The following is a 57671-nucleotide window of genomic DNA, read 5'->3' as shown; positions in this document are numbered from 1 at the left end:
CAGTGTACGGTAAAATGTTTCCAGTTCACGGATTGGCCAGTTCATTTTCCAGATCTTTAAGGCATGCTCACGGTGAAACCATTCATGCAGCATTTCCAGATCGCGGTCCAGGTCTAAAGGACGAATCGTAATTTCAACATCTTCTTTTGCAAAGTAACGGCTGAACACTACATCTTTATTTTTAGGGTTGATCAATTCTTTAGAGAAGACCTTTTTATTTAACGGATTAGGGAACTCTTTATAAACTGCAGGATGTGTTCTAGGCGCACTGGCCTCGTCCATATTGTTCAGGTTGGTTAGTAAATTGCCTTTAATAGTCAGGATCGTACTGTTCAGCAAGTGGGCAACCAGTCCTGTAGTATCGGCTTCTTCCTCTGCCCAATAGGCGTCATATAATAAACTGATCAGCACTTGTTCATCTGCGAGTCCGCTTCTGCCTAAAGCATTCACGATACCTAACAAATGATTGACCAGCAGGTAGTAACTATGAAAATTGATCAATCTTGGTTCTCCGATAAATGATCTGCTGTCAATTCCAAAATCAGGAATAACGGTATAAAGTTCTTCTACTTTGCCCTGACGGAAAAAGTATCCCTGGTTATCTCTGAAGTGTAACCTGGCTGGGAAAAGGTGAGCGTCAAACTCAACCAGCATGTTCTGCTGATGGTATTCCCCACCCAATCCATATTTATTAAAGATACCGACTAACGGTTTAATAGTAATTTTCAAATACTGCGTAAACCAGGCTAAGGCAACTTCCTGAACAGGTTTTCCTTGTCGGCTGGCGGCTTCTGTAATCAGGTTCAACATCCTTGGCGCTTGCCCTAATATGCCATCCTGAGTTAATGAGGCAACCATACCTACATTCTTTTTTGCAGCTGTTCCACAAAAAGGATTTTGACGGATGCTTGTACTAAAGCCATCGATCACCTGCCCCAGGTAACTCACCATAATAAAAGCAGGATCTGTCATCAGGTTTATCTCCGGGAAATCCTTTCCGATTCCCTGACCCCAGGTTGTTTTCAACAAAACACTGGCATCATATCCACGGTGCAGCTCATGCGGATAGTTGACCCGGAAAGAGTTTGTGATCTTCACATGCAAAGAGAATTTATACATCCATTCACTATCTGCATTATATACCGTACGAACCGATGAGGTTGCTGTAAACAAAGGTCCGAATTCGCCCAGACTATGTAGAAGTCCATTCGCTTGCATTTCTTTTACCTCTGGTAAACCCAGTAAATATTTAGCCTCCCAGGGGTGAACCGGAACAACTTTCCAATCCGGATATTGGGTTAATATATTTTTTAAAGTCTCTTCGCCGTTTACCAGCAGCCCATTCCTGAGTTTTACTGTAGTCAGTACTTCTTCAGAACTCTTTTCGATAACATTGTCCGGATGAACCAGGAAATAACTTAACTGAAACTGTCCGCCTGTTTCCGGAGAATACTTAGCCAGCTCAATTTCTGTAAAGCCTTCTCTGCTTTTTGGCAGCGGATGTACACTGTGGCCCAGTATCAGCGATTGTTCTGCCTCTATAAAACACATTTCAGGCTGGTTAGCTTGCCGGTTATTTGCCTGAAAACCGAATAGATAACCTCTTAAATTGTGGATACTATTTTCAAGCCGTCCCAAGGTGATCGCCGCATCAATATCCGGATAAGCATCCTTAGCAAATGCTGCAATCAATTTCACAAAACGCTTCGGGTCTATGACATGAATTACATCTGTTTCGCAATTGCGTTCTACAACCGGATAAAAGAACGAGTGAACACCACTCTCAGAAAAATAAGCGAGAGGCACAAAAACCTCTATGCCCATACTGGTAAAATCAAATCTTAGAAATGAAGTATACCCGCTCAACTGCATATAATCAGCCAAAGCCACATCATATTTTGGAATACCTTCATACCGGCTCCAATTATCAAACTCCCGGCAGCAGCAATTGATCAGTGATTTAAAATTAACTTGCTCTGCCTGCGTTCGCAGCCCGGCTAAGTCTAGTGTAGTACGCGTTGTTTTCATGTAGTAGCAGATGTAGGGTTCATAATCGATCAATTCAAAACTATTCTTATTTAGAATAATTAAAATTAACAGAGGTAAACGTATTTATAATAATTATAAATAGCAAATAAAACTTCATGTAACGAAAGAAATAGTGAAATCGTATTTCTTATAAAGATTTTAGAGAAACTTGCAGGAAACAGCTTTAAACCCCGACAGGCGCGAAGTTCTGAATAAAAGCAGACCAAGGATACAAATTAACACCAGTAATAGCGCTCACATTTTTTGAAACTAAGGCTTGGAAAGGTAGAGGTTAAGCCTTGGAATGATACTCATATTCCAATGAAAACAATATCTTTTTTTTCTATATCAGTATCAAAACTAATGATTTGTTTGAGCTGCCGGCCGCGGATACCTTTGGCCTGTAAAAAAAATATATGCGAATAAATTACTCTTCATTCTTATTGCTTTCCTTATGGGCAGCAACTTCATTTGCACAAGTAAAACCCTTAACGACAAACACGGGAGCTCCTGTAGGAGATAATCAAAACTCTAAAACCTTAGGCAATAACGGCCCGGTTTTATTAGAGGATATTCATTTAATAGAAAAGCTCGCAGCTTTTGACAGGGAAAGAATTCCCGAGCGTGTAGTGCACCCAAGAGGTGCTGGTGCTTTTGGAGAATTTGTAAGTGCCGGAGATTTCTCTGCTTACACCCAAGCTTCACTTTTTGCTGAAAAAGGTAAAAAAACCCCAGTATTTACCAGGTTTTCTACAGTAATCAATAGTAAAGGTTCTCCTGAAACACTAAGAGATCCCCGCGGTTTTGCTGTTAAGTTTTATACCGATCAGGGAAATTATGATATCGTAGGTAACGACCTTCCTATCTTTTTTATCCGTGATGCGATGAAGTTCCCGGATATGGTTCATTCATTAAAGCCATCACCGATTACGAACAGACAAGATCCAACCCGTTATTTTGACTTTTTCTCCCAGGTTCCTGAATCTACCCATATGCTTACCCGCCTGTACACTGAACTGGGTATCCCTGCTAATTACCGGCAGATGGATGGTTCAAGTGTCCATGCTTTTAAATGGGTAAATGCAAAAGGAGAAATTACTTATGTAAAGTATACCTGGAAAACCATGCAAGGGGTCAAAGGCTTAACTGCTGAAGAAGCCGCTGCCATACAAGCGACCGATTTCCAGAGTGCTACACATGATTTGTATGCTCAGCTAACCAGGGGAAATTTTCCTTCCTGGGAATTATATGTACAAATGCTGAAACCACAAGATTTCGATAAACTGGATTATAATCCTTTAGATCCAACCAAAGTATGGTCAGAAAAAGACGCGAAACTAATACTGGTTGGCAAGATGACTTTGAATAAATGGCCTGATAACTTTTTTGAAGAAGTGGAAGAATCCGCATTTTCCCCAGCTACACTTGTGCCTGGAATTGAGCCGTCGGAAGATAAACTCTTACAGGGCCGTCTTTTCTCTTATTTCGATACACAACGGCACCGTATAGGCGCTAACTTTCAAGCACTCCCGGTCAATGCGCCTAAAGTAAAAGTAAATTCTCATAACCAGGATGGTACACTCAGCAACAGACAAAAAGCGTCGGATGTAAACTACCAGCCAAGTACAATTGAAAACGGTTACAAAGACGACAATACTTATAAATACGCTACTAACAGCTACAAAGAGGCGACAACTGTACAACACAAAATTGATAAGCCTGATGATTTTAAGCAAGCTGGTGAATTTTACCGCAGCTTGTCTGAAGCACAGAAAGTAAATCTGGTCAAAAATCTTTATGATGATTTAGTACAAGTCACCAAACGTGATATCGTGGTAAAAATGGTCAGTAATTTTTACAGGGCAGATGCAGACTTTGGTAAAAGATTGGCTGCGCTGTTAAAAGTAACCCGGGCGGAAGGTGAAGCTAGTTTCAGTTCAAAATAAATAGCACGTAACAGAGATAGCGTATACGCTATCTCTGTTGTTTTTAATTCTTCAAAATGAAAAAGAAAATCTTGTTCGTATTGGTTTTGTTAACTGTTAGCTGTACAGTTTTTGCACAGGATATTTTTGAGGCCGCCCGTACGAATGACACGGTAAAGCTGGCTAAATTTCTAAAAGCAGGTAGTCAAATCGATACTACAGATCAACGGGGCTCTACTCCATTAATCATTGCCGTTTATAACGAAAATGAAGAAGCCGCAAAATTTCTGCTCCAGAACGGGGCTTATCCAGATGCAAAAGACAAGTCTGGCAATACGGCTTTGATGGGTGCCTGTTTTAAAGGCTATTTTAAGCTGGTTGAGCTGCTGTATCAATACCATGCTGAAGTCAATACCTTAAATTTAAATCAGGCCACAGCGCTCGTGTTTGCAGCTACTTTCGGGCAGTTGAAAATTGCCGCTTATCTTTTGGAGAAAGGAGCTGACTGTAATCTCAAGGATAACCGGGGGAAATCTGCGCTCGATTATGCGATCAATCAGGAATATCAGCCGATGATAGACTTGCTGAAAAAATAAACAGGCAAGATTGGTGTAAAACTTGCCTGTATATTTTAAATATTATTTAAACCAGGTATTGTTGGTGACATCTACATCCGGTAAAACTTTCTCCGGGTCTAATTCTGCAGATAGTAACTCGACAGTAGTCGGATAATTAATTGTCCAGCTCTTATTCCGCATCCAAACATCCACAGGTACTTTAATATTCCCTACTTTACCATTTTTATCTTTCACTTGCAGGATAATAGGCATTGGCATTTGTTCCAGGTTCGTGATCACGATATTATAGCTTTCCAGCTGGCCTCCATTTTTCACTGGCGTTACACTGGTAATTGCCTGATCCATGATCCAGTTATCCAGGAACCATCCTTTCCAGAACCAGGAAAGATCCTCTCCTGCACCATTTTCCATAGATCTGAAAAAGTCGGTCGGTGCAGGATGCTTAAAAGCCCAGGCTTTGATATAATTTCTGAATGCGTAATCAAATCGATCAGCGCCTAATACTTCATTTCTTAAGAGTTGAAGGCCCATGGCTGGTTTAAAATATAAGTTCTGACCAATGTTGGTCTCTCCCATTGCATCCGGAGTCAATAAGATAAACTCTTTATCTGGTTTTGACATCGCTTTAGCTGCAGCCTGTATGTTCTGCTTCGAATTTTTATATTCTCCTTTATTAAATGCTTCGGAAGATAATCCATTGATGAAAGTATTGAAACCTTCATCCATCCAGCCATATTTACGTTCATTGCTTCCCACAATCATCGGGAACCAGCTATGTCCAAATTCATGGTCTATAACTCCCCAGGTTTCATCAGTCTTCGCTTTCCAGCCACAGAAAACAATCCCCGGATATTCCATACCGCTAATATTGGAAGCGATATTTACCGCCATTGGATAAGGATATTCAAACCATTTATCTGAATAATGCTCAATACTTGCTTTCACATACTCTACTCCTCTTCCATAACCATCTTTTCCATTGCTTTCTACAGGTTGCGCAGAAACTGCCAGAGATTTTTTACCGCTTGGTAAATTAATCTTGGCTGCATCCAGTACAAAAGCTTTTGAAGAAGCAAAAGCCACATCTCTTGTATTCGACATTCTGTATTTCCAGGTCAGCTGTTTTTTTGCAGGACGCGATTTAGGATCAGTCACTTCATCAGCTGTGCGGATAGCTACAGTCTGATCACTTAATTTTGCAGCATTCCATCTTTTCAATTGAACTGCCGTAAATACTTCTTCAGGATTTAACAATTCACCTGAACCCATCAGGATATGACTGGCAGGTGTAGTAACGCTATAGTTTACATCTCCGTACTCACAGTAAAACTCTCCTGCTCCCCAATAAGGTAGTGTATTCCAACCTAACACATCGTCATAGACGCATAATCTTGGGAACCATTGTGCAATAGAATAAATCTCTCCATTTTGCGTAGTGAGGTGCCCCATACGGTCTGATCCATTTATTGGAATTACAAAAGAGTAATTCATTTTAATCGTTATCGTTTCTCCGTTTCCTGCCAGAGGTTTATCCAAACGGATCTGCATCCTGGTATCCTCTACGATAGAAGTGAATTTTACGCCTTGTGTTTTCTGAGAAACTGCAAGGTCAGTAATCTGGTATCCGCCGTTTACCTTTTCACCTCTTGCACCATAACGGCTGCCGGCTTTGATCACACCATTACCTCTGGAATGTTCTTCAAAAAGATTCTGATCTAATTGCAGCCAGATATATGGCAACTGATCCGGACTGTTATTCTTATAAGTAATCGTTACTGTACCCGTTACCGTATTTTTCTGATCATCCAATGTAGCAGAAATGTTATAATCTGCACGATTTTGCCAGTATTTAGCGCCTGGATATCCACTTGCTGAGCGGAATTCGTTCCCATTCTGCGTATAAAACGAGGGGCCAAAAGCCAAATGTGGATCATAATTGCTATCGGCAGCTGTTTTTTGTGCCTGCGAATTGATACTAAAAGCAAAAAACACTACAAAAAGGAGTGTTCTCTGGATAAATTGATAATTCATTATATCGGGTTTTATGATTGTAAAAAGGGGTTACTGCCCTGTTAACTTCTTCATATTTGGCAATTTCCTCTGTTCCGGAGGTAATTTTAACCACGTCTGATAAGCAACAGCAATATAGTAATCATAATTGAAAGGATCATCTGCTTTAACTCTTTCCACCGTTGGTCTGTATAGCTCAATAAACTCCTTAAGCTCTTGTCCCTGCAGCTTAATTAAGCTGTTGACATGTTCTTCATTAAAGTACTGACTGATTTCAGCTTCATAGGCACCCCGTTCTTCCAGTGCTCTTTCTTTCGCTTTTTCTCTCCTTACTTTTCCAGAACCAAAGGCCAGGCCTATCCCTCCTGCACGCTGAACATTTTGCGTTGGAGAAATTCCATGAACACGTTCAAATCCTTTTGCATTCGGATTTTTCAGGTTCAGGTCTTTGGAAAGCTTCGCACTCTGAATATCTACTTGTTTCAGCGTAGTGGATGAAGCAGGAAGATAAATGGTTTTGGATAACATATTGGTCAGATACAAAGTATCGGTATGAAAACCCGGTAGTGAGAATTCCAGTAAGTCACCTTTTTTCGCTTTAATCATGAATTGTCCGGCTGCACCTGTTGAGGTGGTCTCGTGCGTATTCAGATTCTTTACCGTTACTTTTTGCAGCGGGAAGCTCTTGTTATCATAGTCAAATACACCTCCGGTAATTCCGGTCTGTGCAAATGTATATAGGGGTATTGTCAGGAACAATACGAGGATCAGTTGTTTAAAAGTTTTCATGGTATTTCTTTTTCGTCAGCGCTGTCGCTCCCCTTTCGGGAAACTCAGAAAAAAACGTGGTTTACAGGCGATAACTCCAAATATAATTTAGTTTAACGTTTCACCTTATTTTTTAACAAAAATTAACAGGTAATGGTTTCCCTATTTCAATAATTTGCTATATAATTCTTCATCGAAGCTGATGAGGATTGCTTTTCCATCCTGTTCTACTACAGGCCGTTTAATTGCACTGGTATTGTTCAATAAAACTGCAATTGCCGATTTTTCATCTTTAACAGCCAGCTGTTGTTCCGGGCTCAGTTTTTTCCAGGTAGTGCCTTTTTTGTTTAAAACGACTTCCCAGCCAAAGGCTGCACACCACTGCTGAAGTTTTTCAGCAGTAATCCCCTGCTTTTTAAAATCATGAAATTCATAATCAATGCCATTGTCTGTCAACCACGTTCTTGCTTTTTTAACTGTATTACAATTCGGAATTCCGTAAACTATCATCTGTATAAAATAAACGTAAATATACCTATATTTCCCTATTCGTCACATTTTTTGAGGCGTTCATCACATTTTGACGTCATAAAGAAAAACCCTTTGTAGTATTGTAGAGGAATCAGCATAAAACGGGCTGATGCCAACGCTTTACAAGAAATCAGCAATATGAAGATTAATATCAAAGACCTCAGCAAAATAGAATTCTGGACCGTAAGTATTATGTATGGCTTTGCCGTCATGATGCTCATTTCAAACGGTTCAACTAATAATATTTCCACTCCCTATAATTTTCAGGAAGCTAAAGTTAGTTTCAGCTATCTTTCCAATTATTTTTTGCCAGGATTATTTAAATATTCTATTCTTTATTTCAGTTTTCTGCTGCTGAATTTCTGCTGCCTCCCTCCTTTATATCAAAAGAAAAATACGGGGATCAATCTTTCCATTTTATTTGGTGTTTACTTATTCTCCGGATTGGTTTTGAGTATAGCACAAACTTATAGCCATGCTTATATGCTGGTTAAATATGACGAGCTGGATGAGGCATATAATCACATTTTCTTTCAGGGCTTTACCTATGCAGGCTGGGTTATTGTACTCACAGCTATTTATGTAGCAATAAAAAAACTAATTATCTATCTGATCGAGAGCAAAGAAGAAGAGAGTAATAAAAAAATGAAACTGGAAATTGCATTTGCCTCGGCCTTCTGGTTTTTGGGTATATTAGTCTGGCTGGCTATAGGTGTAGACTTCAAAGTAATTCTTGCCTGGACTTTAGTCGTTGGCTCTTGTTCTTTCCTCACGATCTATGGGATTTATTATCTGATTCCAAATACAATAGCGCAGGGAAAGAAGTTCCGCAACTATCTAGGTAAGAATATGTTGTTAGCGCTGATTTTTTGTATCCCTCTGGGCTTAATAGCGGTCGCAATTACCGGAAATGGTGAAATGTTCCCGATTGTAAATATGTTTCATTTAATAGCCCAATTGACTATCAGTACTCCATTGGCCTGGTATATCTATAAAACAAGAAACGCGACAGAAGAACAAATATTTGCACTTAAAAAAGAACTGGGGAAATCTGATGCAAATCTTGGATTCCTGAAGTCTCAGATCAACCCCCACTTTCTCTTCAATGCATTGAATACGCTTTATGGCACTGCCTTACAGGAGAAAGCCGATCGCACCGGAGAAGGGATACAAAAACTAGGCGATATGATGCGTTTTATGCTACATGAAAACATGCAGGACAAAATCTCGCTGGTCAGAGATATCGATTACCTGAATAACTATATAGAATTACAGAAGTTGAGGACTTCTACCTCTGTAGCGATTAATATCAAAGTAGAAATTGAAGAACAGTTGATGGATTTGAAAATTTCCCCGATGCTTTTAATCCCATTTGTTGAGAACGCTTTTAAACATGGAATCAGTTTACAGTCTCCTTCTCATATCAAAGTGACGCTGCAGACTAAAGGCAATATGCTTTATTTTGATGTCAACAATAGTATCCATCTCAAGGCCGATGGTGATCCGGAAAAAATCAACAGCGGTATAGGGTTGCAGAATGTAAAACAACGTTTAAGTTTGTTGTATCCGAAAAAACATGAACTGATCATCAGAGAAAGTGCAAAAGAGTTTTTCGTACATTTAACGCTGAATCTAGATTAAAAAATGATTGCCATAGCGATAGATGACGAGCCCATAGCATTGGACATAGTAAAGTCCCATGCTTCCAAAGTTTCTTTTATTACCCTTGAGGCGGTATTTACCAATGCTTTTGATGCCATTACCTTTTTACAGCAAAATGAAGTAGACCTGATTTTTCTGGATATTAAAATGCCGGATATCAATGGGATCGATTTTCTAAACAGCCTGAGTAATCCTCCACTTGTTATTTTCACAACTGCTTATGCAGAACATGCAGTGAAAGGGTTTGAATTGAATGCGCTGGATTATTTGCTTAAACCTTTCTCCTTAGCACGTTTTTTAAAAGCTTGCAATAAGGCAGAAGAACTTTATAGTCTGCGCAAAAAGGCTGTTGCTGCCAGCCAGCATACCTATATATTTATTAAGGATGGTTATGAGCAGATTAAAGTGGCAATTGACGATATTCTGTATATTGAGGCTGCTGGTAATTACACACAGATTAACCTGGTCAACGATCAACCTTTGCTGAGTACCAGAATGCCAATCAGTGAAATGCAGGCACTGCTGCCTGCACAAAAATTTATCCGGACACACCGGGCATTTATCGTTGCTAAAAGTGCAGTGACCAAGTTTGACAGGAACCAGCTCTGGATTGGAGAGAAAATCATTCCTGTTGGCCCTACTTATGCGCAATGCCTGCTCGAACTCTAATAATTTGTGTAAATTTTTAACGCCAGCTTAAAATTACAACTCAATTTTCTTCCTTACTCCCAAGGGATGCGTATTTATCAGTATAATTGTCTTGCATTTTAATAGTGTCAGCTCTGGTTTATCTTTTCAGGTTAAATACAAAGCTCCGGCACTAAAGATTTTAATTATCTGATTTTTAACTACATATGTTCAAATTAACGTTTAAACAACAGGTATTAACAGGATTTGTTATTTCCCTGCTATTTGTTCTGCTTTCTGCGGTTACTTCTTATTACAGCATCGAGCTGATGAATGAAGATGCGAAATGGGAAAACCATACTTACGATGTAATAGATGTTGCCCAGGATGTTGAGCTTAAATTACTCAATTCTGAAACTTCTTTAAGAGGTTATATCATTACCCAACGCAGGGAGTATCTGGAGACTTACACTAAAAATATCCATCAGATCATTCCTAAAGTTAAGGAAATGCAGAAGCTGACAGTAGACAACCCGAGTCAGCAGCGAAGACTGGACTCTCTTGAATTCTACTCCGCACAAAAAGTGAAGGACATGGAAGATATCCTGATGACGAATGATACCAAAGGTAAAGATGATGCGGTAAAGATGGTCCTTACCGATAAAGGCCGGGCATTTAAAACTGATATGCTCAGAGTTAATAATGCAGCTATCCATGCAGAACAAGCACTTCTTGGAGTAAGGACACAAAAGAGGATAAAGAGTGCATTGCAGTCTACGATTATTGTAGTTGCCAGTTCGGTCATTATTTTCGGATTAATCCTATATCTGTTCAGCTTTATCAAAAGAACATTTGATGAACAGAAGTTAACAGAGATTACCATTCTGGAAAACAATGCTCAGCTGGAAACACTATCCGAAGAGAATCAACAGAAAAACTGGTTATTATCCGGTGCGTCCGCAATTAATGAATCTATGCGGGGAGAACAGGAAACAGATGAATTGTCCACACATATCATTACTGAACTATGCACTTATTTAGCCGCTTCGGTAGGTGCACTGTACCTGTTCAATCCTAACAAACAAACTTTACAGCTAAGTGGAGCGTATGCTTACCAGGAGAAAAAAGGAAAGATTAAGGAAATTGCGCTTGGCGAAGGTTTAGTTGGCCAGGTTGCGTTGGAAAAACGGATTAAACAGCTCAACGATATTCCCGCAGATTACCTGAAAATATCTTCAGGTCTGGGTGACACTGCACCAAAAACCATTATCATCATACCTGTTCTTTTTGAAGAAGAAACTATCGCTGTCATAGAATTGGGACTTTCTGCTGAACCAGATGAAATTGTAAATCGTTTCTTAAGTACAATTACAGAAAGTATAGGTGTTGGGATCAATAGCGCCGTAGCAAGGGCACAATTACGCGATCTGTTTCTACAGACACAGCAACAGGCAGAGGAATTGGAAAGCCAGCAAGAAGAGTTGCGCACAACCAATGAAGAGTTGATTCATAAATCTGAAGAACTGCAAGCTTCTGAAGAAGAACTTAGGGTACAACAGGAAGAGCTGCGTCAAACCAATGCTGAACTGGAAGAAAAAGCCAGTTTGCTGGAAGAACGCAATATCTCTGTAAATGAGGCCCGGGAAGCCATGAGTTTAAAAGCTGAAGAGCTCGAAGTATCCAGCAAATATAAATCAGAGTTCCTGGCCAATATGAGTCATGAATTAAGAACCCCGCTAAACAGTATCCTGATCCTGGCCAGGATCTTAAAGGAAAACAGGCCTGAGAACTTAAATGAAGAACAGCTTAAATATGCAGGGGTCATTCACAATGCAGGAAGTGATCTGCTAACCTTGATCAATGATATTCTTGACCTGTCTAAAATCGAATCCGGAAAAGTTGATCTGGACATTGAACCGGTAAGGCCGCAGGAGGTCAAACAAAATATGGAATCTCTCTTTACAGAGATTGCCAGAAGCAAAAAGATAGCTTACCAGATTACACTTGGTCAGGGACTGCCTGAGCGTTTCATGACTGATTTATCAAGAGCAGAGCAAATCATCAAGAACCTCTTATCAAATGCATTTAAGTTTACTCCTGAAAACGGAGAAATTAAACTGGAAATCGATCTGGCAGATGACCAGCTCAAATATTACTCAGAACATCTTAAGAACAGCAATCAGCAGATTATCTCCTTTAGTGTTAAAGACTCTGGAATAGGTATCCCCGAAGACAAACAGAAACTAATATTTGAAGCCTTTAAACAGGCAGATGGTACCACCAGCAGAAAATACGGAGGAACTGGCCTTGGACTTTCTATCAGTAAGGAACTTGCTAATATTCTAGGTGGGGAGATTCAGGTTAACAGTGGGCCGGGTATTGGAAGTTGTTTCACACTTTATCTGCCAGTAACCCATCAAAATCAATTTACTGAGCCTGAACCTGCACCAAATCCAGAACCAGTTGTCATGCCGTTTATTTCGGAAGAGCCAGTGCTGGCTCCTGTGAATAAAAACAGGAAACAGACCTTGTTAATTGTTGAAGATGACCTTGTCTTTGCAGATGTTCTGAAAGACTATGCTATTGAAAAAGGTTTTGAGCCTTTACTGGCACACAGTGGCAATGTAGGTCTGGAAATGGCTATAAAAGAGCTTCCGGACGCGATTATCCTGGACGTCATGTTACCAGTAATGGACGGATGGAGCATTCTGAAAAGATTAAAAGACAATCCGCAAACCAAACACATCCCCATCCATATGATGTCGGCTGGTGAAGTTAAAGGAGAAAGAGCTTTAAAAGAAGGTGCAATTGGCTTCCTGAAAAAACCGATTGAAAAGGATCAGTTAGATCATGCTTTCTCCGTATTGAACTCGGGCCATATTTTATACAACTTCCAGACAGTGCTGATTATTGAAGATCATGAACTGCAGAGCCTTGCTGTTAAAGAGCAGCTGGTAGAAAAAGGAATTGAGGTTGCACAAGCCTTTACAGGTCAGGAAGCATTGGATATGCTTGAGCATCAAACATTCGACTGTATTATCCTGGACTTAAATCTTCCTGACACCTCCGGTTTCGATTTACTTGATAAGATCAAAACACAAGACCGGTTTACTCATATCCCGGTTATTATCAATACAGCGATGGAGCTTGATCAGGATAAGATTGCACATATCATGAAATATTCTGAGGCAATGGTATTGAAGTCGAACAAGTCTAATGACAGGCTGATTGACGAAGTAAGCCTGTTTATGAATAAATTAAAGAAACAAGACAACTTCCAAACTACTGCCAAAGGTTCTTCAAAAAATAAAACTGTTTCCACAATAGAGAAAGTATTGAAAGACAAAACGATTTTGATTACGGATGATGATATGCGGAATATTTTCGCTTTATCAAGCGCTTTGCAGGTTTATGACATCAATATTGTGATTGCTAACAATGGCAGGGAAGCCATAGAAAAGCTAGAAGAAACAGCAAATATTGACCTGGTGCTGATGGATATTATGATGCCCGAAATGGATGGTTATGAAGCTATGCGGACCATCAGAGAAAAGCGGGAATATAAGAAACTGCCAATTATTGCGTTAACCGCTAAGGCGATGAAGAACGACCGGGAAAAATGTATTGAAGCCGGGGCAAATGATTATATAGCTAAACCTGTTGATATTGATCAACTATTGTCAATGTTAAGAGTGTGGTTGAGTTAAGATGAGTATGTCTGCAGAAAACCCAGAGGATGTAATTAGTTACGAAGAGCTGGAAAGCCTTACGCGTTTCATCTATAACATACATGGTTTCGACTTTAGTGACTATTCTGCTGCTTCACTCAAAAGAAGAGTGACAAGAATTATGCAATTACAACAACTAAGCTTGTTTGAATTACGTACCTTATTGACTAATGACCATGATTACTTTGAATATTTTCTGATTGAAGTTACAGTGAACGTAACCGAAATGTTCAGAGACCCGGTTTTTTATAAATCAGTTGCCGAACACGTTATTCCTTATTTAAGATCTTACCAAAGGATAAAGGTCTGGAATGCAGGGTGTTCAACTGGAGAGGAACTTTATTCGTTTGCGATTCTGTTTGCGGAACAGCATCTATATGAACGGAGTTTCTTTTATGGAACTGATATCAATGCTGATGTTTTAGAGTTTGCTAAAAATGGGATATACGATTTGCAGAAGATGAAACATTATTCAGAAAACTATCAGAAAACGGGGGCACTGCACACCCTCGCAGACTATTATACGGCACGTTATGGAGCTGCATCAATTAATCATTCTTTGAAAAAGAACATGTTATTCTCCGCACACAATCTGGCTTCTGACGGAGTCTTTAATGAGTTTCAATTGATTTCGTGCCGGAATGTGCTGATTTATTTTAATACTACCCTTCAAAAAAAGGTGATTGACCTTTTTTACAATAGTTTAGCTAACTTTGGCTTTCTTTGTTTAGGCTCCAAAGAGACCTTAAGAAGTTCAGAAATCGGCCGCTTTAAGATCGTGGATAAAAAAAATAATATTTACCAAAAAATAGCATAAGTCTTTTCAGAAAGATCCCCCCCTTAAAATTATGGAAAAGATTAATATTCTTATTGTTGATGACAGACCCGAGAACATAATTGCATTGGAAGCTTTGCTGGAAAGAGACGATGTAAATCTGGTGTCTACCACGCTGCCTAACGAAGCATTAAGATTAGCCTGGGAAATGGACATTGCCATTGCACTAGTGGATGTTCAGATGCCGGAAATGGATGGTTTTGAACTGGTAGAAATACTAAAAAGCAATCCCAGAACAAAAGATATCCTTGTCATTTTTGTAACTGCTATTTCAACAGACGCCAAATATGCAGTAAAAGGATTGAATACCGGAGCAGTTGATTACCTGTACAAGCCTTTAAACCCATATGTAACTTCTGCGAAAGTAGATTCTTTCTTACAATTTGTAAGAACGCAAAGGGATATTGTTAAAAAGAATAAAGAACTTGAAGCTTACCAAAAGGAACTGATTAAAGCGAAAGAACTCGCTGAGCAGGGAAAAAAAATAAAAGAGAATTTCCTGGCCAACATGAGTCATGAAATCCGCACGCCGATCAATGGTATTATTGGACTGGCTAATTTACTGGAGAAAACGACGCTTACTGCTGAACAGAACGAGATGATTTCTCTGCTGCAAATCTCCTCCAACTCTTTATTGGGTGTGATCAATGATATTTTGGATTTATCGAAGATTGATGCGGGTATGTTCAAAATTAACCGGACTGCAACCGACCTGGTGGAAGTATGCCACGCGGTAATCAATCTTTTAAGTATAAGGGCTAAAGAAAAAGATCTGGAATTAATCACATCTTTCGATCCGGATCTGCCTAAAAATGTATCCGCTGACTCCTTAAGGCTGAATCAAATTCTGATGAACCTGATTGGCAATGCGATTAAATTCACCAATAAAGGCAGTGTAACGCTGAAAGTCGAGATCATGGACCGCAAAGGAAATAACCTGCAAATCAGATTTTCCATTACCGATACAGGCATCGGCATCCCTACCGATAAAATTGAGAAAATCTTTGAAACCTTTGAACAGGCAGATGAGAGTACTACAATGAACTTTGGAGGTACCGGCCTGGGCCTTTCTATTGTTAAAAACCTGGCCCGTCTGAAAGGGGGTGTATTAACTGTGGACAGTTGTGAAGGACAAGGAAGCACCTTCTGCTTTGTTAACTGGTATGAAGTTTTACAGGATCTTCCTGAGCAAAAGGAGAAGCACTCCGATAAACTACTCCCCTTTAATAATGTAAAAATCCTGGTTGCTGAAGATAATCCTATCAATAAATTCCTGATCGTTAAGATTATGAAAGATTGGGAAGTGATTGCCGATTTCGCGGAGAACGGACAAGAAGCACTGGATAAACTCAGAGATAACAATTATGATCTGATCCTGATGGATACTTTTATGCCGGTAATGAATGGACTGGAGGCTACAAGATTGATCAGAACTGATTATATACCGGGCAAAAAAGATATCCCTATTATTACTTTCTCTGCAGCAGTGATGGAAAATGATAAAAAAGCAGCTATAGATGCCGGTGCAAATGATGTATTAAGCAAACCATTTGAACTCCGCTTATTGCATGAAAAAATAACGCACTTTACTGATAAGCAAGCAATGCTTTAAGCAAGCTGATAAATTATCCTGCTATTTATTAAAAGCAGTCATGGTATGCGCTGGTCCGACGGTTACAAAACTTTGGATCAGTGCTACACTTTTTTCGATCAGTGCAGGCAATTCAGGCAGTTCATCTTTATCAAATCCTTCCAGCACATAATCAGCCTGTCTGCCCCTGGCAAAGTTGTCACTCACCCCGAAACGTAATCTTGGATAATCCTGGCTCCCGCAACTGGCTTCTATACTTTTGAGTCCATTATGTCCAGCACTGCTTCCTTTCAATTTAAGTCTTAGTTTTCCCAGTGGAAGTGCAATATCATCTACGATAACCAATACATTCTCCAATGGGATATTTAATTCCTGCATCCAGTAATTTACTGCCCTCCCACTCAAATTCATATAAGTAGTTGGTTTGATGACATGAAGCTTTCTCCCTTTCCAGGATACTTCAGAATAATAAGCTAACCTTATATTGGAAAAGGAACCTCCCAGCTGTTTAACCAGTTCATCTGCTATTTCAAATCCTATATTATGCCTGGTACCCATGTACTCTGATCCTATATTTCCCAGACCAACTATCAAATATTTCATGTATCACTGTTTCTTTGCCGCAAAGATAACAGTTTCTATGAAACGTAAACGCAGATAGTCACAAACTTGCTAATGGCGGAAAATTAAGACATAAAAAAAGCAGTACTGAAAATTCAGTACTGCTTTCTATCAAGCTATAGATCAGCTTATTTTTTACCTGCTTGTTGTTCAGCTTGTTTAAGAGCTCTTGACATACCAACAGAAACGATTGTATCTTCTGGAGTGTTGGTAATAGTGTATGCTGCTTTTGCAAGGTCACGTACACGGAATAAATTACCTACTTCTAATTTAGCAATGCTAACGTCAACAACCTGTGGCATATCTTTCGGGAAAGATTTAACACGAAGTTTACGTAATTTCTGAACTAATTTACCACCCATTTTAACACCTGGAGAAGTTCCTTCTAATCTTACAGGAATTTCCATAACGATTTCTTTGTCATCAAATAACTGAAGAAAATCTACGTGTAATAATACGTCTGTTAATGGGTGAAATTGTAATTCTTTTATGATTGCTTTGGTTTTTGTACCATTGATATCAATTTCTAAAAAGTTTGCTTCAGGAGTGTAAATAGCATCTTTTAATTCTGTAATTACTACAGCAAAATGTGCTTGTTCTTTACCACCATACAATACTGCAGGAACTTTACCTTCATAGCGAAGCTCTTTAGCATCGCGTTTCCCTACGTTCTCTCTTGGAGAACCGCTAATTGCGATTATTTTCATCTTTATATATATTTATTTATTATTAATATTAAACTCTAAACAGATCACTGATTGACCCATGCTCATTTACATTGGCAATTGCCTTTGCAAATAAACTTGCTGTACTCAGTACTCTGATTTTTGGACTTTCCTGTTTTAAAGGGATAGTATCTGTCACAATCAATTCGGTAAGCATAGAATTTTCAACAGTTTCGTAAGCTTTACCAGATAATACAGGGTGTGTACAAACCGCTCTTACACTTTTCGCACCTTTCTCCATGATTAAAGCCGCAGCTTTAGCCAATGTACCTGCAGTATCGCAAATATCGTCAATTAAAACAATATCCATTCCCGTTACATCCCCAATGATTGACATTGATTCAATCTCATTGGCCCGTTTACGTCGTTTATCACAAATTACAACCTCTGCATTAAAGAACTTTGCAAAAGTACGTGCCCTGTATGATCCTCCCATATCCGGAGAAGCAATAGTCAGATTTTCCAGCCCCAGGCTTTTGATATAAGGAACGAAAATTACTGAACCATCTAAGTGATCTACAGGAATATCGAAGAAACCTTGTATCTGAGCTGCGTGCAAGTCCATCGTCATAATACGGTGGATACCAGCAGATTTCAACAAATTAGCAACTAACTTTGCTCCTATAGCAACTCTCGGTTTATCTTTTCTGTCTTGTCTGGCCAAACCATAATAAGGAACAACAGCAGTGATATAATGCGCAGAAGCTCTCTTTGCAGCATCAATCATCAATAGAAGTTCCATTAAATTATCAGAAGGCTGGTAGGTAGACTGGATAAGGAATACATCGCATCCTCTTACTGTTTCATCATAAGAAGGCTGAAACTCACCATCGCTAAACCTGCTTAAGGTTACATTACCGAGTGGTTTGCCGTAACTTTCGGCAATTTTGTGTGCTAATGCTTTTGTACCGGTTCCGGCGAAAAGTTTAACTGGATTAAATTGCAAGGGCATGATTAGACGGGTATCAATGCTGGGTTACGAAAAAATCGGATTGTGATTACTCACAATCCGATATATTGTTTAGTTGCCCGACCAGGATTCGAACCTAGACAAACGGTACCAAAAACCGTTGTACTACCTTTATACTATCGGGCAATCTTCCGTAGAAATAACCATGAGTTGTTTCGTTTGGGAATGCAAATATACGCACCTTTTTGATAAATGCAAATCTTCCGTAAAAAAAAATAAAATTTTTTCGAAAACAGCCTTTAAACACCCTTAACACATTAAAATTTGTTAATGTAGTTGTATATATGTACTATTATCAATCTATTTGATTATTTTCGGCTGCATTTTTAAAAGCCACATTTTATATTTAAGAAAGAAATGAATTATACAAAAATTAATAACCTTACAGGATGGATGTGCTTTATCCTGGCGGCCCTCACCTATATACTCACCTTAGAACCTTCCGTAAGTTTCTGGGACTGTGGCGAGTTTATAGCCTCTGCACTTAAAATGCAGGTTGTTCACCAACCAGGTGCGCCTTTGTTCTTAATGATTCAACGCTTCTTCTCGATCTTTGCATTTGGCGATATTCATAAAATAGCTTATTTCATGAATGTAGGTTCTGCCCTTGCAAGTGCGGCTACGATCTTATTTTTATTCTGGACAATTACTGCCCTGGCTAAAAAGATGGTTATTAAAACTGAAGCAGACCTGACTATCGGAAACCTGATCACTGTAATGGGCGCTGGTGTTGTAGGCGCAATGGCCTATACCTTCTCAGATAGTTTCTGGTTCTCTGCAGTAGAATCAGAAGTTTATGCGCTTTCTTCTCTGTTTACAGCAATTGTATTCTGGGGAATCCTGAAATGGGAAGCACATGCTGATGAGCCACGTGCAGACAGATGGTTATTGTTTATTGCTTATATCATGGGCTTATCCATCGGTATCCACTTATTGAACTTATTAACTATCCCGGCGATAGCTTTTGTATATTACTTTAAGAAAACACCAAAACCAACAAATTTCGGTATCATCAAAACCTTTTTCGTAGGTGTATTGATCCTTGCATTTGTTCAATATGGTATCATACAATACGTAGTTTCTTTCGGTGCTTACTTCGATTTATTCTTCGTCAACACTTTAGGGATGGGCTTTGGAACAGGTGTGGTATTTTTCGCTGCCATTTTAATCGGCGCACTGACCTGGGGAATTATGTATTCCATCAAACACCGTAACAAGTTCTTAAACCTGGCTTTACTTTCCACAGCACTGATTATTTTCGGTTACTGTTCTTTTGCAATGATCATTATCAGAGCTAAAGCCAGTCCCAACCTGAACAATAGTAATCCTGACAATGCCTTCTCATTTTTAAGTTACTTAAACAGAGAGCAATATGGAGACAGGCCTTTATTATTTGGTCCTAACTATAACTCTGAAAAAGTTAGCTTGAAAGAAGGTAAAAACATTTACAGAAAAGGAGACACTAAATACGAAGTTGCCGGTAAAAAAACGGACTATGAATATGACAGAACAACTCCTTTCCCAAGGATGTACAGTGATGATCCAAGACACGTACAGGAATATAAAAGCTTAATGGGCTTTGATGATTCACACTTCGCTGGTATTTTTGACAACGTTTCTTACTTGTTTAAATACCAGATCGGCAACATGTACATGCGTTATTTCATGTGGAACTTTGTTGGCCGTCAGAACGACGATCAGGGTGCTGGTATTTACCAAGGCCAGTTTTTAAGTGGTATTAAACCTATTGATGCGATGATGCTGGGCGACCAGAGCCACCTCCCTCCTTCTATCGTAGAAAGCAGTGCTTATACCCGCTTTTTCTTCCTTCCGTTAATCTTAGGCTTATTAGGAGCAGTATGGCATTTCAAACGCAATGAAAAGGATGCTGGTATTGTAGGTTTGTTATTTTTCTTTACAGGTCTTGCCATTGTATTATATCTGAACCAGAAACCACTAGAGCCAAGGGAGCGTGATTATGCTTATGCAGGATCTTTCTACGCCTTTGCCATCTGGATCGGTTTTGGGGTACTCGCCTTAAGGGAATGGGTATTCAGTAAAATCACGCCTAAAAACGGTGCTATCGCAGCAACAACGATCTCTCTATTTGCAGGCCCGGTAATTATGGGTGCGCAAGGATGGAAAGCACACAACCGTTCAGAGAAAATGGTCGCTCACGATATTGCTGTCGATTATCTGGAATCATGTGCCCCAAATGCGATCCTGTTTACCTACGGGGATAATGATACTTACCCGCTATGGTATATCCAGGAGGTTGAAAATGTAAGACCGGATGTAAGACTGGTTAACCTGAGTTTATTTGATACAGACTGGTACATTGACGGAATGAAACGCAAGCAAAATGAATCTGCGCCACTTCCAATCAGTATGAAACCTTCTCAATATGTACAAGGAGTCAGAGATGTGATGTACTACCAGGATTATAAACTTGCAGGTTCAGTAGAATTGAAAAACATTCTTGATGTCTTGTTATCTGACGATGATGATGATAAAATTCCATTGCAAAACGGAACTAAAGAGAATTTCATTCCTACTAAAAACTTCAAGCTGACCATTAATCCTGAAGATGTAATTAAAACAGGTACAGTTAAAGCAGCAGATGCTTCAAAAATCACTCCTGTAATGGAATGGAAATTCAATAAGAGTTATGTAACCAAAGGTACGCTGGCTATGCTGGACATCCTGGTACATAACAACTGGAAAAGACCTATCTATTTTGCAAGTACAGTTCCTTCAGACCAGTTTAATGGTTTAGACAACTATTTATATACTGAAGGGCTGGCGATGCGCTTATTACCACTTAAAACAGATTCAGCATCAAGCAGAGGAGATTTAGTGAATACAGATATTCTTTACCATAACATGTACACCAAATTCAAATGGGGTAATGTTAAAAATGCGAGCTACCTTGATCCGCAGTCATCGGATGATATCTCCATCTTTAACAATGTGTTTAATACTACAATTTCCGGATTGATTAAAGAAGGAAAAATTGCTGATGCTAAAAAAGTGGTTGCCCGTTATTTCGAGGTAATGCCTGAGCGTTTCTACGGTATGCGTTCTATGATGGGTGTTTATTTCCTTGCAGAAAACCTCTATACTTTAGGAGATACGAACAAGGCAAATATGCTGATTGAAAAATCTGCAGATTACATTCAAAAAGAACTGACTTACTTGGCTGATATATCAAAAAGCAAAAACAGGTTCGTTGGTGGACAGAATGTTCAGTTAGGTCTTCAGTTCCTGAATCAGATGGTTAAAACCACAGCAGAGAAAAAGCAAATGAAGCTTTCTCAGAAACTTGCGCAGCAGTTCCAGGGTCTTGAATCAAGGTTCTCGGTTTACTTTGCTCAGCAAGCTCAGGAAGAGCAACAGGCACCTGCACCACAGGCTCCGGAAGAATAATAGCAATAGCTTATCAATAAAAAAGGGTTGTATCAAGTGGTACAACCCTTTTTTATTTGCGTCAAAATTACTTAATTAAAATATTTATTCACAATAAAGATATTTATTACCTTTTAAATGTAAAACCTGGTTAGCTTGACCTAAATTATTTAGAATTATGTCAGCTAGTACAAATAAATACATTGATCCATTATCAGATTTTGGATTTAAACATCTTTTTGGCGGTGAACCTAACAAAGAGATCATGATTGCCTTTTTAAACGCTTTGTTTGAGGGAGAAAAACACATTACCGATATTGTTTATAACCCAACTGAACTTGCCGGAGATGACAGGGAGCATAAAAAGGTCAGTTTCGATTTGTTATGCACCGGGGAGAACGGCGAGCAGTTCATTGTAGAAATGCAGCGGGCAGATCATGATAATTTTGAGGACCGCTGCATTTTTTACCTGAGCCGGCTGATCCATCAGCAAAAGTTAAAAAGTAACCGGCACTGGGAAGTTAAAATGAAAGAAGTTTTCCTGATTGCGATCCTGGATTTTAACATGAAAAACTGCTTGAGCAGTAATTATTTGCAAAGCATTTCACTGGTCAATACCGGTACAGGTAAAATATTCCACAATGGACTGGGATTTAAGTTTTTGGAACTGCCTAAATTTGGAAAGAAAGAAGACGAATTGGAAAATGAGCTGGACAAATGGGTTTATCTGCTTAAGCACATGCACAGCCTGGATCAGATTCCCAAATATCTGGATAAACGTATTTTTGAAAAAATATTTAATATCGCCGAAATGAAGAAATTATCACCAGAACAACAATTTGTATATGACTCGATTTTACAGCGGGAAGAAGATGATTACAGCCGGATTAAATCAGCAGAACGGAGAGGAATGAGAGAAGGAATAGAAAAGGGAAAGGAAGAAGGGATAGAACGAGGAATGGAAAAAGGAAAGGAAGAAGGGAAACATGAAACTGCACTGGTCATCGCAAGGAAAATGAAAGAAGATAATTTTGACCTTATTAAAATTGTGAGGTTTACTGCACTTTCAATTGAAGAAATAGAAAGGCTTTAACATAAAGAAGGCTCAGCTACTTTATTTCATGTAGCTGAGCCTTCTTTATGTTAAAACAACAGGATTGAATTTATTCTACGACTACGCCCATTGCACAGAATTTATCAATTCTGTTAGCGATCATCTTTTCAGTTTTCTCTTTTCCTAGTGCTTTGATATCTTTTAGAATCTGTGTTTTCAGCGTTTCGCCCATTTCTGCAGGATTCTGATGTGCACCTCCCAGCGGTTCTTTAATTACACCGTCGATCAGTTTGTTCTTTAACATATCTTTTGAAGTCAACTTCAGGCATTCTGCTGCCTTCTCTTTGAAATCCCAGCTGCGCCACAAAATTGAAGAACAGGATTCCGGAGAAATTACCGAATACCATGTATGCTCCAGCATATATACTTTATCACCGATACCGATACCCAATGCACCACCTGATGCACCTTCACCAATAATCAAACAAATGATAGGTACTTTCAATACAGACATTTCCATCAGGTTTCTGGCAATAGCCTCTCCCTGTCCGCGCTCTTCAGCCTCAATACCCGGATAAGCACCCATGGTATCAATGAAAGAAATAACTGGTTTATTGAATTTTTCTGCAAGACGCATTAATCTTAAAGCTTTGCGGTATCCTTCCGGATTTGCCATCCCAAAATTGCGGTACTGACGTTCCTTAGTATTTTTACCTTTCTGATGACCGATTACCATGACTGTTTCACCACCAATAGTAGCAAAACCACCAATAATCGCTTTATCATCTTTTACTGTACGGTCACCGTGCAATTCGATAAAATCATCACAGATCATTCCAATATAGTCCAGCGTTTGCGGCCTTTCCGGATGACGTGACAATTGTACTTCCTGCCAGCCTGTTAGACTTGCATAAAGTGCATTCTGCGTTTTAGACAGCTTATCTTCAAGCTCAATCAGTGTAGCAGACATATCTACTTTTGTTTTATCAGCAACCTGTTTAACCTTTTCAATTTGCTGCATCAGTTCAGCAATAGGTTTTTCAAAATCAAATGACGTTTTTATCTGTTCCATAAGTGGGCGGTAAAAATAGGTATTTTATTTTGAGTCTGTTTAAATTTAGATGATAAAATTAAACAGGCTCAAAATAAAAGACTAAAATTTTGAAGCTACTCCGGCTTTAGGTAAAGATTTACTGATAAAATCTCTCAGATCCTGATTTCCTTTCTCCAGATCAGCACTTCTTAAATACATCATATGACCACTTTCATATCCTTTCCAGCTCATTCTATCTTTTAATTTACCTCCCGGATCCATCTGCCACATGTTATATTTTGCATTAAAATAATCACATGCCCCATCAAAATAACCAGACTGTACCATTAAATGAAGCGAAGGATTTTGCGCCATTGCATCCCGTAAATTCTCAGCAGTACGGTTTCCGGTATTATCCCAGGGATAAACCGAGCCAAACATATTATACTTCAAATCAGTTTTATAATTGAGTTCATTGCGGATATACATATTGATGGCGGGTGTGAAAGAATGTAACCAGGAACTCAGCTCTGCATTATAATCAGGATCATCACCTGCATCCTGCTTATCTATACCACGATATCTGGAATCCAGACGGCCAATCGTAAAACCCTGATCCCTGAGTAATTCTTTCCAGAAATAACCAGTTGGGACATCCAGATTGTGCTGCAGAATCGTTTTTTCACTCAAACCCGAAAAAGCGGCCATCTTTGCAGCGATTATCTTTTTCTGTTCCTCTCCAAGCTGACTTCCTTTTGCCAGTGCCGGAATGAGTTCGTTTATTGTAAATTGCTCCACCTCGGGTAACAAAGTACTTAAAGTCTTTCCTTGTAAGTCCGATTTTAAGGCTTTGTGATACCAGGCCGTAGCAGCGAAATATGGTAAACGTAGAGCAGCCGATAAAGCATCCCCCCTTTCTATTCCTAAAGTAGTTGGAGAAACCAGCACTACTCCATTCAGGTACATCCATTGTGAATTTTGAAGCTCCAATGCAAGACCCGAAACCCGGGTGGTACCATAACTCTCTCCGATCAGGAACTTAGGAGAGCCCCAGCGGTTATTGCGGGTTACAAAAGTATTGATCCATTCGGCGAGGTATTTAATATCTGCATTGACCCCAAAGAATTTGCTGCCCGGTATATCTTTATTAATTGCTCTGGAATATCCCGTATTCACCGGATCGATATAAACAATGTCGGCAACATCCAGGATAGAAGATTTGTTCTCCTTATAGCCGTAAGGTTGAACTGGATACCCTTCGTCATCAATATTCAGCAACACGGGGCCTGTATAAGCAATATGCATCCATACTGATGCAGAGCCCGGACCACCATTAAAAGAGATAACCAGTGGTCTGTTGCTTCTGTCCTTGACATCAGATCGCTCATAATAGGTATAAAACAAACCTGCGATAGCTTTGCCTGTTTCATCCCAGACCGGTAAAGTACCAGTCACTGCTTTGTAGGGGATGCGCTGACCTTTGATGGTCACTTGATGTTGGGTAACAACCGTACTTTCAGTGACGATTTTTCGTGAATTGACTTCAGTATTTACTGAGGTATCGCTTTTCTTAGTATCGGGAATTGATTTGACAGGCTGCATTTTTTGTGCGTTTGCCGTCTGACAAACACACCATCCAGCCAGGATTAACGTGTAGAATAGTTTCATTTTAAAGGGATGGTTTAGGTCCCTTAAATATCAAAATAAGATCAGAATAATCGGTAATAACTTAAAAATGTTACTCTTCCGACTTCAATCTATTATGCCTCCGCATTCAATAGTTTAGCTGCAAATTATTTATTTCTCTTTACTTCCGCGGATATATAACACCGAGATAGCCCCTAAAATCATAAATATGCCAGCAATTACAATCGCATAAATTGCTTCACCGTTGTAAAACCGCTTCACAATCAGTCCGCCGAAAATGCCATTCACAATTTGCGGCATCGTGATAAAGAAGTTAAAGATCCCCATGTAAACTCCCATTTTGCGTGGTGGGATTGCGCTCGACAAAATCGCATAAGGCATAGAAAGAATACTTCCCCAGGCCAGACCGATACCAATCATTGAATAGATCAGGTGATCTGGATTCGTGATAAAATAAATAGAAAGCAGCCCCGCGCCCCCTGCCAGTAAAGAAAAAGCATGTGCCATTTTACGGCTTGTTGCTCTGGCAATAGCGGGTAATATCAATGCGTAAATAGCCGAAACCCCATTATAAACGCCAAAAAGAAAACCAACCCAATTCCCTGCATCCGCGAATTTAACAGAAGATGTATCCCCCGGCAACACTTTATAAATATGCTGTGCAATGGCAGGCGTTGTAAACACCCACATGGAGAATAAAGCAAACCACGAGAAAAACTGAACCAGCCCTAGCTGTTTCATCGTTAATGGCATATTGGAGAAATCCGTCAAAATAGACAATAACCCTTTTTGCTCCTCTACTTCCGGCTCCCCAGTATGGTATAAAGCCATTTCTTCCGGTGGATATTCTTTAGTAGTTAATACCGTCCACAGGATGGTTAGTATTAAAATTGCTGCACCTGCATAAAAAGAGTAAATCACATTGTGAGGAACCTGTCCCGCAGCTGCAACTTTAGATGCCCCCAGATATTCAGAAAAGATATATGGCAACCACGAACCAGAGATCGCCCCTGCCCCAATTAAAAAGGTCTGCATAGAGAACCCAAAACTCCTTTGGCTCTCTGGTAATTTATCAGCGACCAATGCCCTGAAAGGTTCCATTGCCACATTAATAGAAGCATCCATTATCATCAGCATTCCTGCCCCGATGATAATGGGCGGAAGAAAACTAGCCATCGCCCCCGAATTAGGCATCAGTATCAATGCGATAGCCGTTAAAATAGCTCCGATCAGGAAATAAGGTCGTCTTCTGCCAAAACGATTCCAGGTCTTATCGCTGTAATAGCCGATAATTGGCTGTACAATCATTCCAGTTAAAGGTGCTGCCAGCCAGAAAAGTGAAAGATGTTCCACATCTGCACCAAAAGTTTGCAGGATTCTGGAAGCATTTCCATTTTGCAGGGCGAAACCAAACTGTATCCCGAAAAATCCAACACTCATATTAAATATCTGTGCATTGGATAATCTTGGTTTGGAGGCAGCGGCTCTATTTTGTTCCATAAGGATCTATTTGGTTTTGGAGGTTCAGGAATTGTTTAAAATTTCAATAATTAGAAGGCTATAATCTGTGCCTGCATTGGCAATACCCAAATTGGTATGGTGTTATCTTTAAGACCAGTTAATTTCAAATCCGATAATTGATCCGCAGCAGTCGTCAAAGGACGGTTTTGTAAAATCTCTGCCGGAATCTGTACCTGGCTTTCCATTCTGTAATGACGGTCAAAATTCACCAGGATCAGTAAACGCTGATTGGCCGTATAACGGACATAACCATACATCCTTTTATTCATATTACCACCAACCGGGATTTCCCACAACTGACCTTTGGCTACAGCTTCAGCTCCGCCTGCAAATTGAAGCAGTCTTTTATAATAATTGCGAAGCTCTTTTTGCTGAGCACCTAATTGTCCACCATCAAAAGCACCATTATTCATCCATTTCTGATGTTCCGGGATTCCCCAGTAATCAAAAATAGTAGTCCGGTTGTCTTCTCCGCCAAAGCCTTCAGCACCTCTTCCCGGCTCCCCTGTTTCCTGACCAAAATACGTCATTACAGGCCCACCAGATAGAGTCGCGGAAACGACCATCGCAGGAAGCGCCAATTCTGCCTGACCTGCAAAACCTGCAGAAGCAATCCGCTCCTCATCATGGTTTTCCAGGAAACGCAGCATCTGATCTCCAAAGCCAGCACTTTCCTGCTGCCATACCTTTCTGATATCATTCACATCTGCCTGGTCTTCACTTCTGATCAGTTTTTTCAATCCATCATACAAACCAACCTTATCATATAAGTAATCAAATTTGCCTGTAGTCAGGAATGATTTATAAGTAGCGGGATCATAAGCCTCCCCAATAAAAATAAGCTCAGGTTTTACTTTTTTCACTTCAGGGATCACCCAGTTCCAAAACGCAAGCGGAACCATCTCCGCCATATCACAGCGGAAACCATCTACCCCTTTGGAAGTCCAGAAAACCAGGATATCTCTCATCTTAGTCCAGACTGCAGGAGTTGGTGTAAAATGTTGCTTTGCCCCGTTTTGCTCATCTACCCCATAGTTCAATTTAATAGTTTCATACCAATCATCTACCGAAGGGCTTGCTGAAAAAACATTATTTCCTGTAGCTTTTGCAGGCGACTCTGCATAATGTACCTGCTGCAAAACAGAAAGCGGTGTCTGCTGACCGGATTTCGGAGCCGGCACAACAAAATCCTGTCCGGGCACATAATAGTAATCATTGGCCGGGCTGAAGGCCACATGCACATCATCACCCTCCCCAAAATCTTTAACTCCCGCAGGCTTCATCTTCGACTGATACTGACGGGCCACATGGTTAGGCACAAAGTCAATAATCACTTTTAGTCCTTTCTCATGTGTTCTTTTAATTAATGCTTCAAACTCTGCCATCCGATGGTTAACATCCACCGATAAATCAGGGTCTACATCATAATAATCCCTTACCGCATAAGGAGAACCAGCCCTGCCTTTCACTACCTGCGCATTGTTCGCCGGTAATCCAGCCTGACTGTAATCCGTTAATGTAGCATGGGAAATTACCCCGGTGTACCAAACATAAGTAGTCCCGAGTTCTTTAATCCCATCCAATGCCTGCGCGGTGATGTCATTAAATTTACCACTGCCATTTTGCGCAATAGTTCCATAAGGAATGTTGCTTTGCTGCTTATTGCCAAATAACCTTGGCAAAAGCTGATAGATCATTATTTTTTCCTGCTGTTGCGCCATACTTTTATTTATAAATCCTGAAAACAGTAAAACAACTACAGTTAAAGTCCGGTAATGGCTTTTCATACCAATAGTCCTCTGTAATTAATTACGGTTTCACCTGCCTGAACAGGTTGTAACTTATTAAATATATTGATGTGCAGCAACTCTTTGCTGGTGGTATTGATAATGATTTCGTCTTTAGTGACTTTCACATTGAATTGATTTCCGCGGAAACCAATCGTAAACGCGAATGAAGTCCATTGTTCAGGAAGGAAAGGATTGAAGCACAGTGTATCATTTTTCACGCGCATTCCGCCAAAACCTTCTACAATACTCATCCAGGTCCCTGCCATAGAAGTAATGTGCAGGCCATCTTCCGTATCGTTGTTATAATCATCCAGATCTAAACGCGAAGTACGCAGGTAAAACTCGTATGCCCGGTCACCATCATTCAGTTTCGCTGCTAATATACTATGTACACAAGGCGACAAAGAGCTCTCATGAACCGTACGAGACTCATAAAAATCAAAATTCCTTCTTAACGATTCCAGATCATAGTCATCTTCAAAGAAATACATCCCCTGCAAAACATCCGCTTGTTTAATATAACAAGAACGCAGAATCCTATCCCAGCTCCATTTCTGATTTAACGGACGTTCTGATGCCGGAAGATCTTTCACCAGAATCTGTTCTTTGTCCAGATATCCGTCCTGCTGAAGGAATACACCTTGTTCTTCATCATAAGGCAGATAAATGTTCGTTGAAATTTCTTTCCAGTCCGCAAATTCTTTCTCTTCTGCTAAGGATGTCTTAGCTACAATGCGCTGATATTGCTCCGGATCTTCTTCCTTCACGATTTCAGCAGCTTCCATAGCATATTTTAAACACCAGCCAGCTAATGTATTTGTATACCAGTTATTATTGATATTGTTTTCATACTCATTTGGGCCTGTTACACCCAACATCACATACTGCTTTTTATCTGCACTCCAGTTTACCCTTTGTTTCCAGAAACGCGCAATACCGATCAGTACTTCTAAGCCATATTCTTTTAAATAAGAAGCATCTCCCGTATACCTGATATAGTTGAAAATTGCAAAAGCAATTGCTCCATTTCTATGGATCTCTTCGAAGGTAATTTCCCACTCATTGTGGCATTCTTCTCCATTCATAGTCACCATTGGATACAAAGCTGCTCCTTTATTGAAGCCTAACTTCTCTGCATTTTCAATTGCTTTTTCCAAATGCTTGTAACGGTAAACCAGCAGGTTTTTAGAAACCTCTTGTGGTGCGGTCGACAAGTAGAAAGGAATACAATAGGCTTCCGTATCCCAATAAGTAGAGCCTCCGTATTTTTCACCAGTAAAGCCTTTCGGGCCAATATTTAAGCGTGCATCTTTCCCGGTGTACGTTTGGTTCAATTGGAAGATATTGAAGCGAATTGCCTGCTGTGCAGCCACATCTCCTTCGATAATAATATCACCTTCCTGCCATTTGTTTGCCCATGCTGCAGCTTGTTCCTTTAATAATTCGTCAAAGCCTTTCGCCACAGCAGCTTGAACTGTCTTTTTTGCCTGTGCTAATAAATCAGCAGTCGCATAATTTTGTGAAGACAGATTAGTTGCTATTTTATAAATATCAATTCCTTCATTTAAGGTCAGTTCCACTGATCCGCTTTCTGAAAGATATTTTTCACGAGGTAGTTTATTTATAGCAAGCCCAACCGTTTTACCGTTTTTTAGCACTACAGTTTTAACACCTGTAATTACATCAAAGGCCGTTTTTTTAGTTCTTAATGTTAAGTATGAACCACTTTCATCCTGTGCGCTGCTTACTTCATCCCAAAACTTCTCTTCATAATTAGAATCCTGATTTTTCACATCTCCATCAATGAAAGCTGTCAAATCCAGTTTCCCCGAAAAATTAAGTGGTATCAATTGATAGTGTAAAGCTGCAATTTCATCATTGGCGATGCTAAAAAAACGCTTAGCCTTTACCTGTACCTGTTTACCTGAAGCCAGTTCTGCAGTAAACTTACGTCCCAGATAGCCTTCCTTCATATTCAGCACTCTTTGAAATGCCGTTACCTTACATAAACTTAAATCCAGCACTTCTCCATCCAGCTTCAGCTCCAGTCCCATCCAATCTGCTGCATTCAATACTTTGGCAAAATATTCAGGATATCCGTTTTTCCACCACCCAACACGGGTCTTATCCGGATAATAAACGCCTGCAACATAATTTCCCTGTAAAGATTCGCCACTGTAAGTTTCTTCAAAATTTGCACGCTGACCCATCCGGCCATTACCAAGACTAAATATACTTTCCGATATCTTATTCAAATGAGGATCAAAACCACTCTCTATGATGTTCCACTCTTCTGCTTGTATGTAATTCTTCATGTTTACCCTTTTACGCTATGCTTTTCTTTAACCAGATTAATCAATTCTTCAACGGTAACCGTTGAAAGGTCTTTATGGAACTCGTCCGCTCCCGGTAAATTCTCTTCCGTTCCAATACCTATCACAGCCATTTTTGCTGCAATTGCTGCCTGCACACCTGCTGCTGCATCTTCAAAAACGATACAATCGGCCGCTGCTGCATTTAATAAATCCGCTCCTTTAATAAAAACTTCAGGATCAGGTTTAGAAGTTGTTACCGCATTTCCATCCACAATGGCATCAAAGAAATGTGCCAGTTCTGTTCTTTCCAGGATTAAGCCTGAGTTCTTACTTGCCGAACCCAATGCAATTTTAATACCCTGCGCCTTTAATGCTTTTAATAAATCCAATGAACCCGGCAAGACCTCTGAAACAGACATCTTACTGATCATCGCTACATACCAGCTATTTTTCAAAGTCGCCAGTTCTTCTTTTTCTGCAGTAGTTTTGGTTACTCCTCCCCAGTTTAAAATCATATCCAGAGAACGCATCCTATTCACGCCTTTCAGCTGTTCATTCTGTGCCTCTGTAAAATCAAAACCCAATGAGTTAGCCAGTTTCTTCCATGCCTGATAATGGTAAACTGCCGTATCTACCAACACGCCATCCAAATCAAAAATGCACACTATAGTTGTATCTTTCATATTAATTCAATTCTAGTACCAGTGTTGTTTTAGCAGGGACACTGATCGTCTTCGCTGTATTTATTTTTTCTCCGCTGATCACATTGACCGCTGAGCTTGTATTTTTCATTCTTTCTGCAAACCTTGAAACATCAAGCATTTTAGCTTTATCTTCACTATTTAAGATGACCATTACGTCTTTACCTTGCTTTCCTTCAGTAATATACCTGAAATAAACATACAGACCATCTTCAGGAACAAATTGCATCATTTTTCCAGTTTGCAGTGCTTCACTTTTGGTGCGGTAAATAGCTAGTTTACTTACATAATTCCATGCTTCATTTTCCTTAGCAGTACGACCCGCAGCCGTAAATTTATCTTCTTTATCACCTTTCCAACCACCAGGGAAATCAGAACGGACTAAACCATCAGGATCAGAAAAATTCTTCATCAGGATCTCTGTTCCATAATATAACTGGGGAATCCCGCGCATGGTCAGTAAAATCGCCATACCAGATTTATACTTGTGTATATCTTCTTTGATCACCGAATAAAAACGGCTCATATCATGATTATCCCAATAGATAACGTTGCGGGTTGGATCCTGATATAGGAAATCTTGCGAAACCACATTATACAATCTGAAGATACCGTCTGTCCAGCCAGTTTTTCCATTCAATGCCTCATAAACAGCACTTTTCATCATATTATCGGTTACCCCCGGTAAATTCGTGTCAAAACCTCTGTTTACTGTATTTCCTTGTGTAAAATAAGCTTGTGAGGCTACCGAATTTACTAAAGTCTCTCCAAAAATAGATAAAGAAGGAAATTCAGCTTTCAATTTTAAAGCCCAGTCGGCCATATATTCCGGATCATTATAAGCATAGGTATCTAACCTTAAGCCATCAATTCCAGCATACGCTATCCACCAGATATGATTTTGAGTCAGGTAATTTTGTACATAAGGATTTCTTTCATTCAAATCGGGCATAGAGGGTACAAACCAACCATCCAATTGTTTTTTCTTGTCCAAAGCTGAGGAATGCGGATCCATTACAGGTTCATCGCGGTAGCTTGTTTGTGTATAAACCGGCCATTGGTTCACCCAGTCTTTCATTGGCATATCTTTAAAGATCCAGTGCCCTGTACCTATATGATTATGCACGATATCTTTAATAACTTTCATGCCTTTTGCATGCACTTTGTCTACATAAGTTTTATACAAAGCGTTTGTTCCGTAACGTGGATCAATCTTGTAATGGTCAGTTACCGCATAACCATGATAAGACGCTGAGGCCATATCATTTTCTATTTCTGGTGTCATCCAGATGGTAGTTACTCCCATTGTTTTTAAATAATCCAGGTGATTGATTACGCCCTGAATATCTCCACCATGACGGTAATACATAGAATCACGGTTCATTTTAGTTTCTGCCAATCCTTTAACCACATCGTTTGATGGATCTCCATTCGAGAAACGGTCAGGCATCAGCAAATAAATAAAGTCTTTATTGCTTACACCCTGAATTCTTGAAGTAGATTGATCCTTATTTTTCAGCTCATAACTATACTCCGATACCTTTTTTCCTTTATCCATAAAGGAGATTGGAAATTTACCCGCCTTAGCTTCTGCAGTAATTTCCAGATCAACGAACAGATAATTCGGATTTTCTACTTGATGTACTTCTATTAATTTTACCCCCGGATAACTCAACTGTACTTTATAGTCAGTTATATTTTTTCCATGGACCAATAGCTGAAGCTTTGGGTTTTTCATTCCTGCCCACCAGAACATAGGTTCTACATGATCCAGCTTTACCTGTGCCCATGCATTTGCAGTAAACAGAACAAATAGTACAATTAATAGTTTCTTCATTTTTAAGGAGTTGAGGATCGAATTTGCAAATTGGGATTAACGAAGGAAATGCCCTGAATCATCATCAGGGCATTTCTTTTTTTATTGTTTAGTAATCGTATAAGTATAGCTACCCGGCACACTCAGGTTCAAAGTGATCTTGTAATTGCCCGCAGCAGTTACAGGAATATTATCACCTCCATATTCTAAATTGCCGTCGGCAGGTTTATTATCACCGAAATTAATCGTGTAGCTACCATTCGCTCTGAACTTAAGTTCACCAGCCGATAAAACTTTAGTAACTGTCCAGACTTTGCTGGCGGCATCGTAAGTCATTGGGGTTTCATTGTCCCATGATCCGGTTGCATCACCAATAACTGCCCAGACTGTTTTAGTAGCTGTCCAGGTTAATCCTTTAGTATCCGCTTTCAGCAAATAATAACCAGCACCTTGAACTTTAAGGTTATCACCCGACCCGGCGATAAACGTACCAGGACTTAGCGTACCGTAATTGATATGGTTAAAATCAGGAGCAGAAGTAAATTTAAACTCATTGCTGGCATCCGGCAAATTGATATAACCTTCATATTGCTCATCGTCTTTAACCGAAGCAATCGTTACTGCGGTTGCACCCGACCAGTTGGAATAAGCGCCGATCACATACAATACCGGGGTCAGCTTGATGACCTGGTATGGTGTAACTACAATTGGAGTGACATTAGAATAAGCAGGTGCATAAGCATCACCTATACTTGCTTTAACCCTGATTTCAAGTTTACCAGCAACATCAGGCTTAAAGCCTAATTGAACTAACATATTGTTCAATTCTAAAACTGTAAATGTTTTGGTCAAACCTTGCGCCAAAGCAACCTCTACAGGTTTAGCGAAATTTTTCCCTGCACTATCCAGTTGTACCGCATAAGACACGCCCGCACTGTAACCAAATGAGGAGGCGGTCCAGTTCAATACTGTTGCTGGTTGTGCAGAATTAGCCACAGCTAGAACAAGGTTATTTTGTGAAGACGTTAAAACCGGTGTAGTACCTGTACTGGCAACAGTTTTAGTTTCATCCTTTTTACATGACACAAATAATAGCAGAAACAAACTACAGGCCATGCTTTTTATGAATAATGATTTCATCTCTATAATAGATTTTAAATTAATAACCAGGATTTTGAGTCAGATTAGGATTGGAGATTAAATCTGCCGATGGCAATGGGAAAATACTGCGTGTAGCTTCTGTACCACGTCCTGCTTTAACACCACCTTTATAAGGCCATAGATAAGAAGCATCAGTAAATTTGCCAAAACGTACCAGATCTGTACGTCTGTAACCTTCCCAGAAGAATTCTTTGGCTCTTTCAGCCAAAACACCATCTAAAGTCAATGAAGTTACATTTCCTGAATCATTACCATAAGCACGTTGACGCAGCAAATTAACATAACTTACAGCCTGGCTTAAAGAACCACTGCCACCACGCAAAACAGCTTCGGCATAGTTCAGATAAGCTTCAGGCAAACGGAATAACGGAAAATCTATAGAACAAAAAGTTCCATTGTTTGAAGGTGCTGCAACACCTGCCTTACTAACATTTCTGAATTTTACTGCACGTAAACCATCTGTAAATACACCTACGTCGTCATTTGTAGCTTTATCTCCAAAGAACATTGCTCTGGAATCCGGATTAGAGGTGAAAGCACCATTAATGCCGAATATAGCAGGTAGCGTTGAACGTGTACGAATACCGCCCCAGCCACCGCTTGGAACACCAAAAAGAGCAGGGTTCATATCTCCATTGATAGAAGCATTAGTCAGGAAGGTTGTACCTCCAAAATTCTGAGTCAGATTACCATCATAGTTAATAGACAAGATTACCTCAGGATTATTCAGGTTATTATCAGCAAGGAATAGATTTTTATAAACAGAGTTTAATGAATAACCAGCTCCGATTACTTTACTGGCGTAAGCAGCTGCTTCTGTATTTTTAGCTGTACCTGTATAAACTGAAGCATTCAGATAAACGCGGGACAATAACATCTGGTCTGCTCCTTTTGTTACTCTTCCATAATCACTTGTACCTGGCAATTCTGATTCTATCGCTAACAATTCACTTTCCACATATTTAAATAAATCTGCACGTTTGATTTGCTGAGGAGCAACCTTACCAATCTCATTCGCTTCTGTAATAAATGGAGGATTACCATACAAATCCATTAATACCCAATATTGGTAAGCACGTAAAAATCTTGCCTCTGCTCTGTAAGCTGTAATATTTGTGGCATCTGTTCCTGTGATATTGCGGGAAGCCAGCTTCTCAGGTGTACTTTCACGTAAAAATTCATTAACCACAGTGATCTGGTATAGACTTCTTGTATATAAACCACGCAGAATTACGTTATCTGAAGTATAAGTCTGGAAATTTAAATCATAAACTCCAGGATCATTCCAAACACAGATTCCCTCATCAGAAGTTAGTTCCTGAGCATTCCAGTATAAACGAATAAAATCTGAAGCACCAGCATCAATACCACCAAGGTCGCTGCTTCCTGAACCACCACCACCTGTGGTAGCAAAACTACCATAGATCTTAGCCAGAACCTGTTTGTAACCATCCGGAGTAGAATAAGCTACATCCGAGATGATGTCATTAGTTGGCTTTAAGTTCAGGTCTTTTTTACAAGACGAGAAAGTGGCCAGTAATACGGCAGTTGCCGCAAATATTTTGAATAGATTTTTCATGCGTATGAAATTTTATTTTATCGGTGATGAACTATTAAAACCCTACGTTTAGACCTAAACTATAAGTTCTTGGTCTTGGATATAAATTATAATCTATACCAGTAGTGCTCTCCGGATCAATCCCTTTATACTTAGAGATTATAAATACATTCTGAACATTTGCTGTAATACGCAGATTTGCTTTTGAATTTGGCGACAAGCGGCCAAAATTATAAGCAAGACCAGCATTATCCATTTTCAGGAAAGAAGCATTGTGAATATAATAGTCGCTCAGGTATTGATTATTTGAAAAATTTGTATCGTAAAATGTGCTGCTTGCATTGTTAATTAATCCACTAGGACTCAATACATTTCTATTCACACCAAGATTAGAGGAAACATTATCATAGATATAGTTACCGATATTACCACGCAACACCGTACTCAATGTTAATTTTTTATAACTGAATGAAGTCGTGAAACCCAAAATAAATTTAGGTGCAGGAGATTTGTAAAAATATCTGTCCTGATCATTCACTATGCCGTCATTATTCAAGTCAGCATATACACCTTCAATAGGTTTTCCCTGGGCATTATAAACCTGTTTATAAACAAAGAAAGAACCAGGATTGTAATTAGCAGCATTCCATTTCAGCGTAGTACCAGTTGCACCTGTAATATCTCCGGCACCAACTTTAAAGTTAGGATCCGGGTTCAGGCTCAGGTTGGTTACTTTATTCTTATTGTAAGTAAAGTTAAAGCCCATATCCCACTTCACATCATCCGTTTTAATAATACCAACGTTAACACTCGCTTCAATACCTTTATTCTCCATGTTACCCACATTGGTTAACAACTGGTTGCTAAAGTTCGTTCCAACTGCAATAGGCACAAGACTTAACAAATCTTTAGTTTTTTTGTAGTACACATCTACACTACCATAAACTCTTCCACCAAAGAATCCATAATCAATCCCTGCGTTATAAGTCGTAGACGTTTCCCATTTCAGGTCTTTATCATACTGTATTGGGGTAAACATATGATAAAATTGATTTCCGATCTGGTACTGTGCTTCATTCACACTGGTATAATAATTAGGCAGATAAGTATAATTACCAAAACCATCCTGCTGACCAGTAACCCCGTAACTTAAACGCACTTTCAAATCAGAAAAAACTTTACTGTCTTTCAGGAATGATTCATCGATTGCTCTCCAGGTAAATCCTGCCGATGGAAAATAGCCCCATCTTCCAGCTTCACTAAATTTCGAAGAACCATCAGCACGCATTGTTCCTGACAAGATATACTTATCAGCAAAAGTGTATACTAAACGTCCATAATATGATAATAATCGATTTTGCTGTCTGTCAAAAGGGAACACAGGTACTTTTTGTACATTACCAACTGCATTATAGTCAGTAAAATTATAAGTCGTAGTTGAGTTCTCATAGAAGCCATATCCAGCAGTTGCATTAATATTACTTCTGATATCTTTCAGATCTTTAATGTAGCTAAAGAAAGCTTCAGCTACTTTGTTATGCTGAACTGCCTCATATTGTGTAGCCGTTCCTAAAGTTGCATTACTTTGCGCAGCATAGGCAGGAACTCTAACAGTTCCGTATCCTTTAGAGACATCATATCCACCATTTACATTGAAATGCAATTCAGGCAAGAAATGAAAAGAGTAGTCCAGTCTTAAATTACCAAAACTTCTGTCCGCTTTACCATTATTCTGTTTTTCTTCAATTAATCCCAGCGGATTTTTAGGTGCATTAGGATTTAATTGTCCAGTAGAACCTATCCATTCGTAATATCCACCATAGGCATTGTTTGCATACACTGGCTGTGTAGGATCAAACGAAATTGCATTAGATACGGCATCTGTATTTGCAAAACGCGTTTCGCTTAATGATCCTTTTAAATTTAAATCAACTTTCAGATGGTTATCAAAGAAAGTAGGATTCAACGTAATTCCGGCAGTAGCCCTGGTCATACGATCGGTACGCAATAAACCTTTCTGATCAAGATAGCCACCAGATATTCTATAAGGGATTTTTTTAAAGCTTCCGGAAATACTTAAATTATTATCTGTAGTGAATGCATTGTTATAAATTACATTCTGCCAGTCTGTATTGGCTGTTCCCAACAATGCTTTCTGAGCAGCAGTACCATTCGCGTTTACATAATCACGAATCTGATCTGCACTTAATACGCCGACCTTCTTAGCGACAGTTGCATAGGAATTCACGGTACTGAAATCAATTGAAAGTTCTCCTGACTTACCTTTTTTAGTAGTGATCAAAATAACCCCATTAGAAGCTCTTGATCCATATATTGCAGTTGCGTTTGCATCCTTCAATACAGTAAAAGTTTCAATGTCATTCGGGTTAATTAAACTTAATGGATTACCAACACCAGCAATTACATTACCACTTACCGCACCTACTGTCATGTTGTTACCGAAAGGAACACCATCAATAACAATCAAAGGATCATTACTTGCAGTCAGAGAAGCACCACCACGAATACGGATCACACTTCCTGATCCTGGCTGCCCGCCATTAGACACGATAGATACACCAGCAACTTTACCTGCAATCAGCTGTTCAGGAGAAGTAATGTTACCTGCCTGAAAGTCTTTGGAGCTTACCGTGGTAATTGATCCCGTCAGGTCTTTTTTCTGTGTAGTACCATAACCGATTACCACTACTTCATTTAAGTTCTGTGCATCTGGCTTCAGGGAGAAGTTTGCCACTGTATTTCCCTTTACTGTAACGTTAAGATCAAGGGAGCTGTAACCAATATAGCTCGCAGTTAAGGTAACCGGACCATTAGGTACACCAACGATTTTGAAGTTGCCGGCTGCGTCCGTACTAGCGCTTCTGCCCTGGCCTTTAACCAGTACCGAAGCTCCCGGAAGTCCAAGACCGGTTTCATCAATAATTTTACCAGTTATTGCACCGGTCTGTGCTTGTACTGCCAATGCCGAGATGGTTAAAACCAATAGCATACAATACCTCATCACGTAAAATACTTTCATATTTAATAACTTATTTAGGTTATATATTTGGATAATATAGACTGTGTATCACACACATCGTAAATTTACATTCGAGGATCACATTTCAAAATTTAATATCAAATAATTTTTTAACACAATATTTAATATCACAAAAAGGTCAAAATACCCTAATAAATTCTACGTGTTTTTCAGACATAACTCTACAAAACAAGCATTCAAAAAACTGTAAATCAACAATTTATATCAAATTTCAGCCCAATAAAAGTGTTTTTTTTACACTAAGTCTTTTTCAGACAGATTTCCGGGAACGATACCGGGAACGTTCCCGAAGAAAGAGAAGCTTATTAACAATGGCGACAGAAAAAAAAACTTAAATTCTGCGTATTTCCGGAGAACCCAGAAAATTTCTGCTCAAAAAGCCTCGATTTAGTAACTGGAATTTAACGTTTTTTTAACGTTATAACAGCGGTAGAATTCCGCTTCATTAACTTAGAGTCAAGTACAATTTTTTCATTGACGTTCACCGACTCCGGATGTTCCAGCATCTTGAATAAAAGCGAAGCTGCCTCCACCCCAATTGCCGTTGCCGGCTGAGTCACTGTCGTTAAAGATGGGTTTAAAAGTGGTGCAATTTCCAGGCTTGAAAAGCCTACAACCTTCACCTGATCTGGTATAGTAATTTCCAGATCATGACAAGCATAATAAGTGGCAAAGGCTAAACGTTCAACCGAAGTAAAGACCCCATCGGGCTTTAGCTTTTTGAACATATCCTTCAGAATTACGTTATTCCGTTTATAACTATTCGTACAATCCACAATGAGCCGGTCATCAAAAGGAATATTATATTTTTCCAGCGCATCAAGATAACCCTGCATCCTGGTTTTACCAATGGACAAATTCTTATTGATAACCAGGCATGCAATCCTTTTACACCCTTGCTTAATCAAATGCTGAACGGCCGAAAAGCTACTGTCATAATCATTGGTAATCACTCTTGGCGTAATAATATCCTCATAAACCCTATCAAAGAAAACAAGCGGTAACCTTTGCTGATTCAGCTCATTCAGGTAATTATGATCATTAGCCTCACCTGATACCGACATGATAATCCCATCCGCACGTCCATTGTGTAAATGCCTGATAAAAGAAACTTCTTTCTCATAATCATCATCCGTTGCATAAATGAGGATATGATATCCCCTGGCCCTGGCTACACCTTCTATCCCATGAATTACCTGTGAAAAGAAATGATTGGCCAGCTCGGGCACAATAACTGCAATAGTCTTACTGCGCTGTTCCCTTAAATTACTCGCATAATGATTCGGCTGATAATTCAGCTCTTTCGCCGCAGCCAGAATCTTATCCTTAGTGTCCTTGCTAATATCACTATTATCCCGAAAGGCTCTGGAAACAGTTGAAGTCGATAAATTAAGCGCTTTCGCCAGTTCTTTTATATTGATATTACGCATCTACGCCTCTGCAATTATTTTTTACAAGGTAAATATAACCGAAAATCGCTAACCTCTCCTAATTTAAATAGAGTTCCCTTTCCTGAGCTCTTTCTTTTTAGAGGACAGCGCTCCAGTCCGTTCCCTAACGATATAGCAACCAGAAATCAAGCGGAATAAGGTGAAAAAAGAACACAAATACGACCACCGTAACCAATTGACTATCAATGTAGTTATACTACCTTGTTCAGACGTCATTCGGAGATCTTTCCCAAGCTGTTCAAACGTCACCCAATCGCCATCGAACAACAACTAAACTAAAGGTGAATTATTTTTTAAAAAAATAATCACTATAATATTGCTTAATAATTACGTGTATTGTTGAAACTAACCACACAAGATCATCGCAATTTTACAGGAAGGCTCTTTATTAGCAGATATGAGTGATGGGGTTTCCAAAAGTATGTATTGCAGAAAATTTACGAATTAAAGAATAGCCTATTCAGCAGCATCCTTCGGTTCCCAAAGCTCAATCACGTTCCCTTCCGGATCGAGTACATGGACAAATTTGCCATAATCATACTCCGCAATTTCATCAACAATGGTGACGTTCTCCCTTTTGAGTTCCTCTACCAGCTCAACGAGATTTTCCACCCTATAATTAATCATAAAAGGCTTGGTTGACGGATTGAAATATTTTGTATCCTGCGGAAACGTACTCCAGGTCGTCGAACCCCCTTTTGACGGATTATCAGCCTCCCGCCACTCAAACGTTGTTCCATATTCACTCGTAGCCAATCCCAGATTTTTGGCATACCATTCGTTCATCCCTTTCGGATCGTCACATTTAAAAAATACCCCACCAAGGCCCGTAACTTTTTTCATAACTAAGAATGTTTGCAATTAAAGAAATGATATAAAAATCAAAAAAGCTGTCTATTAAACTCTTTACGAACAACTTTCTATTAATTTCCACCTATTTTAGGACATTACCAAATCTATTTTCACACCTGTCAGCCCTACAACAACTATCCTACCTAACCATCCTACAACAACCATCCCTACCTAACCATCCTACAACAACCATCCCTACCTAACCATCCCACAACAACCATCCCTACCTAACCATCCTACAACAACCATCCCTACCTAACCATCCTACAACAACTATCCCTACCTAACCATCCTGCCACCCCATACCAAATATGGAGATACTAGAAAAAAAACAATATACCAATGTGAGGACATTCGTTCCGAGCCCCCTTCGGGCGACGGCAATGTCGGCCGAACATGGTATATTGTTTTTTTTCGGAGGAACGACTTATTTATCCCACTTCCACTCCCCTGCAATCCTCAACGGCTCCTCCAACTTATTCTCTCTCAAAAACCCCTTCAAATCCTCATCAGACTGCTTCCCAACCGGAAGAACACTTGTATTAGCCAGCCCATAAGTTAACATTGCACTAAACCTTACCGTATTCTTTAAACCCTGCTCATCCACCAGTTTGAAACTATCCCCATCAGAATGATAAAACTGTCCCGAATGATTAGGCAGTTCCCCACCAGCACCACCACCAGTAGGAATTCCTTCTAACATAAACGGCTGATGATCACTATGCAACCACGCCCCAAAAACAAACACATTCTTGAACCCCGTATCAATCTTCACAATCTCTTCACCCCAGCTCGTAAACAAACCCTTCATCTCCGCTCTGCTCGTTGCAAAACCCTTCGGATCGTTTGTCATATCATAGTTCAGCATAAACTTTACCTTTCCTAAATCCCCCTTTTTCTCTGCCTGAGCGATATAAGCCTTAGAACCCAATAAACCCTGCTCTTCGCCCATAAACAAAATAAACTCTACCGTTCTCTTTGTCTTTAACTTTAAAGCCTTAAAAGACCTCGCCATATCCATCACTGCAAAAGAGCCAATCCCATTATCGATTGCACCTGTAGCCAGATCCCAGCTATCCAGATGCCCGCCAACTAAGATCTTTTCATCCGGTAAAGAATCACCCTTCAAAGTCGCAATTACATTTCTCGCTTTGATCATACCCGAGAAGTTCTTCATAGCTAAACTCGCAAACTGAGGCTTAGACTTCAACTCCTCCTTTAACCGCATTCCATCCTCCAGCCCAATACAAACCGCCGGGATAGAGATCAACTTGCCGGTTACCGAAGCTGTTCCGGTCAATAATACACCACCCTTAACCCCGTTGATAATAATAATTCCAACAGCACCATGACTAATTGCAAGCGCCGTCTTCTCAGAACGGTGTAAAGAAGCAGTTCCCGCTGGCGATCCTGGTAATACCCCTAGATAAACCAAGGCTATTTTTCCTTTTACTAAACCTGCATCTTTCGTATAATCACTCTCCAGACCATTGCCTAAATCAACCAAACCTGCCGAAACAGCAGACTTGACAGGAGAATGTGCCAAGGCTACAGAAGGAACAACCTTTAATGAACCAGCCGCATCACCTACTTTAGTTTCATTGCTGATCCTGCTCCAGCTCTCTACCTCGAAAGGCTGGTAACGCACATTATATCCATAAGATTTAAATAAATTAAAAGCATATGCTTCTGCTTTGGCTCCATTTGCGGAACCAGTTAAACGGTGACCAATTGTTTCTGTAGCAGATTTCAAAGTGCCATAAGCCTTTGAATGTTCCTGGACATCCGTATTAATCTGACTAAAAGCTTTACCGAAATTATCCTGAGCATGTGCAGAAACTGCCAGCCCGGCGAAAAAGAGAGAAAAAAGTATCTTCATGGAAATATATTTCGATTAAAATAAGCTTTTAATTAAAATATATAAGGACAAAAAGATACTGTATGGGAATTGTTACTTTTTACGTTCCGTGGTATAACGAACCAGTTGTTCAAGCCCTGTTCTGGCCTCACTCTCTTCAAAAGTATATAAGATATCAAACGCTTCCTGCTGATACTGCGCCATTTTTTCATTGGCATAATGCACTCCCTGCTTCTCATTCACAAAATCAATGATCTGCTGTATTTTAGCAGGTTCATCATTGTGATTTTTTACCAGGTTAATCATTTTCTTTTTTTCCGTCTTATCCGCACGATTTAAAGCATAAATTAAAGGAAGCGTAACTTTCTTTTCCTTAATATCTATCCCTAAAGGCTTACCTACATCGTCCGTTCCAAAGTCAAAAGTATCATCCTTGATCTGAAAAGCAATACCGACCTTCTCTCCGAATAAACGCATCTTTTCGATCGTTTCATCATCTGCACCAGCCGAAGCAGCACCACAAGCACAACAAGATGCAATCAGTGAAGCAGTCTTCTGACGGATAACATCAAAATAAAGCTCTTCCCCAATATCCATTCTCCGAACTTTCTCGATCTGTAATAACTCACCCTCACTCATCTGCTTAACCGCTTCAGAAACGATTTGCAACAGGCGAAACTCATTGTTATTCACAGAAAGCAAAAGTCCTTTGGCCAGCAAATAATCACCCACCAGCACAGCAATCTTATTTTTCCATAAAGCATTGATAGAAAAAAAGCCCCTGCGCTCATAAGCATTATCAACTACATCATCATGAACAAGCGTCGCCGTGTGTAATAATTCAACCAGCGCAGCACCACGATGTGTGGACTCAATAATCCCCCCGCAAAGTTTAGCGGCAAAAAAAACAAACATAGGTCTGATCTGCTTACCTTTTCTCTTGACGATATAGTGTGTGATCCTATCCAATAATGGAGCATCACTGTGCATTGAGGCCTTGAATTTTTCTTCAAAGACTGCTATATCTGCGGCTATGGGTTTCTTAATCTGATTTATTCCCGGCATTCAGGTTTGAAAATATTTGCAAACTTAACTAAATTCAGTTAATTCTGCTTGAATGAAATTTTAAAATTGAATTATTACGTTTAGTGCCTTAAAGCAATGTGCTGAAAGATTTGTTCTGCATGAACCCTGGAATTCTCAATAAACCATTTATGCGTGTCCATACCTCCGCAAACTACCCCTGCAAGGTATAAACCCGGCAAGTTTGTTTCCATCGTTTCAGGATTATAAGCTGGAGCAGTACCCGATTCACCATCCAGTTTTACGCCCAGTTTTTTCAGCATTCCAAAATCAGGCTGATAACCAGTCATGGCAATCACCCAGTCATTGGCTATTGTAATCGTTTCTTCAGGAGTTTTGATAGTCACGCTATCTTCAGTAACTGCAATCACTTCTGAATTGAAATAAGCTTTGATTTCTCCCTCTTTAATCCTGTTTTCAATATCCGGGCGTACCCAGTATTTCACATAAGAGCCGATTTCAGCACCACGGATAACCAAAGTAACCTTTGCACCTTTCCGGTAAGTTTCCAACGCGGCATCAATACCAGAATTATTTGCACCGATAACTACAACATTCTGAAAAGCATATAAATGGGGATCTTTATAATAATGTGCAACCTTAGGCAGATTTTCGCCTGGAATATCCATCAAAAGAGGCACATCATAAAAACCAGTCGAAATAATCACATTTTTAGCCCGGTAAGCTCTTTTAGAGGTCTGAACCTCAAACTCACCAGTTGCTATTTTACGCACTTCCTCTACCTTTTCAAAAAGATTGATTTGCAAATCAAATTTCTCCGCTACCCGGCGATAATATTCTACCGCTTCATTCCGGTTTGGCTTAGGGTTAATGCTTACAAACGGCACTTCTCCAATCTCCAGCTTTTGAGAAGTAGAGAAAAAGGTCATAAAAACAGGGTAGTTGTACAGGCTGTTCACCAACGCACCCTTTTCTACAATAATATATTTAAGTCCCGCCTTTTGGGCTGCTATCCCACAAGCCATCCCAATCGGGCCGGCACCAATGATCAGCACATCATATTCTTCCATCAACAAATCAGGATTTAAGTTCTTTAGCTGACGCAGAATTATCTGTGCGTTTCAGACCCGTTGAACGGATTGCAGCGTAACCGCCTTTGATATCGACTACATTCTCTACCCCTCTTGCTTTAAGGATAGAAGCAGCAATCATTGACCGGTAACCTCCAGCACAGTGGATATAATAAGTTTCCGAAGGATTGATCTCATTTGTCCAGTCATTGATATAATCAAGAGGACGGGTCAGGGTGCATTCCAGATGTCCGGCTTCATATTCTCCGGGCTTACGGACATCCAGTACTTTTAAATCCGGATGCGTATGTATCATCTCTTCAAATTCAGCAACAGATACTGAACCAATAGTTTCTACATCTTTACCCGCAGCGACCCAGGCAGCAATTCCGCCTTCCAGATAGCCAATAGTATGATCGTAACCAACTCTTGCCAAACGGGTAATAGCCTCTTCCGCTTTTCCTTCTTCTACGATGAGTAGTAAAGGTTGCTTCAAATCAGTAATCAATGCGCCTACCCAAGGGGCAAACTGTCCGTTCAGGCCGATATTAATTGAAGATGGGATGAAAGCACTGGCAAAATCCTGCGGATCTCTGGTATCCAGGATTAATGCCCCCATATGGTTTACCGTAGCTTCGAATTCTTCTGGCTCCATCGGGATTAATCCCTTTTCCTTAACCTGAGCAAAACTTTCGTAACCATTTTTATTGATGGCTGCGTTCTTCGCAAAATATTGTGGCGGAGGTAAAGTACCTTCCGTTACTTGTTGAATGAAATCATCGCGGTCAGCAGTTTTAAGCGCATAATTAACTTCTTTCTGATGTCCTAAAGTATCAAACGTTTCTTTACTCATATGTTTACCACAGGCAGAGCCTGCGCCATGCGCCGGATAAACCAATACGTCATCTGGTAAAGAAAGAATCTTCGCTTGTAGGGAATCATATAAGATGCCAGCCATTTCCTCAGCTGTCTGCGCACCTTTTTGTACCAGGTCCGGTCTGCCAACATCGCCGATAAAAAGCGTATCTCCTGTAAAAATACAGTAGGGCTTGCCATCTTTATCACTTAACAAATAAGTAGTAGATTCAGGAGTATGGCCTGGTGTATGTAAAGTCGTGATCGTTAAATCACCGATTTTAAATGTTTCTCCGTCCTTAGCGATATGGGAGTCAAAAGTTGTTTGTGCAGTAGGCCCGTAAATAATTTTCGCACCCGAATGCTGGGCAAGATCGACGTGCCCTGAAACGAAATCTGCATGAAAATGTGTTTCAAAGATATATTTGATGGTCGCACCAGCCAACTTAGCTTTTTTAAGATAGGGTTGAACTTCCCTTAAAGGATCAATAATTGCTGCCTCACCATTGCTCTCAATATAATAAGCTGCCTCGGCCAGACAGCCTGTATAAATTTGCTCTATTTTCATCTAGAATATGTTTTTTATATTACGCTGTTAACTCACCGCGCAAAGATTGCTCCATTAGGCTTGCAATTTCAGTATTTGTAAGATTTTGACCCATCAAGTACATTAGCTTGGTCACGGTCGCCTCAAATGTCATATCAAAACCGCTGATAATACCCATTTGCTGTAGTTTTTTACTTGTTTCATATTTGCCGAGCTCAACTGACCCACCCTGACATTGTGAAATATCAACAATCAGTTTACCCTGGTCTATGGCTGCTTGCAAACTGTCAATAAACCATTGTGCTGTTGTGGTATTACCTGATCCGAAAGTTTCCAATACGATCGCATCTACTGAAGATGTGGTGATCGCCTGAACAGCTTGCGGAGTAATACCCGGATATAATTTCAGCACGCCGATATTGGCATTGAAATTTGACTGCACTACTAATGGTTCTTGCGGAAGATCGTGAATATAATTCGTATAAAAAGAAAGGCTCACTCCTGCTTCTGCCAGAATGTGGTAATTCGGAGATTGAAAAGCTTCGAATTTCTCTGAATTATACTTGATAGAGCGATTTCCGCGGAACAACTGATAATCGAAATAAATACAAACTTCAGGTACCATTGCTACCCCGTTATTTTTAGTAGCGACAATTTCAAGCGCAGTAATCAGGTTTTCCTTAGCGTCCGTGCGGATTTCTCCAATAGGCAACTGTGAACCGGTCAGCACGACTGGTTTTGCCAGGTTCTTCAGCATAAAGCTCAATGCAGAGGCCGTGTAGGCCATCGTGTCAGAACCATGCAGTACAACAAATCCATCATAATCAGCATAGGTATCTTCAATAATCCTGGCCAGCTCCGCCCAGATAATGGGGTCCATATTGGAAGAATCCAGAATGGGGTCAAAAGAGTGTACCGACAAATGATAGTTCAAACGGGCCAGTTCAGGTACATTCTGCTGGATTTGTTCGAAGTCAAAAGGAATTAATGAACCCGTCAGCGGGTTGTTGACCATACCGATAGTTCCACCTGTATAGATAATGAGAATTTTTGTCATGTAAAGCTAGACGTTAAATATTTTGATAGAATTAGCTGTAGTTACTTCTGCTACTTTTTCCACAGGGATATGATAAATATCAGCAACTTTCTGTGCAATGTGCACCAGGTAACTGCTTTCGTTGGGTTTGCCTCTGTAAGGTACCGGCGCAAGGTATGGCGAATCAGTTTCCAGTACCAGGTTTTCCAGGTCAATATGCGAAAGCACCTCGTCCAGACCAGCCTTTTTATAGGTAACTACACCACCTATCCCCAGATAGAAGCCTAACTCAATTGTTCTTTGTGCTTGTTCCAGGTTACCGGTAAAGCAATGAAGAATCCCCCTCAGGTCTTCTCCTCTTTCTGCTTCCAGTACTTCAAAGACCTCATCGAAAGCTTCCCTGCAATGAATCACAATCGGGAGCTTTAATGCCTTAGCCCATCTGATTTGTTCATAGAAAGCATCTTGCTGTATACCTAAAGTAGTTTTATCCCAGTAAAGGTCAATACCAATCTCGCCAATCGCGTAAATCTTTCTGCCCGCTATACTTTGATGAATTTCTTTCAATACTTCCTGATATCCTTCTTTGACTTCGCAAGGATGCAGTCCAGCCATAGCAAAACAGTTATCAGGATACTTCCTCACCAGGTCATCGATCTTTGCGATGGAAGAGATATCAACATTAGGAAGGAATAAACGGTCTATATTATTTTCGAAACAGCGCTGAAAAAGCAGCGCCTGTTTTTCCTCCTCCGTTTCGTAATACAAATGTGTATGCGTATCGGTTAAAAACATAAAACAAAGTTAATAAAAAAACCCTGTCCGGATTACCGGACAGGGTTTATACGTTTGATTAAAATCAAAATTATTTTTTAGCAGCAGGAGCCATAACCGGCGCTGCAGCTGCAGGTGCACCTGTAGGTTTTTTGATGTCAGTTATTTCAACATCAAAAGCCAATGGAGAGAATGGAGTGATACCGCCTTGTGGCATTCCACCTTCACCGTAAGCTAATTTTGAAGGGATGATCAAAGTGATCTTTCCACCTTTACCAATTAACTTCAAGCCTTCGTCAAATCCTGGAATTGCTCTTCCGATAGTAAATGGACGTGGGCCATATTGTGCCATTGCATTGAATTTACCTGATTCTTTAGCTACTTTTTCGATACTTGTATCAAAAATGCTTTCTTTACCATCAGATTTTTTAGTTAGTAATTTACCAGTGTAATTTACCATTAAAGTATCTGTAGGTGTAGCTCTTTGTGCATCACCAGGAGCTGTAATTACGTATTGTAAACCAGAAGCAGTAGTTTGTACTTTTAATTTATTGTCTTCGATAAAGTTTTTGATTTTACCTGCTTCAGCAGCTTTATGTTTAGCAACTGTAGCCTGGAAATCTTTCTGGAAAAACTCAGTAGCTTTTTTCTGGAAAGTTGAATCAGCTTCACCTTTAGCTTTATGCATTACTTTTTCGATTTTCACAGTGAAAACCATGTATTTATCTTTTTGAGTAGCTGGTTTTGGCTGGTTTGAATATTTAGCCATTGAATCCAGGTCAATTTTGAAAGTAGCACTATCACCTTCTGCTAACAACATTAAAGCATCAGAGATATCTCCTGCCCATTGTTTTTTAGATACTGGGAATACAGCTGGTTGCTGAATATCATAAGTACTGCTGGTTACTGAATCTTTCTCAGTTTTCTGAATTGCATTGATTTTGATAATATCACCTTCAACGATTTTATCTTTTCCTTCAGTCTTGTGGATGGTGTACATCAGGCCTCCCGGACCTTTTTTGAAGTTGTTACAAGCTGCTAAACCAAGTGTAGCGGCAAAAAGAATTACTAATGTTTTTTTCATTTTAGATTTATTGTGTTTTATTTTAATTTCACGAGGTACGTTTCAACTATCCTGCAATTTATACAATCTCCGCCTGACGTTCCATTTTATTTGTTTGTTTTTTCTTTTAGAGTCCAAATTTAAACAGACGCTTACAAAAAGCAAGTTTAAGCAAACTTTAAATTAATTACTGCAATAATTGTGTTTTATACTCTGGTAAAATAGATTTAAAGTGTGCAATGGTGTCTTCCAGGTTCAAATCAGAGTACCCGCCGGCTGCATTTCTATGCCCGCCACCGTTGAAAAACTTCTTACAAATCTCATTCGCAGGAAAATCACCTGTTGAGCGCAACGATAATTTAACTTTATCCGTTCTTTCAATGATAAAAGCAGCTAATTTGATTCCATTGATAGAAAGTGCATAGTTTACGATACCTTCTGTATCACCAGTAACGATGCTGAAGCGTTTGAGTTCTTCGGCAGTAACTGAAATAATAGCGGTATTAAATTCTCTGATAATTTCCAGTTTATTAGTCAGACAGTTCCCCAGGAAACGCAAACGGTTTTCTGTTGCATTGTCATAAACTAATTGATGAATACGCCAGTGTTCTGCTCCTGCATCAATCAAATCAGCACCAATACGGTAAACTGTAGAAGTTGCAGAAGGGAAACGGAATGAACCTGAATCGGTCATAATACCGGTATATAAACAAGTAGCAATGTCTTTATTCATCAGCTCACCATCTTTCAGTTCATTGACAATAAAATCGTAAACCAATTGGGCCGCTGCACAAGCATTGATACTCCAATGTCTGTAATCGTCAAAATCTTCAGGATCAAGGTGATGATCAATCATGATTTTATAGGCAGATGAATTCCGGATTACTTCGCCAAGCTCGTTAATACGGCTCAGGGTATTGAAGTCCAGACAGAATACAAGCGCAGCATCAGCAACTAATTGCTCTGCTTCTTCTTTGGCTTCTGTATAAATCATTACATCAGAGTTATTTGGTAACCAGTGTAAGAAATACGGATAATCTGTTGGGGTAATTACGGTTACATGATGTCCTTTCTGGATCAGATATGCGTATAAGCCCAAAGAAGAGCCCATAGCATCGCCATCAGGTTTATGGTGTGTAGTAATTACAATTTTCTGCGGCGTTGCCAGCAATGTTTTGAGTTGGGAAAGGGATAGCATAGTTTTCGCTGCAAATCTAATAATTTAATAAATAGGAAGCTGTTTAATTTTAATCAGATGCGCCTGAACAATTTTCTAAAGTCTTCTTTTATTTAGCGCTTTAATATTAACTATAGAAAATGTAATTTTGCAAAATAAATAACACAAAGATGACTACAAACAGAACATTTACAATGATTAAGCCAGATGCAGTTGCAAATGGACATATCGGAGCAATTATCAATGACATTACTGCTGCTGGTTTCAAAATCATTGCTTTAAAATACACTCAATTAACAGCTGAAACTGCTGGTAAATTCTATGAAGTACACAAAGATCGTCCATTTTATGGTGATTTAGTTAGCTTCATGTCTTCAGGACCTATCGTAGCTGCTATTCTTGAAAAAGACAACGCTATTGAAGATTTCAGAAAATTAATCGGTGCTACTAACCCTGCTGATGCAGCAGAAGGTACTATCCGTCAAAAATATGCTAAATCTATCGATGCGAATGCTGTTCACGGATCTGATTCGGATGAGAATGCTGCAATCGAAGGAGATTTCTTCTTCACTGCTGCTGAACGTTTCTAGTTTTGGCTTGAATAAAATTATTAAAATAAGCACTCTTATGGGGTGCTTATTTTCGTTACGACAACATTGAACCAATTCTAAAGATGAAGAAATTAATTATTACCCTTTTGATTCCTTTTTGCGGTTATGCGGTAACTGCACAAACTAAACGTAAATCTGCAACCAAAAAAGCACCTGTAAAATCAGCCGTTGCTCCTGCAAGAATGACCAGCCTTGCAGATTCAGCAAGTTATGCTTTCGGTATTTCTATGGGTTCCGGCTTAAAGACCAATGGTCTTAAAACATTAAACTACGATTTACTGATTAAAGGCTTAAAAGATGCTTTTCAGGGACAAACACCGTTATTAAACGAGCAGGCTTCTCAAAAAGCAATCGGAGACCTTTTTAAAATAATTACTATGGAAAAATATGCACCACAGATCGCTAAGGAAAAAAACTTCCTGGAAGGCAACCTGAAACAAACCAATGTAAAACAAACAGCGAGCGGTTTACAATATATTGTGATTACACCGGGCGAAGGTCCAAAACCAACCGCTACAGATAATGTACTGGTCAACTATAAAGGTACTTTATTAGACGGTAAACAATTTGATAGTTCTTATGATAGAAAAGAACCGCTTTCGATTGCAGTCAACAGAGTAATTCCAGGATGGACAGAAGGTTTACAGTTGATGTCTCCAGGTTCGAAGTATAAATTCTTTATCCCTTATAATTTAGCTTACGGTGAGCGTGCCATGGGAAAAGACATTCCTGCCTACAGTATGCTGATTTTTGAAGTTGAATTACTGAAAATAAACGGTAAATAATATTTTTAAAAACCATTTCATAGACGATTTGTTGTGACTAAATAAATTAACACACTATGGAAATTAAAAGATATTTACCACTCGCATTTGTAGCTCTGATCATGACAACTTTAAGTAGCTGTCAACTTATAGAGGGGATATTCAAGGCCGGAGTCTGGTCCGGTATAATTGTAGTTGTAGTAGTGCTTGCCCTTATTATATGGGTAGTCAGCAAAATATTTGGTGGCGGAAGTAAAGGCTAATCACTATAAGAATACAATTTCATTGATGACCTCGGAACCGGCACGTTCATTCAGTTTCTGGATGATGCCGGTTCTAACCATTAAGAGCTCATTTTTTATAACTGAAGATTCTATCCGGACAAATAACTTCTTATGCGCAATATAAATTTGTGTAGTCCGGTTCCCAATTGCAGTTCCCATAATTTCGGGCCACATGGCCACTACTCCAGTTTCATCGAATTTCCCTTTTAACCTATAAACAGACAGCATTTTTGAAATGGCATCTTTCAAGGTCATATCATTAGGCTTACGCATGTTGTATCCCTCCATTTATTACTTCAAATAAAGTTACGGGAACTTTGATCTTATCGAAAATATTCAGCACTCTTTCTTTTCCCGTATCGGTAATAAAAATCTGTCCGAAGTCATGGTGGGAAACCATTTCCATCAGTTTGTGCATCCGGCGTTCGTCGAGCTTATCAAAAATATCATCTAATAACAATAAAGGTTTGAAGCCTTTATATTTTTCCACATAAGCATACTGTGCGAGTTTTAATGCGATCAAGAAAGATTTCTGTTGTCCTTGTGAGCCAAACTTCTTTAAGGGCATTTCCCGGATGGTGAAAATCAGATCATCTTTATGGATTCCGGTAGTCGTTCTTTCGAGTACTTTATCTTTTTCTATAGCTTGCAGCAGTAAAGTTTCAAATGGTGTATCATTTAACTGAGACTGATAAGTTAAACAAACCTGTTCTGCATCTTCTGTCAGATATTGATAGTATTTATTAAACAGTTCTATATAATCTACCATAAATTGCTTGCGCTTGGTAAAAATCTTCTCTCCGCAGCCAATCAGCTGTTCATTAAAGATTTCAAGCAAAGCCGGATCATAACGGCGTGTAGTTGCGATCTGCTTCAGTAAAGCATTTCTATTGAGCAGATGCCTGTTGTATAACATCAGTTCGTCAAGATATTGCGAATCGGTCTGAGAGATCACATTGTCCATAAACTTACGGCGCTCTTCACTCCCATCCATAATGATCGTGACATCATAAGGCGAAATCATGACCAATGGAAACAGGCCGATATGACTGGCCAGTTTATCGTATTCTTTTTTATTCCGCTTAAATTGTTTTTTCTGATTCTTCTTGACACCGCAGGTGATCTTCTCATTTTTTTCCTGGCGGTCGAAATCGCCCTGGATCATAAAAAGTTCTTCTGCAGTTTTGATCTGCTGACTGTCAATCGGATTGAAATAGCTCTTGCAAAGGCACAGGTAGTGGATCGCATCGAGCAAATTGGTCTTCCCGGCACCATTATTCCCAATAAATGCGTTCACCGTTTTTGAAAACCGTAAATCAGCATCAGAATAATTCTTGAAGTTGAGCAGAGTAATGTTTTTTAACCACATAGTATGAGCTTGCAAAGTTACCGTTTAGCTTTGTTAAAAGAAGCTGATCTATAGATTTGTTTCATGATTATCCTATTCACATCTAATTCAGGAGGTTCGAAAAACAGTAAGTATCAAAATTTTTATTTAAATACTGAAAAAGAGGTTGATACTTTAACCGAAAAATGTATTTTTGCAATCCTTAATTTTTTTAAATAAAATGTCCACAACAGAAAAAGAAGTAAATCATAACGTTAAAAAAGGTTCATTCTTAGAGGAAAACTCTAAAAGCCTTTTATTCATTGCCGCAGCGGTAATCGTATTAGTGATCATATACTTTTGGTATCAGAATGTATATTTAAAGGGCAGAGCTGAAGAGGCTTCTGCAAAAATGTACAAAGCAGAACAATATGTTGGGGTAGATTCTCTGGCTAATAAAGCGATCACCGGAGATGCAGGTTATCCTGGATTTGAAAAAATCGCTGAAGAATATAACAATACGAAGTCAGCGAACTTAGCAAACCTTTACCTTGGTGGAATTTATTTACGTAAAGGGGAGTACAAAAAAGCTACTGAAGTTTTAGGCAAATATTCAGAAACAGGAAGCCCTGTTGCAGATCCACTGGCATTAGGAATGTTAGGTGATGCTTACAGTGAGCTGAAAGATTACAGCCAGGCGATTACTTATTACAAGAAAGCAGCTGACAAATCAAGCAACAAGTTTACTTCTCCATTGTTCCTTAAAAAACTAGGATTAGTTTACGAATCACAAAAAGACTATAAAAACGCAGAAGACGCTTACAACAAAATCAAAAATGAGTTCCCTGCAAGCCAGGAAGCTACCATGATTGATGAGTACATTGCGCGTGTTACTGCTGCACAAGGAAAATAAAATTTAAAAATTTTTGACAAAGGCCTGCATTTTATGCGGGCCTTTTTTTTGTTTTAATACTTATCTTTGCACCATGGCATCACAATTAAAAAATCTATCTGACTTTTCTCATACTACTGTTCCTGATGGCACAGCTTATAAAATCGCTATTGCAGTTGCTGAATGGAATGCAGAAGTAACTGGCAGCCTGTACAAAGGCGCTTTAGAAACACTTCTAAAACATGGCGTTAAAGAAGAAAATATTATTTCTTTAGCTGTTCCCGGAAGTTTTGAATTGACTGGCGCAGCAGAGATCCTATTGAAGAAACATGCAGATCTTGATGCAGTAATCTGCCTTGGCTGTGTAATACAGGGAGAGACCAGACATTTTGATTTCATCTGTGATGCGATAGGCAATGGGATAACTCAAGTAGGAATTAAATATAGTAAACCAGTTATTTTTGGTGTATTGACAACCAATGACTTACAACAGGCTTTAGACAGATCTGGTGGCAAACACGGTAACAAAGGTGATGAGGCTGCTTTTACAGCAATAAAAATGGCTCATTTCTTGCATACAGCATAATAAGGAATTGCTTTTTTTTCTGGAATAGTGTAGATTAGCAGAAGAATAATCAAAATCTACGCTCATGAAGAAGTTAGCTATAGTGTTACTGGGAGTATTCTTTGCAATAACAGTTTTAGAGTCTTGCTCTAACCGTATCTGCCCGGCATACAGTTCGTATCCAAAAGGCAACCGGAGAAAGTAAGCCGGACAAATTAAAAATAGAAATTAGATGGAGTGGAAGAACATAACTGATCCAGATCAGATCAGTGGGATAAAAACGCAGGAAGGTTATAGTTTAATTTTTAAACACAGCACCCGTTGTTCAGTGAGTATGATGGCAAAAAAACGTTTTGAACTGGATTGGGAAATTATCCCTGAAGGTACTAAACTATATTTTCTTGACCTGATCAGCCATCGTGCAATTTCTGCACAGATAGCTGAAACATTTCAAGTTCACCATGAGTCTCCTCAGATCTTATTGATTAAGGATGGCGATTGTGTACTGGATGCCTCTCATAGTGACATCTCGGCTGATGAAGTAGCCGAACTGATTAATAATTAAAAGAAATAGTTTTCTTTAAGTCAGGATGAAGGCTGTAAAATACCGGACAGGTATTTGCAGACCTTTCAATAATCTTTTTGTCTTTATCAGAATAGTTATTTGCGGGGAACTGGAGGACAGCTATAATTTCAGCTACTCTTCTGGGGCCTTCTGCCATAATTTTCGTGATTTCGCAGGTAGCGCCATCAATATTAAAGCCATGTTCTGCTGCAGCAATCCCTACAATAGTAATCATACAGTTTCCCAGAGAAGTAGCCAGCAGATCTGTCGGTGAAAATGCTTCCCCTTTACCTTTATTGTCTACAGGTGCATCGGTAATGATTTCATTGCCCGAACGTAAATGAACAGAGGTAGTTCTCAATCCTCCGTTATAAGTTATTTTTGAAGTTGCCATATCAGGTTGTTTTTTAGGTCAGCTTAAATTCTGGTTAAGCCTGCTTTACAAGATTAACATAAATTATTTATGATATCAATAATCTTTGAACGTGTATTTCACCTGGTTTGTCATAATTTAATCGTTTTTAAGCATAACATTACACCTTACATACATTTCATGTTTATAACAATTCAAACCTATTGCTTAACTTTGTTGCATGATCGAACTTCCGGTTGTTTCAGCAAACCCAGTACAACGTAAACCAGATTGGCTTAGAGTTAAGCTTCCTGTAGGTAAAGAGTATGCGCAAGTGCGCAGTCTTGTAGATACCCATAAATTACATACCATTTGTGAAAGTGGCAATTGTCCGAACATGGGCGAATGCTGGGGTGCGGGCACGGCAACATTCATGATTCTTGGTAATATCTGTACCCGCTCCTGCTCTTTTTGTGCGGTGGCAACAGGCAGACCAAAAGCTGTGGATACCGACGAGCCTAACCGGGTTGCAAATTCAGTGAAATTAATGCAGGTTAAACATTGCGTAATTACCTCGGTAGACCGCGATGATTTAAAAGATGGTGGCTCTATTATCTGGGCAGAAACTTTACAGGCTATCCGCAGAGAAAGTCCTTCTACAACTTTAGAAACGCTTATTCCTGATTTCAGAGGTATTTGGGACAATTTGTACCGTGTATTGGAAGAACGTCCTGAAGTGATGTCTCATAACATCGAAACGGTACGCCGTTTAACTAAACAAGTGCGTGTTCAGGCAAAATATGACAGAAGTCTGGAGTGCCTGAAAAGAATCTCAGAATTCGGTTTGAGAACTAAGACAGGAATTATGCTTGGCTTAGGAGAAACTGAGGATGATGTACTGGAAGCAATGGATGATTTAGTGG

The 57671-nt window shown here is 39.5% G+C and carries 45 protein-coding genes and 1 tRNA gene (2 of these 46 running past the window's edge); 15 read left to right on the top strand and 31 right to left on the bottom strand.

Features of this window, described 5'->3' with window-relative positions; genetic code table 11:
- On the bottom strand, window positions 1-2028 hold the 5' portion of the coding sequence (locus ABIB30_RS07205; protein WP_354300608.1) for a GNAT family N-acetyltransferase. It extends 435 nt beyond the left edge of the window; the window shows 2028 of its 2463 coding nt (coding positions 1-2028); it begins with the start codon at window positions 2026-2028; its stop codon lies off the left edge, out of view.
- A gap of 416 nt (window positions 2029-2444) precedes the next feature.
- Between ABIB30_RS07205 and ABIB30_RS07200 the strand changes: the two genes are divergently transcribed.
- Complete coding sequence (locus ABIB30_RS07200) at window positions 2445-3974, top strand: catalase (protein ID WP_354300606.1); 1530 nt, start codon at window positions 2445-2447, stop codon at window positions 3972-3974.
- A 56-nt stretch (window positions 3975-4030) separates the two neighbouring features.
- Entirely contained in the window at window positions 4031-4549 is a 519-nt protein-coding gene (locus ABIB30_RS07195) for an ankyrin repeat domain-containing protein (protein WP_354300604.1), read from the top strand.
- A gap of 42 nt (window positions 4550-4591) precedes the next feature.
- On the opposite strand, the gene ABIB30_RS07190 is transcribed toward ABIB30_RS07195, so the two are convergent.
- The 3 genes from ABIB30_RS07190 to ABIB30_RS07180 form a co-directional block, all read right to left on the bottom strand.
- A complete protein-coding gene (locus tag ABIB30_RS07190; RefSeq protein WP_354300602.1) occupies window positions 4592-6562 on the bottom strand; it encodes a M1 family metallopeptidase in 1971 nt (656 codons plus the stop codon).
- 30 nt (window positions 6563-6592) lie between these two features.
- Entirely contained in the window at window positions 6593-7330 is a 738-nt protein-coding gene (locus ABIB30_RS07185; RefSeq protein WP_354300600.1) for a hypothetical protein, read from the bottom strand.
- 141 nt (window positions 7331-7471) lie between these two features.
- Window positions 7472-7819, bottom strand: coding sequence for an ArsC family reductase (locus ABIB30_RS07180; RefSeq protein WP_354300598.1), 348 nt, complete (start codon window positions 7817-7819; stop codon window positions 7472-7474).
- A gap of 159 nt (window positions 7820-7978) precedes the next feature.
- Here ABIB30_RS07180 and ABIB30_RS07175 point away from each other — a divergent pair, with 159 nt between their 5' ends.
- From ABIB30_RS07175 to ABIB30_RS07155, 5 genes are all read left to right on the top strand, one after another.
- Window positions 7979-9481, top strand: coding sequence for a sensor histidine kinase (locus tag ABIB30_RS07175; protein ID WP_354300596.1), 1503 nt, complete (start codon window positions 7979-7981; stop codon window positions 9479-9481).
- 3 nt (window positions 9482-9484) lie between these two features.
- The gene (locus ABIB30_RS07170; protein ID WP_354300594.1) at window positions 9485-10171 is read left to right on the top strand and encodes a LytR/AlgR family response regulator transcription factor; all 687 of its coding nucleotides are present in this window, start codon (window positions 9485-9487) and stop codon (window positions 10169-10171) included.
- A 185-nt stretch (window positions 10172-10356) separates the two neighbouring features.
- Window positions 10357-13836, top strand: a complete 3480-nt coding sequence (locus tag ABIB30_RS07165; protein WP_354300592.1) for a response regulator — start codon at window positions 10357-10359, stop codon at window positions 13834-13836.
- A gap of 7 nt (window positions 13837-13843) precedes the next feature.
- Window positions 13844-14674: a CheR family methyltransferase gene (locus ABIB30_RS07160; RefSeq protein WP_354300590.1), complete on the top strand. Its 831-nt coding sequence runs from the start codon at window positions 13844-13846 to the stop codon at window positions 14672-14674.
- Between the two features lie 31 nt (window positions 14675-14705).
- Window positions 14706-16304, top strand: coding sequence for a hybrid sensor histidine kinase/response regulator (locus ABIB30_RS07155; protein ID WP_354300588.1), 1599 nt, complete (start codon window positions 14706-14708; stop codon window positions 16302-16304).
- 21 nt (window positions 16305-16325) lie between these two features.
- Here ABIB30_RS07155 and pth read toward each other — a convergent pair whose 3' ends face one another.
- The 4 genes from pth to ABIB30_RS07135 all read right to left on the bottom strand — a co-directional run bounded on the left by pth (window position 16326) and on the right by ABIB30_RS07135 (window position 18725).
- The gene (pth, locus tag ABIB30_RS07150) at window positions 16326-16886 is read right to left on the bottom strand and encodes an aminoacyl-tRNA hydrolase (RefSeq protein WP_354300586.1); all 561 of its coding nucleotides are present in this window, start codon (window positions 16884-16886) and stop codon (window positions 16326-16328) included.
- A 146-nt stretch (window positions 16887-17032) separates the two neighbouring features.
- Window positions 17033-17611, bottom strand: coding sequence for a 50S ribosomal protein L25/general stress protein Ctc (locus ABIB30_RS07145; RefSeq protein WP_068403580.1), 579 nt, complete (start codon window positions 17609-17611; stop codon window positions 17033-17035).
- Between the two features lie 28 nt (window positions 17612-17639).
- A complete protein-coding gene (locus tag ABIB30_RS07140; RefSeq protein ID WP_068403583.1) occupies window positions 17640-18581 on the bottom strand; it encodes a ribose-phosphate pyrophosphokinase in 942 nt (313 codons plus the stop codon).
- A 73-nt stretch (window positions 18582-18654) separates the two neighbouring features.
- Window positions 18655-18725 (bottom strand) — tRNA-Gln (locus ABIB30_RS07135).
- Between the two features lie 231 nt (window positions 18726-18956).
- Between ABIB30_RS07135 and ABIB30_RS07130 the strand changes: the two genes are divergently transcribed.
- Both ABIB30_RS07130 and ABIB30_RS07125 read left to right on the top strand, forming a co-directional pair.
- The gene (locus ABIB30_RS07130) at window positions 18957-22025 is read left to right on the top strand and encodes a protein O-mannosyl-transferase family (RefSeq protein ID WP_354300583.1); all 3069 of its coding nucleotides are present in this window, start codon (window positions 18957-18959) and stop codon (window positions 22023-22025) included.
- Between the two features lie 157 nt (window positions 22026-22182).
- On the top strand, window positions 22183-23097 hold the full coding sequence (locus ABIB30_RS07125) for an Rpn family recombination-promoting nuclease/putative transposase (RefSeq protein WP_354300581.1): 915 nt from the start codon (window positions 22183-22185) through the stop codon (window positions 23095-23097).
- A gap of 70 nt (window positions 23098-23167) precedes the next feature.
- Here ABIB30_RS07125 and ABIB30_RS07120 read toward each other — a convergent pair whose 3' ends face one another.
- From ABIB30_RS07120 to ABIB30_RS07025, 20 genes are all read right to left on the bottom strand, one after another.
- Complete coding sequence (locus tag ABIB30_RS07120; protein WP_084359333.1) at window positions 23168-24130, bottom strand: acetyl-CoA carboxylase carboxyltransferase subunit alpha; 963 nt, start codon at window positions 24128-24130, stop codon at window positions 23168-23170.
- An 81-nt stretch (window positions 24131-24211) separates the two neighbouring features.
- Window positions 24212-25759 (bottom strand): S10 family peptidase, encoded by a 1548-nt coding sequence (locus ABIB30_RS07115; protein WP_354300578.1) that lies wholly within the window; start codon window positions 25757-25759, stop codon window positions 24212-24214.
- 129 nt (window positions 25760-25888) lie between these two features.
- Entirely contained in the window at window positions 25889-27238 is a 1350-nt protein-coding gene (locus ABIB30_RS07110) for an MFS transporter (protein ID WP_354300577.1), read from the bottom strand.
- 50 nt (window positions 27239-27288) lie between these two features.
- Window positions 27289-29046, bottom strand: coding sequence for an alpha-amylase family protein (locus ABIB30_RS07105; protein WP_354300575.1), 1758 nt, complete (start codon window positions 29044-29046; stop codon window positions 27289-27291).
- On the bottom strand, window positions 29043-31364 hold the full coding sequence (locus ABIB30_RS07100; protein ID WP_354300573.1) for a glycoside hydrolase family 65 protein: 2322 nt from the start codon (window positions 31362-31364) through the stop codon (window positions 29043-29045). Before ABIB30_RS07100 ends, ABIB30_RS07105 begins: the two co-directional genes overlap by 4 nt.
- Window positions 31365-31366: 2 nt before the next feature.
- The gene (gene pgmB / locus ABIB30_RS07095; RefSeq protein ID WP_354300571.1) at window positions 31367-32047 is read right to left on the bottom strand and encodes a beta-phosphoglucomutase; all 681 of its coding nucleotides are present in this window, start codon (window positions 32045-32047) and stop codon (window positions 31367-31369) included.
- A gap of 1 nt (window position 32048) precedes the next feature.
- Window positions 32049-33902 (bottom strand): glycoside hydrolase family 13 protein, encoded by a 1854-nt coding sequence (locus ABIB30_RS07090; protein WP_354300569.1) that lies wholly within the window; start codon window positions 33900-33902, stop codon window positions 32049-32051.
- Between the two features lie 81 nt (window positions 33903-33983).
- Window positions 33984-35021, bottom strand: coding sequence for a SusE domain-containing protein (locus ABIB30_RS07085; RefSeq protein WP_354300567.1), 1038 nt, complete (start codon window positions 35019-35021; stop codon window positions 33984-33986).
- 19 nt (window positions 35022-35040) lie between these two features.
- A complete protein-coding gene (locus tag ABIB30_RS07080; protein ID WP_354300565.1) occupies window positions 35041-36621 on the bottom strand; it encodes a RagB/SusD family nutrient uptake outer membrane protein in 1581 nt (526 codons plus the stop codon).
- A gap of 34 nt (window positions 36622-36655) precedes the next feature.
- Window positions 36656-39640 carry a SusC/RagA family TonB-linked outer membrane protein gene (locus tag ABIB30_RS07075; RefSeq protein ID WP_354300563.1) on the bottom strand — a complete coding sequence of 995 codons (2985 nt, stop codon included), beginning with the start codon at window positions 39638-39640 and terminating at the stop codon, window positions 36656-36658.
- A gap of 422 nt (window positions 39641-40062) precedes the next feature.
- Window positions 40063-41091 (bottom strand): LacI family DNA-binding transcriptional regulator, encoded by a 1029-nt coding sequence (locus ABIB30_RS07070; RefSeq protein WP_354300561.1) that lies wholly within the window; start codon window positions 41089-41091, stop codon window positions 40063-40065.
- Window positions 41092-41568: 477 nt separating this feature from the next.
- Window positions 41569-41955, bottom strand: a complete 387-nt coding sequence (locus ABIB30_RS07065; RefSeq protein ID WP_354300560.1) for a VOC family protein — start codon at window positions 41953-41955, stop codon at window positions 41569-41571.
- A 436-nt stretch (window positions 41956-42391) separates the two neighbouring features.
- A complete protein-coding gene (locus tag ABIB30_RS07060) occupies window positions 42392-43843 on the bottom strand; it encodes a M20/M25/M40 family metallo-hydrolase (RefSeq protein WP_354300559.1) in 1452 nt (483 codons plus the stop codon).
- 72 nt (window positions 43844-43915) lie between these two features.
- Window positions 43916-44887 carry a polyprenyl synthetase family protein gene (locus ABIB30_RS07055; RefSeq protein WP_068403627.1) on the bottom strand — a complete coding sequence of 324 codons (972 nt, stop codon included), beginning with the start codon at window positions 44885-44887 and terminating at the stop codon, window positions 43916-43918.
- An 80-nt stretch (window positions 44888-44967) separates the two neighbouring features.
- Complete coding sequence (locus ABIB30_RS07050) at window positions 44968-45936, bottom strand: YpdA family putative bacillithiol disulfide reductase (protein WP_354300556.1); 969 nt, start codon at window positions 45934-45936, stop codon at window positions 44968-44970.
- A 7-nt stretch (window positions 45937-45943) separates the two neighbouring features.
- Window positions 45944-47359 (bottom strand): MBL fold metallo-hydrolase, encoded by a 1416-nt coding sequence (locus ABIB30_RS07045; RefSeq protein WP_354300554.1) that lies wholly within the window; start codon window positions 47357-47359, stop codon window positions 45944-45946.
- A gap of 19 nt (window positions 47360-47378) precedes the next feature.
- Window positions 47379-48395 carry an asparaginase gene (locus tag ABIB30_RS07040; protein ID WP_354300552.1) on the bottom strand — a complete coding sequence of 339 codons (1017 nt, stop codon included), beginning with the start codon at window positions 48393-48395 and terminating at the stop codon, window positions 47379-47381.
- 6 nt (window positions 48396-48401) lie between these two features.
- Window positions 48402-49169, bottom strand: coding sequence for a TatD family hydrolase (locus ABIB30_RS07035; protein ID WP_354300550.1), 768 nt, complete (start codon window positions 49167-49169; stop codon window positions 48402-48404).
- Between the two features lie 70 nt (window positions 49170-49239).
- Complete coding sequence (locus ABIB30_RS07030; protein WP_183865972.1) at window positions 49240-50232, bottom strand: FKBP-type peptidyl-prolyl cis-trans isomerase; 993 nt, start codon at window positions 50230-50232, stop codon at window positions 49240-49242.
- Window positions 50233-50398: 166 nt separating this feature from the next.
- Window positions 50399-51409 carry a DHH family phosphoesterase gene (locus tag ABIB30_RS07025; RefSeq protein WP_354300548.1) on the bottom strand — a complete coding sequence of 337 codons (1011 nt, stop codon included), beginning with the start codon at window positions 51407-51409 and terminating at the stop codon, window positions 50399-50401.
- A 149-nt stretch (window positions 51410-51558) separates the two neighbouring features.
- Here ABIB30_RS07025 and ABIB30_RS07020 point away from each other — a divergent pair, with 149 nt between their 5' ends.
- Both ABIB30_RS07020 and bamJ read left to right on the top strand, forming a co-directional pair.
- Complete coding sequence (locus ABIB30_RS07020) at window positions 51559-51978, top strand: nucleoside-diphosphate kinase (RefSeq protein ID WP_068403641.1); 420 nt, start codon at window positions 51559-51561, stop codon at window positions 51976-51978.
- Between the two features lie 83 nt (window positions 51979-52061).
- A complete protein-coding gene (gene bamJ, locus ABIB30_RS07015) occupies window positions 52062-52784 on the top strand; it encodes a BamJ family beta-barrel-assembly machinery protein (RefSeq protein WP_354300547.1) in 723 nt (240 codons plus the stop codon).
- A gap of 245 nt (window positions 52785-53029) precedes the next feature.
- Here bamJ and ABIB30_RS07010 read toward each other — a convergent pair whose 3' ends face one another.
- Window positions 53030-53320 (bottom strand): DciA family protein, encoded by a 291-nt coding sequence (locus ABIB30_RS07010; RefSeq protein WP_041880746.1) that lies wholly within the window; start codon window positions 53318-53320, stop codon window positions 53030-53032.
- Window positions 53313-54416 (bottom strand): DNA replication/repair protein RecF, encoded by a 1104-nt coding sequence (recF, locus tag ABIB30_RS07005; protein ID WP_354300794.1) that lies wholly within the window; start codon window positions 54414-54416, stop codon window positions 53313-53315. The genes ABIB30_RS07010 and recF overlap by 8 nt, the downstream gene beginning before the upstream one ends.
- A gap of 199 nt (window positions 54417-54615) precedes the next feature.
- On the opposite strand from recF, the gene ABIB30_RS07000 reads away from it, so the two are divergent.
- The 3 genes from ABIB30_RS07000 to ytxJ all read left to right on the top strand — a co-directional run bounded on the left by ABIB30_RS07000 (window position 54616) and on the right by ytxJ (window position 56396).
- Window positions 54616-55287, top strand: coding sequence for a tetratricopeptide repeat protein (locus tag ABIB30_RS07000; RefSeq protein WP_354300545.1), 672 nt, complete (start codon window positions 54616-54618; stop codon window positions 55285-55287).
- Window positions 55288-55360: 73 nt separating this feature from the next.
- Window positions 55361-55852: a 6,7-dimethyl-8-ribityllumazine synthase gene (gene ribH, locus ABIB30_RS06995; protein WP_354300543.1), complete on the top strand. Its 492-nt coding sequence runs from the start codon at window positions 55361-55363 to the stop codon at window positions 55850-55852.
- Window positions 55853-56063: 211 nt separating this feature from the next.
- A complete protein-coding gene (gene ytxJ, locus ABIB30_RS06990; protein WP_354300541.1) occupies window positions 56064-56396 on the top strand; it encodes a bacillithiol system redox-active protein YtxJ in 333 nt (110 codons plus the stop codon).
- On the opposite strand, the gene ABIB30_RS06985 is transcribed toward ytxJ, so the two are convergent.
- The gene (locus ABIB30_RS06985) at window positions 56386-56790 is read right to left on the bottom strand and encodes an OsmC family protein (RefSeq protein ID WP_068403657.1); all 405 of its coding nucleotides are present in this window, start codon (window positions 56788-56790) and stop codon (window positions 56386-56388) included. The two genes, ytxJ and ABIB30_RS06985, sit on opposite strands and share 11 nt — an antisense overlap.
- A gap of 199 nt (window positions 56791-56989) precedes the next feature.
- On the opposite strand from ABIB30_RS06985, the gene lipA reads away from it, so the two are divergent.
- Window positions 56990-57671 carry the 5' portion of a lipoyl synthase gene (gene lipA, locus ABIB30_RS06980; RefSeq protein WP_068403659.1) on the top strand. It continues 197 nt past the right edge of the window, so 682 of the gene's 879 nt are visible here — the first part of the coding sequence; its start codon is at window positions 56990-56992; its stop codon lies beyond the right edge, outside the window.

Source organism: Pedobacter sp. UYP1 (assembly GCF_040547305.1).
Taxonomy (GTDB): Bacteria; Bacteroidota; Bacteroidia; order Sphingobacteriales; family Sphingobacteriaceae; genus Pedobacter.
This window is presented reverse-complemented; position numbering and strand designations above follow the sequence as displayed.

Excerpts from the sequence above, each read along its gene's own strand:
- ABIB30_RS07200 (WP_354300606.1), top strand. The coding sequence starts at position 2,445 with ATGCGAATAAATTACTCTTCATTCTTATTGCTTTCCTTATGGGCAGCA.
- ABIB30_RS07195 (WP_354300604.1), top strand. The coding sequence starts at position 4,031 with ATGAAAAAGAAAATCTTGTTCGTATTGGTTTTGTTAACTGTTAGCTGT.
- ABIB30_RS07190 (WP_354300602.1), bottom strand. The coding sequence starts at position 6,562 with ATGAATTATCAATTTATCCAGAGAACACTCCTTTTTGTAGTGTTTTTT.
- ABIB30_RS07185 (WP_354300600.1), bottom strand. The coding sequence starts at position 7,330 with ATGAAAACTTTTAAACAACTGATCCTCGTATTGTTCCTGACAATACCC.
- ABIB30_RS07180 (WP_354300598.1), bottom strand. The coding sequence starts at position 7,819 with ATGATAGTTTACGGAATTCCGAATTGTAATACAGTTAAAAAAGCAAGA.
- ABIB30_RS07175 (WP_354300596.1), top strand. The coding sequence starts at position 7,979 with ATGAAGATTAATATCAAAGACCTCAGCAAAATAGAATTCTGGACCGTA.
- ABIB30_RS07170 (WP_354300594.1), top strand. The coding sequence starts at position 9,485 with ATGATTGCCATAGCGATAGATGACGAGCCCATAGCATTGGACATAGTA.
- ABIB30_RS07165 (WP_354300592.1), top strand. The coding sequence starts at position 10,357 with ATGTTCAAATTAACGTTTAAACAACAGGTATTAACAGGATTTGTTATT.
- ABIB30_RS07160 (WP_354300590.1), top strand. The coding sequence starts at position 13,844 with ATGTCTGCAGAAAACCCAGAGGATGTAATTAGTTACGAAGAGCTGGAA.
- ABIB30_RS07155 (WP_354300588.1), top strand. The coding sequence starts at position 14,706 with ATGGAAAAGATTAATATTCTTATTGTTGATGACAGACCCGAGAACATA.
- pth (WP_354300586.1), bottom strand. The coding sequence starts at position 16,886 with ATGAAATATTTGATAGTTGGTCTGGGAAATATAGGATCAGAGTACATG.
- ABIB30_RS07145 (WP_068403580.1), bottom strand. The coding sequence starts at position 17,611 with ATGAAAATAATCGCAATTAGCGGTTCTCCAAGAGAGAACGTAGGGAAA.
- ABIB30_RS07140 (WP_068403583.1), bottom strand. The coding sequence starts at position 18,581 with ATGCCCTTGCAATTTAATCCAGTTAAACTTTTCGCCGGAACCGGTACA.
- ABIB30_RS07130 (WP_354300583.1), top strand. The coding sequence starts at position 18,957 with ATGAATTATACAAAAATTAATAACCTTACAGGATGGATGTGCTTTATC.
- ABIB30_RS07125 (WP_354300581.1), top strand. The coding sequence starts at position 22,183 with ATGTCAGCTAGTACAAATAAATACATTGATCCATTATCAGATTTTGGA.
- ABIB30_RS07120 (WP_084359333.1), bottom strand. The coding sequence starts at position 24,130 with ATGGAACAGATAAAAACGTCATTTGATTTTGAAAAACCTATTGCTGAA.
- ABIB30_RS07115 (WP_354300578.1), bottom strand. The coding sequence starts at position 25,759 with ATGAAACTATTCTACACGTTAATCCTGGCTGGATGGTGTGTTTGTCAG.
- ABIB30_RS07110 (WP_354300577.1), bottom strand. The coding sequence starts at position 27,238 with ATGGAACAAAATAGAGCCGCTGCCTCCAAACCAAGATTATCCAATGCA.
- ABIB30_RS07105 (WP_354300575.1), bottom strand. The coding sequence starts at position 29,046 with ATGAAAAGCCATTACCGGACTTTAACTGTAGTTGTTTTACTGTTTTCA.
- ABIB30_RS07100 (WP_354300573.1), bottom strand. The coding sequence starts at position 31,364 with ATGAAGAATTACATACAAGCAGAAGAGTGGAACATCATAGAGAGTGGT.
- pgmB (WP_354300571.1), bottom strand. The coding sequence starts at position 32,047 with ATGAAAGATACAACTATAGTGTGCATTTTTGATTTGGATGGCGTGTTG.
- ABIB30_RS07090 (WP_354300569.1), bottom strand. The coding sequence starts at position 33,902 with ATGAAGAAACTATTAATTGTACTATTTGTTCTGTTTACTGCAAATGCA.
- ABIB30_RS07085 (WP_354300567.1), bottom strand. The coding sequence starts at position 35,021 with ATGAAATCATTATTCATAAAAAGCATGGCCTGTAGTTTGTTTCTGCTA.
- ABIB30_RS07080 (WP_354300565.1), bottom strand. The coding sequence starts at position 36,621 with ATGAAAAATCTATTCAAAATATTTGCGGCAACTGCCGTATTACTGGCC.
- ABIB30_RS07075 (WP_354300563.1), bottom strand. The coding sequence starts at position 39,640 with ATGAAAGTATTTTACGTGATGAGGTATTGTATGCTATTGGTTTTAACC.
- ABIB30_RS07070 (WP_354300561.1), bottom strand. The coding sequence starts at position 41,091 with ATGCGTAATATCAATATAAAAGAACTGGCGAAAGCGCTTAATTTATCG.
- ABIB30_RS07065 (WP_354300560.1), bottom strand. The coding sequence starts at position 41,955 with ATGAAAAAAGTTACGGGCCTTGGTGGGGTATTTTTTAAATGTGACGAT.
- ABIB30_RS07060 (WP_354300559.1), bottom strand. The coding sequence starts at position 43,843 with ATGAAGATACTTTTTTCTCTCTTTTTCGCCGGGCTGGCAGTTTCTGCA.
- ABIB30_RS07055 (WP_068403627.1), bottom strand. The coding sequence starts at position 44,887 with ATGCCGGGAATAAATCAGATTAAGAAACCCATAGCCGCAGATATAGCA.
- ABIB30_RS07050 (WP_354300556.1), bottom strand. The coding sequence starts at position 45,936 with ATGGAAGAATATGATGTGCTGATCATTGGTGCCGGCCCGATTGGGATG.
- ABIB30_RS07045 (WP_354300554.1), bottom strand. The coding sequence starts at position 47,359 with ATGAAAATAGAGCAAATTTATACAGGCTGTCTGGCCGAGGCAGCTTAT.
- ABIB30_RS07040 (WP_354300552.1), bottom strand. The coding sequence starts at position 48,395 with ATGACAAAAATTCTCATTATCTATACAGGTGGAACTATCGGTATGGTC.
- ABIB30_RS07035 (WP_354300550.1), bottom strand. The coding sequence starts at position 49,169 with ATGTTTTTAACCGATACGCATACACATTTGTATTACGAAACGGAGGAG.
- ABIB30_RS07030 (WP_183865972.1), bottom strand. The coding sequence starts at position 50,232 with ATGAAAAAAACATTAGTAATTCTTTTTGCCGCTACACTTGGTTTAGCA.
- ABIB30_RS07025 (WP_354300548.1), bottom strand. The coding sequence starts at position 51,409 with ATGCTATCCCTTTCCCAACTCAAAACATTGCTGGCAACGCCGCAGAAA.
- ABIB30_RS07020 (WP_068403641.1), top strand. The coding sequence starts at position 51,559 with ATGACTACAAACAGAACATTTACAATGATTAAGCCAGATGCAGTTGCA.
- bamJ (WP_354300547.1), top strand. The coding sequence starts at position 52,062 with ATGAAGAAATTAATTATTACCCTTTTGATTCCTTTTTGCGGTTATGCG.
- ABIB30_RS07010 (WP_041880746.1), bottom strand. The coding sequence starts at position 53,320 with ATGCGTAAGCCTAATGATATGACCTTGAAAGATGCCATTTCAAAAATG.
- recF (WP_354300794.1), bottom strand. The coding sequence starts at position 54,416 with ATGTGGTTAAAAAACATTACTCTGCTCAACTTCAAGAATTATTCTGAT.
- ABIB30_RS07000 (WP_354300545.1), top strand. The coding sequence starts at position 54,616 with ATGTCCACAACAGAAAAAGAAGTAAATCATAACGTTAAAAAAGGTTCA.
- ribH (WP_354300543.1), top strand. The coding sequence starts at position 55,361 with ATGGCATCACAATTAAAAAATCTATCTGACTTTTCTCATACTACTGTT.
- ytxJ (WP_354300541.1), top strand. The coding sequence starts at position 56,064 with ATGGAGTGGAAGAACATAACTGATCCAGATCAGATCAGTGGGATAAAA.
- ABIB30_RS06985 (WP_068403657.1), bottom strand. The coding sequence starts at position 56,790 with ATGGCAACTTCAAAAATAACTTATAACGGAGGATTGAGAACTACCTCT.